The organism is Streptomyces sp. NPDC058240 (assembly GCF_042882135.1).
In the GTDB taxonomy this organism is placed as follows: domain Bacteria; phylum Actinomycetota; class Actinomycetes; order Streptomycetales; family Streptomycetaceae; genus Streptomyces.
Genome location: NZ_JBHVWT010000004.1, coordinates 57,456 through 102,442 on the forward strand (window position 1 = coordinate 57,456; position 44,987 = coordinate 102,442).

The following is a 44,987-nucleotide window of genomic DNA, read 5'->3' on the forward strand; positions in this document are numbered from 1 at the left end:
GATCGGGACGTGCGGGTCGAGCGCGCGGACGGCCCGGACCGCGCTGATCATGGACTCCTGGTGGCCGTGGGCGGTGTCCACGACGAGCGTGTCGACGCCCGCGTCGAGAAGCTGCTTGGCCTTGCCCGCGACGTCGCCGTTGATCCCGACGGCGGCGGCGATCCGCAGCCTGCCGTCGGCGTCGGTTGCGGGGGTGTACAGGGTGGCGCGCAGGGCGGCCTTACGGGTGAGGATGCCGACGAGCCGGCCCTCCGCGTCGACGGCGGGGGCGAGCTTGCGGTGGACACCGTCCAGCTTGTTGAACGCGTCGCGCGGGTCGATGTCCGCGTCGAGCAGCACCAGGTCCTTGGACATGACCTCGGAGAGCTGGGTGAAGCGGTCGACGCCGGTCAGGTCGTGCTCGGTGACGACACCGAGGGGCCGCTGTTCCTCGTCGACGACGACGCCCGCGCCGTGCGCGCGCTTCGGCAGCAGCGACAGTGCGTCGGCGACCGTCTGGCCCGGGGCCAGCACGATCGGCGTGTCGAGCACCAGGTGCCGCGTCTTCACCCAGGAGATGACGTCGGTGACGACCTCGATCGGGATGTCCTGCGGGATGACGACGAGCCCACCGCGGCGGGCGATCGTTTCGGCCATCCGGCGGCCCGCGATGGCGGTCATGTTCGCGACGACGAGCGGGATGGTGGTGCCGGTGCCGTCGGGCGAGGAGAGATCGACACCCTGGCGGGAACCGACTGCCGAACGGCCCGGGACCATGAAGACGTCGTCGTACGTGAGGTCGTACGGGACCGAGGGGGACTCTGTGTAACGACCAGTACCGGGCTCAAGAAAACGCATAACGCTCATTTTTTCACACGAAACGGAGCAGGTCGCTTCCATGAAGACACAACAAAGGGCACCCGCGTTCGTATGTTCCTCCGAAGGAACCGGGCGGGAGTCCCGGGCAAGTGGAACCTGCCTTGCCCGCGGACCCTACCCGAAGGACGTTCGAATCATTCCCGATCATCTTCCCTGGACCTGGTGACAAGGGGTCGGGTAGCTTCAAAGCCGCAGGTCCCGTGGGTCTCGTCTACGCCCCGGAGGAACAGCCGGAAGGGTCACAACTTCCGTCACACGTACGACCGGAGAGGATCACGACCCACCCGTGGAGAGCGAACTGCCGGACATCTACTGCCCGTTCCCCCAGCGAACCAACCCTCACGTCGGGCACACCAGAGTCCACCTCGACGAATGGACGCGCAACACCGGGCTGGTGCACCGTGATTCGGCCAGGGACCGCTTCGCGCAGGCCGACTTCGGCTCATTCGTCGGCATGGTGTACCCAACCGCGGACAGCAAGAATCTCGACCTCGTCGCCGACTGGTTCGTATGGCTGTTTCTCGTCGACGACCAGCTCGACGACGGCCATCTCGGCCGCAGCCCGGAGCGGGTGCGGGACGTGGTCGATCTGATGCGGACCGTGATCGAGGGCGACACCCCGGGCACCCTGCCGGAGGGACAGCTGCCCGCCGCCGTGATCGCCCTGGCCGATCTGTGGGAGCGGACGACGCCGACCGCCGCCGCGCACTGGCGCACCCGGTTCTGCTGGCACCTCACCACGTATCTCACGACGGCCACCACGTGGGAGGCGGGTAACCGGGCCGCCGGTGTGGTGCCGTCCGAGGAGACGTACATCGCCAAGCGCCGTCACACCGGCGCGATACATGTCTGCATGGACCTGATAGAGATCGTCGCCGGGATCGAGGCTCCCGAGTCGATCCACAACGACTCCCGGTTCATCACCGCGCTGGAAGCCTCGTGCAATGTCGTGTGCTGGGCCAACGACGTGTACTCGTACGAGAAGGAACAGGTGCTCGGCGAGATCCACAATCTCGTCCATCTGGTCCGGCACCATCGCGGCTACAGGGAGCGGCAGGCGCTCGAACACGTCTGCGCGGAGATCGCGGCGGAGACGGAGCGCTTCCTCACCGCCGAGTCCGAGCTGCTGGCCGCGTACCCGCAGCTGTCCTGGATGCTCACGCCGTACCTGGAGGGCATGCAGAGCTGGATGCGCGGCAACCTCGACTGGTCGCGGCAGACCCCGCGCTACAACCCGGCCGACGTGAGTCAGTACGAGGAGCCGGAGGAGTACCTGGAGGCGACGGTCCTGGGCGTGGCACGGGACTGAACCACCGGGCCGGACCCCGTCCGGACGGGGCACGCGCTGTCCGGACGGTTCGGTGGCCGCCGTCCGCTGGGGCGGCGGTGGCCGCCCCCGGACCGCTCAGTCCCCGTCCGGATCGGCCCGCTCCAGCGCCGGCCGCTGCGGCGCCGCCGACTCGGTCAGCAGATAGTCGGCCGCAGCCGTGTCCGTCACCAGGCTGGTGACGAGCCCGGACCTCAGCACCGCCCCGATCGCCGCGGCCTTGCGCTGACCGCCCGCGATCGCCACCACCTCGGGGATCCGGCGCAGCCGGTCGGCCTCGACCGTGATGCACCGCTCCCCCAGGTCCCGGCCGACCCGCCGCCCCTCGGTGTCGAAGAGGTGCGCCGACATCTCCGCCGCGACGCCGAGCGACGCATAATGCGCCCGCTCCTCGTCGCTGAGCATGTCGTGGACGGTCGAGATGCCCGGCTCCCAGGAGCCGATGGAGACCGCCGCGACCGTGACCTTGTCGAAGTAGTCGAAGGCGCGGGCGATACCGGTCTGGTGGCGCAGCGCGGCGGCCGTGGCCGGGTCGGGCAGCAGCATCGGCGCGTAGATGGGGTGGGCCTCGCCGCCGGACACCTGGGCGGCCCGCCGGACCGCCTCGACGGAGCCGCGCTCGGCCGTCCCCGCGTCGTACACCCCGGTGAGCTGCACGACCGTGCACGGCGGCAGCCGGTCGAGCGCCGCGGCCATGTGGATGGTGGACCGGCCCCAGGCCAGACCGAGCACATCGCCCTCGTTCACCAGTTCGCCCAGGAGATCGGCCGCGACCTCGCCCAGGTTCTCCGGGTCCGGTGCGTCGTCCTGCTCCTCGGCCGGGGATTCGACGACGACCGCGTGGCGCAGCCCGTAGCGGGCCCGGAGCGCGTCGGAGCGCTCGGCGTCCAGCTCGGCGGGGACGCGGATCTCGATCCGTACGAGGTCGCGCTCAAGAGCCGTCTCCAGGACCCGGGCCACCTTGAAGCGGCTGACGCCGAACTCCTCGGCGATCTGGATCTTCGACTTTCCTTCAAGGTAGAAGCGGCGGGCCATGGCCGCCGCCTGCACCAGCTCCGCGGGCCCCATCCGCAGGGCGGACCGGCCCGCCGACATTGCAGACACCGCGATCTCCTCACTGCTGTTCACACTCTCGATACGCCGTTCATCCTGTCAGATACGGCGTTCCCTGATCGGTCCCGTCGGACCGAGTTCATCTGCCCTTGGCCCGGCCGACCCGCGATCGGCGGCGGGAGTCGGTGCCGGTGTCAGTGGCCGCACGCCCAGGCCGCCGAGGCGGTGGCCCCGTCGGCCTGGGCGCGCAGGGCCCGCACCGCTTCGGCCGGGTCCGTCGCCCCGTACACCGCCGAACCCGCGACGAAGACATCCGCACCGGCCTCGGCGCACCGCTCGATGGTGGACGCGGAGACGCCGCCGTCGACCTGGAGCCACAGTTCGAGGCCGTGCTTGGAGATCAGCTCACGGGTGCGGCGGATCTTCGGCAGCATGATGTCCAGGAAGGCCTGGCCGCCGAAGCCCGGCTCCACCGTCATGATCAGCAGCATGTCGAGCTCGGGGAGCAGGTCCTCGTACGGCTCGATGGGCGTCGCGGGCTTGAGCGCCATGGAGGCGCGGGCGCCCTTGGCCCGGATCTCCCGCGCCAGCCGTACGGGGGCTGCCGCGGCCTCCGCGTGGAAGGTGACGGAACCGGCGCCGGCCTCGACGTACTGGGGAGCCCAGCGGTCCGGGTCCGCGATCATCAGATGGCAGTCCAGCGGGGTGTCCGTGGCCCGGCTGAGCGATTCGACGACCGGCACGCCGAGGGTCAGATTGGGCACGAAGTGGTTGTCCATCACATCGACGTGGAGCCAGTCGGCGCCTTCGACCGCCTTCGCCTCCTCGGCGAGACGGGCGAAGTCGGCGGACAGGATGCTGGGGTTGATCTGGGCCATGTCCCAAGCCTGCCATGTTCCGCGCCACTTCCCCGCCCCGGTGCGGGCCAAAGCCTCACGGGATCATTACAGTTCGCTCGATCCGGGCGCTCCGGCCGCACGATACGGGCGTTTCGGCCCGCGGCGGGCGCTTCGGGCGGCCCCGGCGGTGCACGGAACACGCCGGGGCCCCCGAGGCACGTCGGCCCGGTTCAGGCGGTACGTCGCAGCAGGGCCAGGTACATCGCGTCCGTGCCGTGCAGATGTGGCCACAGCTGGACGTCGGGGCCGTCGCCCAGCGCGGGCACGCCCGGCATCAGCGGGCGGGCGTCCACCCACTCGGCATCGACGGGCTGACCGCCCCGCCCCTTGAGCACGTCGTCGACGACGACCCGGGTCTCCGCAAGGTGCGGCGAGCAGGTCGCGTAGCCGACGATGCCGCCGACCCGTACGGCCTTCAACGCCTCGCGCAGCAGGCCGCGTTGGAGCGGCGCGAAGTTCTCCAGGTCCTCCTTGCGGCGCCGCCAGCGCGCCTCCGGGCGGCGGCGCAGGGCGCCGAGGCCCGAGCACGGCACGTCCATCAGGACCCGGTCGAAGCTGCCGTGCCGCCACGGCGGGCGGGTGCCGTCGGCGGTGATCACCTGGTACGGGCCGGGGTTGCCGGCCAGCGCACGCTCGACGAGACGGGCCCGGTGCGGCTGCTTCTCGGCGGCGAGCAGGGCGGCGCCCCGTTCGGCGGCGAGTGCGGCGAGCAGGGCGGCCTTGCCGCCGGGTCCCGCGCAGCCGTCGAGCCAGCGGTTGTCGCCGCCCTCCACCGGTGCGTTGGCGAGGGCGGCGGCCACCAGCTGGCTGCCCTCGTCCTGGACCCCGGCCCGGCCCTCCTGGACGGCGGTCAGGGCGCCGGGCTCGCCGCCCTCCGCCATCCGCACGGCGTACGGCGACCAGCGGCCCGGCAGGCCGTTCCCGTCGCCGAGGGCGGTGAGCAGCTCGTCGGTGGTGGAGCGGCCGGGGCGGGCGACCAGGGTGACCTCCGGCCGCTCGTTGTCCGCTTCGAGGAGGTCCTCGATCCCGGCCCGGCCGCCGCCCAGCGCGTCCCACAGGGCCGAGACGACCCAGCGCGGATGCGAGTGCACGACCGCGAGGTGGTCCTCGGCGTCCTCCTCGTACGACGGGGCCACACGGGCCACCCAGCCGTCGAGGTCGTCCGCGGTGACCTTGCGCAGCACGGCGTTGACGAACTTGGCCCGCCCCTCGCCGAGCACCACCCGGGCCAGCTCCACGCTGGCGGAGACCGCCGCGTGGGTGGGGATACGGGTGTCGAGGAGCTGGTGCACGCCCATGTTGAGCACGTCCAGGACCGGCGGGTCGACCTCGCGCAGCGGCCGGTCGATGCAGGCCGCGACGATCGCGTCGTACGTCCCCTGGCGGCGCAGCGTGCCGTAGACCAGCTCGGTCGCCAGCGCCGCGTCCCGGTTGTCGAAGTCGCCCTTGGCGCGCGCCTTCTTCAGCAGCGGGGGCAGGACGAGATTGGCGTACGCGTCCCGTTCGTCGACGGCCCTGAGGGCTTCGAAGGCGAGGAACCGGACCGGGTCCTTCTTGGGGCGGCGATGCGGCTTGGCGGGACGGCGACGCTGCTGGTCGTTCACGTGAAAGGTGCTCCGCTGATGGTGAGAGGGCGAACCCTCCCAGCCTACGTCGCCGCCCCGGCCCCGGAGGGCCTCAGCTCCCCAGCAGCTCGCCGTGGGCGATCCGCACCCCGCGGGCCCAGTCCGCGGCCCGCATCGGCTTCTTGCCCTGCGGCTGGACCCAGAGCAGCTCGACCGCGTGCGATCCGGTGCCCACGTACACGTTGTTCTTGGCGGCCGACAGCTCGCCGGGAGCCAGATCGGCGCGGTCCAGGACGGGCACGGCCTGGATCAGCTTGAGGCGTTCCCCCCGGAACAGCGTCCACGCGCCGGGAGCGGGCGTGCAGCCGCGCACCACGCGGTCGACCCGCAGGGCGGGTGCCGACCACTGCACCTGGGCGTCCTCGACGGTGATCTTCGGTGCGAGGGTGATGCCCTCCGCCGGCTGCGGCACGGCGTGCAGGGTGCCGTCCTCGATGCCGTCCATCGTCGCGGCGAGCAGCCCCGCGCCGGCGAACGCCAGCCGGGTGAGCAGGTCACCGCTGGTGTCGGTGGGACGCACCTCCTCGGTGAGGACGCCGTACACCGGTCCGGAGTCCAGCCCCTCCTCGATCAGGAAGGTCGACGCGCCGGTCACCTCGTCCCCGGCCATGACCGCGTGCTGCACGGGGGCGGCGCCGCGCCAGGCGGGCAGCAGCGAGAAGTGGAGGTTGACCCAGCCGCGGGCGGGGACGCCGAGCGCTTCCTTGGGGAGCAGCGCCCCGTAGGCGACGACCGGGCAGCAGTCCGGGGCGATCTCGCGGAGCCGGGCGAGGAAGTCCTCGTCGCGCGGCCGGGCGGGCTTGAGCACCTCGATACCGGCCTCCGCGGCGCGCTCGGCGACGGGGCTGGCGACCAGGCGGCGGCCCCGCCCGGCGGGGGCGTCGGGCCGGGTCACCACGGCGGCCACCTCGTGCCGGTCGGAGGCGATCAGGGCGTCCAGGGCGGGTACGGCTACCTCGGGGGTGCCTGCGAAGACGAGCTTCATGGGTGGCTGACTGCCTCTCGGGCCGAAACGTGCGGTGACGAGCAACGCACAAGTCTATGGGCCGGGCGGCCGGGGGGCGTACGCATGGCCGTGCGCCCCTTTGAAGGGCGCACGCGCCCCTGAAGCGTGACCAGATCCACAGCTCAGGCGTTGGTCAAGAGAGATTGACCGAAGCGAGCCGCCACGTGCGGCCCGATCCCTTTCAACGCCGGTTCGAGAGGCTTCTTCATGGCCGACCACGCAACCCACGACGCCCAAGCGAGGGCCAGTCTGCATCTGTTGGTGCGGGACATCGAGCGGGTCCGGCGGCAGGTGGACGCGCTGCGCACGCTCACCGCCCAACTGGGCAACGTCTACCGTCCGCGCCGCTCCGGCCCGTCCACGGGCTTCGTCGTCTACGGCAGGGCCCCGGCCCCCACCGTCAGGCTGGCCCAGGAACTGCGCGACAGCGTCGAGACCCTGGTCACCGCCGCAGTCGACTTCGACCGCTCGCTGGGCTTCTCCTGGGACGCGGTGGGCTCCGCGCTCGGGGTCACCAAGCAGGCCGTGCACCGCCGCTACGGCGCACGCCGCAACGCCCGCCAGCCGGGGCCGGGCGAGACCGGCACGGAGGCCGGGGTGCCGCGCTCCCTGCCCGTCGTGCCCGGCTCCGGCAACGCGCCCGCGCTGCCCGCCGTACCCGCCGCACGCTCCATGCCGCCGCAGCCGTTGGCGGACCGCCCGTCGCTGCGCGAGGACCTGCGCCCCGGCGCCTTCCCCGGCCCGCGCAACGGTTGACCACCCCGCCCACTGCCCCGCCGCGCCCGACGCACGGCGGGGCAGCCACATCTCCGCACCCCGTCACCCGATGTCCGGCGGATCCACCCTGATCCGGACCTGCTCACCGCTCCCCCGGGACATCCGCGCCGCCTGCGCGGCCTTCAACGCGGCCGCCAGCGCCGCCCCGCTGCCCGGAGGCACCCTGAGCAGCGCCCGCTCCCAGGACTCCCCCGGCGGCGCTTCCCCGGGTCTGCGGGGCCTGCCCGGTCCGGTGACCGGCACCGGGACCGGGCCCAGCACCTCGGCCTCCGGCGGCAGCTCGGCCGCCGCGAGGAAGGCGGCCAGCGCCTCCGGCGTGCCGGTCACCGCGGCCATCCGGGACACCGGGGGGAAGCCGAGCTCGGCCCGTTCCGCCAGCTCACGGCGGGCGTGTCCGACCGGGTCCCAGCGCACCAGGGCCTGTACGGGCCGCAGCGTCGGCTCGGCGACGACCACCACCGTGCCGCCCTCCGGCTGCCCGCGCACCAGCGAGGCCGCGGCCGTCCAGCGGCGCAGCGCCTCCTCGCCCGCCCGCAGATCGGGGCGGCCGACCATCGCCCAGCCGTCCAGCAGCAGCGCGGCCGCGTAGCCGCCCTCGGCGACGGGCTCGGCGCCGGGGGTGCTGACGACCAGCGCGGGCACGTCCGGCACCGAGTCGAGGATGTGGTCGCGGCCGGACGTCCGCACCGGCACGGCGGGAAACGCCCGGCCCAGCTCCTCGGCCGTCCGGCGGGCGCCGACGATCTGGGCCCGCAGCCGGTTGGAGCCGCAGGCGACGCAGTGCCAGGCGGTCTCGGCCCGCCCGCACCAGGCGCAGTCGAGATCCCGCTGGTCCGGGGCCTGGAGCGGTCCCGCGCAGTGCCGGCACCGGGCGGGCTCGCGGCAGCGCTCGCAGGCCAGCCGCGGCGCGTATCCGCGGCGTGGCACCTGGACCAGGACGGGGCCGCTGCGCAACCCGTCCCGTACCGTCTGCCAGGCCAGGCTGGGCAGCCGCGCGGCCCTCGCGGCGCCGTCCCGCGCCAGCTCCCCGTCGCCGACCGTACGCACCAGGGGCGCCGCGATCCGCAGCTGCTCCCGGTCCGCGCGCAGCGGCAGCGCCCAGCCGCTCTCCACCAGCTGGGCGGCCTCCACCGTGCAGTTCGTACCGCCGAGCAGGAACGCGCAGCGGCCGTGCGCGGCCCGTAGTTCGAGCACCTCGCGGACGTGCGGGAAGGGGGCGTTGTCGTCGCTGTGGCTGGCGTCCCCGTCGTCCCAGACGGCGACCAGGCCGAGATCGGCGACCGGCGCGAACATCGCGGCTCTGGTCCCGACGACCGCCCGCACCGAGCCGCGCCGCACGGCGAGCCACTCCCGGTACCGCTTCTCCGGTCCGGAGTCGGCGGTCAGCAGCGCGTGGCGCCCCGGGCCGAGCAGCTCGGTGAGCGCGGCGTCCACCCGCCCCGCGGCCCGGCCGTCGGGGACGACGACGAGGGCGCCGCGCCCGGACGCGAGGGTCGCGGCCATGGCCCTGGCGATCTCCTCGGGCCAGTGGGGTCCGGGCAGCGCGGTCCATACGGCCCGGGGCGCACCGCCCTCGGCCAGCGCCCGCAGGAACGCCGGCCCCTGTGCGTACCGCTGCCAGCTCCCCGCCGACGGCGCGGGCGGCGGCGGCAGGGGCTCGGGCGAGGGCCTGGATTCGGCCCTGCCGTTCCGGGGCGGCACGGCGAGCTGGAGCACATCGGCAAGGCTGCCCGCGTAACGGTCGGCGACGGCGCGCGCGAGCGCGAGCAGCTCCGGGCCCAGCACCGGTTCGGGCGATACGACGTAGGCGAGCGCCGCGAGGGCGCCCGTGTAGTCCGATTCGGCGCGCCGCTCGACGAGGAAGCCGTCGATCAGCCCGCCGCCCTCGCGTCGGCCGCCGCGCACATTGCGCCCCCCGGCCCCGAAGCGCACCCGCACCCGGACCCCGGGCTGTGCCTCGGCGTCGAGCTCCTCGGGCACCGCGTAGTCGAAGTACTGGTCGAGGTGGAGCACGCCCTTGTTGACCAGCACCCGGGCGACGGGCAGCTCCTTGGCGAGCGCGGCGCCGCGCCAGGTCCGCGGCTTGGCCCGCGGCACCTTGGTCTTGCGCACCGTCTCCCGAATCAGCGCAAGCTGCTCCGGGGCCCCGTCCCCGGAGTCCGCGGACCGCTCGTTGTCGCTGCTCACAGCCACATACCTACCAGACACCACTGACAGCGGCCCCGGCGTACAGACGGAAGGCGGCGGTCCTACAGACCGGCCGCCGCGCGCAGCGCGTCCACGCGGTCGGTGCGCTCCCAGGTGAAGTCGGGCAGCTCGCGGCCGAAGTGGCCGTAGGCCGCGGTCTGGGCGTAGATCGGGCGGAGCAGGTCGAGGTCGCGGATGATCGCGGCCGGGCGGAGGTCGAAGACCTCGCCGATGGCGTGCTCGATCTTCTCGGTGTCGACGGCGGCGGTGCCGAACGTCTCGACGAAGAGCCCGACCGGCTCGGCCTTGCCGATGGCGTACGCGACCTGCACCTCGCAACGGGCGGCGAGGCCCGCGGCGACGACGTTCTTGGCGACCCAGCGCATGGCGTACGCGGCCGAGCGGTCGACCTTCGACGGGTCCTTGCCCGAGAAGGCACCGCCGCCGTGGCGGGCCATGCCGCCGTAGGTGTCGATGATGATCTTGCGGCCGGTCAGACCGGCGTCGCCCATCGGGCCACCGATCTCGAAGCGCCCGGTCGGGTTGACCAGCAGCCGGTAGCCGTCGGTGTCCAGCTTGATGCCGTCCTCGATCAGCTGCGCGAGCACGTGCTCGACGACGAACTCGCGGATGTCGGGCGCGAGCAGCGAGTCGAGGTCGATGTCGCTGGCGTGCTGCGAGGAGACGACGACCGTGTCGAGACGGACGGCCTTGTCGCCGTCGTACTCGATGGTGACCTGGGTCTTGCCGTCGGGGCGCAGGTACGGGATGGTCCCGTTCTTGCGGACCTCGGAGAGCCGGCGGGAGAGCCGGTGCGCGAGGTAGATCGGGAGCGGCATGAGCTCGGGCGTCTCGTCGCAGGCGTAGCCGAACATCAGGCCCTGGTCGCCGGCGCCCTGCTTGTCGAGCTCGTCCTCATCGCCCTCGACCCGCTTCTCGTACGCGGTGTCGACACCCTGCGCGATGTCGGGAGACTGCGCCCCGATGGACACCGAGACACCGCAGGAGGCGCCGTCGAAGCCCTTCTTGGAGGAGTCGTAGCCGATCTCGAGGACCTTGTTGCGTACGAGGGTCGGAATGTCGGCGTAGGCCTTGGTCGTGACCTCACCCGCAACATGCACCAGACCGGTGGTGATCAAGGTCTCGACGGCGACGCGGGACCGGGGGTCCTCGCGGAGCAGCGCGTCGAGAATGGTGTCGCTGATCTGGTCAGCGATCTTGTCGGGGTGACCCTCGGTGACGGACTCCGAGGTGAAGAGACGGCGGGACACATCGCTCCCTGGGGTTGCAGCGGCTGCTGGCTGATCATTTGGCGGACGGCCGGGAGCTGCGCCCGGCATGGTCCGGCCCCAGTTTATCCGTCGCTTTCGTTCGGCGGACAACATGTCTCGCCCTTTGGGAGTTCTGTGACCTGCGGCACGGCCCGCCGACGCGGGCCGATCACCCTTGGACCATGCCATTTACGCCCATATTTCAAGGGTTTCGGCCCGGCCATCGGCAGGACACAAGAATTTCACCCGAGGCGCGACGACACGAGATCCCAGACCGTGTCGGCGAGTGCCTCCTTGGGCCCGTGGGGCACCTGGGTCTCACCGCCGTCGGCCGCGAGCACGACCGCCTCGTTCTCCTCGGAGCCGAAGGTCCGGCGCTCCCCCACCTCGTTGACGACGAGGAGATCGCAGCCCTTGCGGCGGAGCTTCTCCCGGCCGTTGGCGAGGACGTCGTCGGTCTCGGCGGCGAATCCGACGACGATCTGCTCCGGTCGGGCGCGTTCGCCGGCCACCTCGGCGAGGATGTCGGGGTTGCGGACGAGCGTGATGGGCGCGGGCTCCTGGCCGTCCTTCTTCTTGATCTTCCCCGTGGCGTACTCGGCGGGGCGGAAGTCGGCGACCGCCGCCGCCATCACGACCACGTCGGCGTCCGCTGCGGCCTTCAGCACGGCCTCGCGGAGCTGCACCGCGGTCCCCGTGTGCAGGACGTCGGCGCCGGCCGGGTCGGGCAGGCCGGTGTTGGCCTCGACGAGGGTGACCCGGGCGCCGCGGGCGACCGCGGTACGGGCCAGGGCGTAGCCCTGCTTGCCGGAGGAACGGTTGCCGAGGTAGCGCACCGGGTCGAGCGGCTCGCGCGTACCGCCCGCGCTGATGACCACGTGGCGGCCGGCCAGGTCGGCCTCGACGGGCCCGCGGGCCAGCACCCGGCGGCAGACCTCGAAGATCTCCCCGGGATCGGGCAGCCGGCCCTTGCCGGTGTCGACGCCGGTGAGCCGGCCGACGGCGGGCTCGATGACGACGGCACCCCGGCGGCGCAGGGTGGCGACGTTCTCCTGGGTGGCGGGGTGCTCCCACATCTCGGTGTGCATGGCGGGCGCGAAGACGACCGGACAGCGGGCGGTGAGGAGCGTGTTGGTGAGCAGGTCGTCGGCGAGACCGTGGGCCGCCTTGGCGAGCATGTCGGCGGTGGCGGGGGCGACGACGACCAGATCGGCGCCCTGCCCGATCCTGACGTGCGGCACCTCGTGGACGTCGTTCCAGACCTCGGTGGACACCGGGTGGCCGGAGAGCGCCGACCAGGTGGCCGCTCCCACGAAGTGCAGCGAGGACTCGGTCGGCACGACGCGCACGTCATGACCGGACTCGGTCAGCCGGCGCAACAGTTCGCACGCCTTGTACGCGGCGATGCCCCCGCTGACCCCCAGAACGACCTTCGGCTTGTCCACTGTGTCTCCCCGCACTCGGATACGAACACCCCCATGCTGCCTCACCGCACCCGGTCCGATGCTGTCGCCCCGGACACACCTCAGGCCCGGCAGCCGTGGCCGCCGGGCCTGAGGTGAAGGTGCAATTCCTGCTTACTGCGCGGGGCCCTCGATGGCCTCGGAGGTGAGCAGGCCCGCGTTGATCTCGCGGAGCGCGATCGAGAGCGGCTTCTCGTGCACGTGCGTGTCGACGAGCGGACCGACGTACTCCAGGAGACCCTCGCCGAGCTGCGAGTAGTACGCGTTGATCTGACGGGCGCGCTTGGCGGCGTAGATCACGAGGCTGTACTTCGAGTCGGTGGCCTCGAGGAGCTCATCAATCGGCGGGTTGATGATGCCCTCGGGCGTGGTGATGGAAGAGGACACTCTCTGCCTTCCGAAGGGGGTAAAGATCAAGGAGATCCTTGACGGTGCGGAGTTCCGCGGTGATGTGCGTGCCGACTTCGTCAGCCGTTGTGCGTCAATCTTGTGCGTCAGTCATTGTCGGCACGGTGGCCGCAAGCCTCCAGCATCAAGGCTAGCAGCTCACGGGCCACATCCTCGACGGAGGTATTGACCAGCGTCGTGTCGAACTCGGACTCGGCAGCCAGTTCGATCTTGGCGGCGGCGAGCCGGCGCTCGATCACCTCGGGCGCCTCGGTCCCGCGGCCGGTGAGCCGACGGACCAGTTCGTCCCAGCTCGGCGGGGCCAGGAAGACCAGCTGTGCGTCCGACATCGACTGCCGGACCAGCCGGGCGCCCTGGAGATCGATCTCCAGCAGCACCGGCTCGCCCGCCTCCAGGCGGTCGAGCACGGCGCGGCGGGGCGTGCCGTAGCGGTTGCCCGCGAATTCGGCCCACTCCAGCAGCTCGCCGTTGGCGATCAGCTTGTCGAACTCCTCGTTGTCCACGAAGAAGTAGTGGACACCGTTGCGCTCGCCGGGGCGCGGCTTGCGGGTCGTCGCCGACACCGAGAGCCAGACCTCGGGGTGGACCTTGCGCATATGAGCGACGACCGTGCTCTTGCCGACCCCGGAGGGGCCGGAGAGCACGGTCAGCCGCGGACGTACGTCCGGGGGTACGGGGGACGTCCCCCGGGATGTTGCAGCCATGGAGCGATTATCCAGGTTCTCAGGAGTGCCTGAGAACGTCAGGCGGCGCTGCCGCCGAACTCTCGCTCCAGGGATGCGATCTGATTGGAGCCGAGACCCCGGACCCGGCGGCTCTCGGAGATGCCGAGCCGCTCCATGATCTGCTTGGCGCGGACCTTGCCCACGCCCGGCAGGGACTCCAGGAGGGCGGAGACCTTCATCTTGCCGATGACGTCGTTCTCCTGGCCCTGCTTGATGACCTCGTGGAGGGAGGCGCCGGAGTGCTTGAGTCGATTCTTGACCTCGGCCCGCTCCCGGCGAGCCGCGGCGGCCTTTTCGAGCGCGGCTGCGCGCTGTTCAGGGGTAAGGGGCGGAAGAGCCACGCCTACGTCACCTCGGATGTCGATCTGTCGGATACGGACCAGTGAGGAAGCTGAACGCTCCCCACCAGGTGAGCGACGGACAACTTGTGTACGTCGGCTCTCGACGGAGACTAGCGGCCAAGGCCGCCCGAGTCAGCGAGAACCAACGAAAAGTCCTGGTCAGCCTTGGCCGACCAGGACATTTCTGGCATAACTACCGAGTTTTTTGGTCAGGAAAGAGTCAACACCCTGTTACGTGGCATGGTCACCTACCCGCCACGGCTGCCCGGACCTCGTCCGTGAGCCGCTCGGCGGCCTCGCGCAGCCCTGCCACGTCCGGCCCCTGGCTCAGTACGCCGCGGCTCACGCTGGGCACCACATTGCCCACCGAGGCGCCGAACACACCGGGCAGATCCGCGGGCGTCGCGCCCTGCGCCCCGATCCCGGGAGCGAGCAGCGGGCCGTTGATCGCCAGGTTCACCCCCGCGTCCCCGAGCGTGGCTCCGACCACCGCGCCGACGGAGCCGAGCGGGGTCATGCCCTCGTTCTCGGCGGCCATGTGGTCGAGCATGAGCTGGGCCAGTGAACGGCCGTCGGCGGCGGTGGCGCGCTGCACCTCGGCGCCCTCCGGGTTGGAGGTGAGGGCGAGCACGAAGACGCCCGCGCCGGAGAGGACCGCCGCGTCGAGCGCCGGGCGCAGCGAGCCGAAGCCGAGGTACGGCGAGACGGTGACCGCGTCCGAGAACAGCGGCGAGTCCTTCTCCAGGTAGGTCGCCGCGTAGGCGCCCATGGTGGAGCCGATGTCCCCGCGCTTGGCGTCCATCAGCACCAGCGCGCCGGCCGCCCGCGCCTCCTCGACCGCCTTCTCCAGGACGGCGATGCCGCGGGAGCCGAAGCGCTCGAAGAACGCGGACTGCGGCTTGAGCACGGCGACCCGGTCGGCCAGTGCCTCGACGACCGTACGCGTGAAGCGTTCGAGCCCGGCGACGTCGTCGTTCAGGCCCCAGGCGGTGAGCAGCGAGGCGTGCGGGTCGATGCCGACGCACAGCGGCCCGCGGGTGTCCATGGCGCGGCGCAGGCGCGCGCCGAACGGTTCGGGGCTCATGCGGTGGCCTTCCTGGTTTCTGCGCCGACGGCTTCGGCGAGGGTGGCGTACGGGGAGGCGGCCAGGCGCGCGGCCAGGCCCTTGTGGATCGCGCGGGCGTAGAACGGCCCCTCGTAGATGAAGGCGCTGTAGCCCTGGACGAGCGTGGCGCCCGCGAGGATGCGCTGCCAGGCGTCCTCGGCGTTCTCGATGCCGCCGACGCCGACCAGGGTGATCCGGTCGCCCACGCGCGCGTAGAGGCGGCTCAGGACCTCCAGGGAGCGTGCCTTGAGGGGCGCGCCGGAGAGCCCGCCGGTCTCCCCGGTCAGGGACGGCGCGGACTTCAGGCCGAGGCTGTCGCGGGCGATGGTGGTGTTGGTCGCGATGATGCCGTCCAGACCCAGCTCGACCGCGAGATCGGCGACCGCGTCGACGTCCTCGTCCGCGAGGTCCGGGGCGATCTTGACGAGCAGCGGAACCCGCCGCCCGGTGACGGTCCGGTCGGCCGCCTCGCGCACGGCGCCGAGCAGGGGCCGCAGCGCCTCGGTGGCCTGGAGGTTGCGCAGCCCCGGAGTGTTGGGCGAGGAGACGTTCACGACCAGGTAGTCGGCGTGGGCGGCGAGGCGCTCGGTGGACTTCACGTAGTCGCCGGCCGCTTCGGCCTCCGGCACGACCTTCGTCTTGCCGATGTTGACGCCGACCGTGGTCCGGAAGACCGGCCTGCGGGCGGCCAGCCGCGCGGCGACGGCCGCGGAGCCCTCGTTGTTGAAGCCCATGCGGTTGATCAGCGCGCGGTCCGCGACGAGGCGGAAGAGGCGCTTCTTGGGGTTGCCGGGCTGCGGCTCGCCGGTGACCGTACCGATCTCGATGTGGTCGAAGCCGAGCATCGACATGCCGTCGATCGCGACGGCGTTCTTGTCGAAACCGGCGGCGAGGCCGAAGGGGCCGTGCATCCGCAGGCCGAGGGCCTCGGTGCGCAGCTCCTTGTACCGGGGCGCGAGCGCGGCGGCGACGAAGGCGCGCAGTACCGGGATGCGGGCGGCGAGGCGGATCCACCGGAAGGCCAGGTGGTGGGCCTGTTCCGGGTCCATCCGCTTGAAGACCAGCCGGAAGAAGAACTTGTACATCGGGAGTGTCCTCACAGAGAGGGGGACACCGTTTCCGGTGTCCCCCCTGCCGGTCTGCTAGTCGCGGGCCGCGGTCAGATGTTCCGCGTGTTCCTGGAGGGACCTGACGCCGACGCCTCCGTGGGTGAGCGCGTCGATGCCCTGGACGGCGGCGGCGAGCGCCTGGACCGTCGTCAGGCACGGCACGGACCGGGCCACGGCCGCGGTGCGGATCTCGTAGCCGTCGAGGCGGCCGCCCGTTCCGTACGGCGTGTTGACGATGAGGTCGACCTCGCCGTCGTGGATCAGCTGGACAATGGTCCGCTCGCCCTGCGGGCCCACGCCCTCGGACTGCTTGCGCACGATCGTGGCGTTGATGCCGTTGCGCTTGAGGACCTCGGCGGTGCCGGAGGTGGCGAGCAGCTCGAAGCCGTGGGCGACGAGTTCACGCGCCGGGAAGATCATCGAGCGCTTGTCGCGGTTGGCGACCGAGATGAAGGCGCGGCCCTTGGTGGGCAGCGGCCCGTAGGCGCCGGCCTGCGACTTGGCGTACGCCGTGCCGAAGACCGAGTCGATGCCCATGACCTCGCCGGTGGAGCGCATCTCCGGGCCGAGGACGGTGTCGACGCCGCGGCCGTGGATGTCGCGGAAGCGCGACCACGGCATGACGGCCTCCTTGACGGAGATCGGCGCGTCCATCGGGAGGGTGCCGCCGTCGCCGTTCGCCGGGAGCAGGCCCTCCGCGCGCAGCTCGGCGACGGTCGCGCCCAGCGAGATGCGGGCGGCGGCCTTGGCGAGCGGGACCGCGGTCGCCTTCGAGGTGAAGGGGACGGTGCGCGAGGCGCGCGGGTTGGCCTCCAGGACGTAGAGGATGTCGCCGGAAAGCGCGAACTGGATGTTGATCAGCCCGCGTACACCGACGCCCTTGGCGATGCCCTCGGTGGAGGCCCGCAGCCGCTTGATGTCGTGGCCGCCGAGCGTGATCGGGGGCAGCGCGCAGGCGGAGTCGCCGGAGTGGATGCCGGCTTCCTCGATGTGCTCCATCACGCCGCCGAGGTAGAGCTCGGTGCCGTCGTAGAGCGCGTCGACGTCGATCTCGATCGCGTCGTCGAGGAAGCGGTCGACCAGGACCGGCCGGGTGGGGCTGATCTCGGTGGACTCGGCGATGTACGAGGAGAGCCGCGTCTCGTCGTACACGATCTCCATGCCGCGGCCGCCGAGCACGTAGCTGGGGCGTACGAGGACGGGGTAGCCGATCTCGTCGGCGATGGCCTTGGCCTCGTCGAAGGTGGTGGCCGTGCCGTGCTTCGGGGCCGGGAGCCCGGCCTCGGCCAGGACGCGGCCGAAGGCGCCGCGGTCCTCGGCGGCGTGGATGGCCTCCGGGGACGTGCCGACGACCGGCACGCCGTTGTCCTTGAGCGCCTGCGACAGGCCCAGCGGGGTCTGGCCGCCGAGCTGGACGATGACGCCGGCGACCGGACCGGCGAGGGTCTCCGCGTGCACGATCTCCAGCACGTCCTCGAGCGTCAGCGGCTCGAAGTACAGGCGGTCGGAGGTGTCGTAGTCGGTGGAGACGGTCTCCGGGTTGCAGTTGACCATCACGGTCTCGTAGCCCGCGTCGCTCAGCGCGAAGGAGGCGTGGACGCAGGAGTAGTCGAACTCGATGCCCTGGCCGATGCGGTTGGGGCCGGAGCCGAGGATGATCACCGCGGGCCTGGTGCGGGACGCGACCTCGCTCTCCTCGTCGTAACTGGAGTAGAAGTACGGCGTCTTCGCGGCGAACTCGGCGGCGCAGGTGTCGACCGTCTTGTAGACCGGGCGGATACCGAGCGCGTGCCGCACCTCGCGCACGACGTCCTCGCGCAGGCTGCGGATGTCGGCGATCTGCGCGTCGGAGAAGCCGTGCCGCTTGGCCTCGGCGAGCAGCTCGGGGCCGAGCTTGTCGGCGGCGGCGAGCTCGTCGGCGATCTCCTTGATCAGGAAGAGCTGGTCGACGAACCAGGGGTCGATCTTCGTGGCGTCGAAGACCTCTTCCTGGGTGGCGCCGGCCCGGATCGCCTGCATGACGGTGTTGATCCGGCCGTCGGTCGGGCGGACCGCCTCGGCCAGCAGCTCGGCCTTGTCGCCGGGCTCACCGGTGAAGGAGAACTGCGAGCCCTTCTTCTCCAGCGAGCGCAGCGCCTTCTGGAGCGCCTCGGTGAAGTTCCGGCCGATCGCCATGGCCTCGCCCACCGACTTCATGGTGGTGGTGAGGGTGGAATCGGCGGAGGGGAACTTCTCGAAGGCGAACCGCGGGGCCTTGACGACGACGTAGTCGAGGGTCGGCTCGAAGGAGGCCGGGGTCTTCTCGGTGATGTCGTTGGGGATCTCGTCGAGCGTGTAGCCGACGGCCAGCTTGGCGGCGATCTTGGCGATCGGGAAGCCGGTGGCCTTCGAGGCGAGCGCCGAGGAGCGGGAGACGCGCGGGTTCATCTCGATCACGATGACCCGGCCGTCGGCCGGGTCGATGGCGAACTGGATGTTGCAGCCGCCGGTGTCGACGCCGACCTCGCGGATGATCGCGATGCCGATGTCGCGCAGCCGCTGGTACTCGCGGTCGGTGAGCGTCATCGCCGGGGCGACGGTGATCGAGTCGCCCGTGTGGACGCCCATCGGGTCGAAGTTCTCGATGGAGCAGACGACCACGACGTTGTCGTTCTTGTCGCGCATCAGCTCCAGCTCGTACTCCTTCCAGCCGAGGATGGACTCCTCCAGGAGCACTTCGGTGGTCGGCGAGAGCGTGAGGCCCTGTCCGGCGATACGGCGCAGCTCGTCCTCGTCGTGCGCGAAGCCGGAGCCGGCGCCGCCCATGGTGAAGGACGGGCGGACGACGACGGGGTAGCCGCCGAGGGTGTCGACGCCCTTGATGACGTCGTCCATGGAGTGGCAGATGACCGAGCGGGCGGACTCGCCGTAGCCGATCTTCGCCTTGACGGCCTCGACGACGCCCTTGAAGAGGTCGCGGTCCTCGCCCTTGTTGATGGCCTCGACGTTGGCGCCGATGAGCTCGACGCCGTACTTCTCCAGGACACCGTTCTCGTGCATGGAGATCGCGGTGTTGAGCGCGGTCTGGCCGCCCAGGGTCGGGAGCAGCGCGTCGGGGCGCTCCTTGGCGATGATCTTCTCGACGAACTCGGGGGTGATCGGCTCGACGTACGTGGCGTCGGCGATCTCCGGGTCGGTCATGATCGTCGCCGGGTTGGAGTTCACCAGGATGACGCGCAGGCCCTCGGCCTTGAGTACGCGGCAGGCCTGGGTTCCGGAGTAGTCGAACTCGGCGGCCTGGCCGATGACGATCGGGCCGGAGCCGATGACCAGGACGGACTGGATATCGGAGCGCTTAGGCACGCTGGCCCTCCATCAGGGAGACGAAACGGTCGAAGAGGTACGCGGCGTCGTGCGGGCCCGCGGCTGCTTCGGGGTGGTACTGGACGCTGAAGGCCGGCTGGTCGAGGAGCTGGAGCCCCTCGACGACCTGGTCGTTCAGGCAGACGTGGGAGACCTCGGCGCGGCCGAACTTCGTCTCGGACACCTTGTCGAGCGGGGCGTCGACGGCGAAGCCGTGGTTGTGCGCGGTGACCTCGACCTTGCCGGTCGTACGGTCCTGCACGGGCTGGTTGATGCCGCGGTGGCCGTACTTCAGCTTGTAGGTGCCGAAGCCGAGGGCGCGGCCCAGGATCTGGTTGCCGAAGCAGATACCGAAGAGCGGGGTCTTCCGCTCCAGGACGCCCTGCATGACGGAGACCGGGTGGTCGGCGGTGGCCGGGTCGCCGGGGCCGTTGGAGAAGAACACGCCGTCGGGCTCGACCGCGTACACCTCCTCCAGGGTGGCGGAGGCGGGCAGCACGTGCACCTCGATGCCGCGCTCGGCCATCCGGTGCGGGGTCATGCCCTTGATGCCGAGGTCGATCGCGGCGACGGTGAACTTCTTGGTGCCGATCGCGGGGACGACGTACGTCTCCTTGGTGGCGACCTCGGCGGAGAGGTCGGCGCCCACCATCTCGGGGGCCTGCTGGACGCGGGCCAGCAGCGTGGCCTCGTCGGCGACGGCGTCGCCGGAGAAGATGCCGACGCGCATGGCGCCGCGCTCGCGCAGGTGGCGGGTGAGCGCGCGGGTGTCGATGCCGCTGATGCCGACGACGCCCTGGCGTTCCAGCTCCTCGTCCAGCGAGCGCCGGGAGCGCCAGTTGGAGGGCACCCGGGCGGGGTCGCGGACGACGTAACCGGAGACCCAGATCCGTCCGGACTCGGGGTCCTCGTCGTTCACCCCGGTGTTCCCGACGTGCGGGGCGGTCATCACGACGACCTGGCGGTGGTACGAGGGGTCGGTCAGCGTCTCCTGGTAGCCGGTCATGCCGGTGGAGAAAACCGCCTCGCCGAAGGTCTCCCCCACGGCCCCGTAGGCGCGGCCGCGGAAGGTGCGGCCGTCCTCCAGGACGAGTACGGCGGGAGCTTTGGCGGCTCCCCGGGTGGAGATCGTCATCGTGCGGTGCCTTCCGTAGTGCTGGTGAGTTGGTTGATGGCCTCGACCCAGGCCGGGTGCTCGGCCGAGCGGTCGGAGCGGAAGCCGGAGTCGATCAGCTTGTCGCCGTGCGCCCAGGTGATGATCAGCAGGCCGCCCTCGGGGAGGACCTTGCCGGCGATGCCCTTGTCGAGCCGGGCCTCGCGCAGTGCGGCGGCCGGCACGAAGAAGTCGGCCGCCCCGGGGCGTACGACGTCGAGGCCCTCACCGGTCAGGGTGAGCTCGACGCGGCTTCGGGTGCCGAGGCCGTGGGCGACGATCCGGTCGAGCCACTGCCCGGCGGTGGTCGAGGCGTGGTACCGGCCGGCCAGCGTGAGCAGCTTCTCGCCGTCCGCGAACCCTTCGGGGGTGGAGTCGAGTTCCGGCAGGCCGGACTGGAGGCTGCCCCGCCACTTCCATCCCTGGCGCATCAGCCAGTAGACGAAGGCGATCAGGACGAGCAGTCCGACGACCCAGCTGATCCGGGCGGACCAGTCGGTCACCTCGGCCGACTTCTGCTCGGCAGCGAGCTGGTACAGGGGGATGAGTGATGTCACGCGAGCTTCCCGTCGACGACCGTTGCACGGCCCCGCAGGAAGGTGTGGGTGACTCGGCCCGGCAGCTCGCGCCCCTCGTACGGAGTGTTGCGGCTGCGGGAGGCGAAGCCCGCGGGGTCCACGACACCACGGTAAGCCGGATCGACCAGGGTGAGGTTGGCGGGTTCGCCCGCCGAGAGGGGCCGGCCGTGTCCGTCGAGGCGGCCGATGGCGGCCGGGCGGAACGACATCCGGTCGGCAACCCCCGCCCAGTCGATCAGTCCGGTGTCGACCATCGTCTGCTGGACCACGGACAGAGCGGTCTCCAGGCCCACCATGCCCATGGCGGCGGCGGCCCACTCGCAGTCCTTGTCCTCGTGCGGGTGCGGGGCGTGGTCGGTGGCGACGCAGTCGATGGTGCCGTCGGCCAGCGCCTCGCGCAGGGCCATGACGTCGGCCTCGGTGCGCAGCGGCGGGTTCACCTTGTAGACCGGGTCGTAGGACCGTACGAGCTCGTCGGTGAGGAGCAGGTGGTGCGGGGTGACCTCGGCGGTGACGCTCCAGCCCTTGGACTTGGCCCAGCGGACGATCTCGACGGAACCGGCGGTCGACAGGTGGCAGATGTGCACCCGGGAGCCGACGTGGGCGGCGAGCAGGACGTCGCGGGCGATGATCGACTCCTCGGCGACGGCGGGCCAGCCGCCGAGACCGAGTTCGGCGGAGACGACGCCCTCGTTCATCTGGGCGCCCTCGGTGAGGCGGGGCTCCTGGGCGTGCTGGGCGACGACGCCGTCGAAGGCCTTCACGTACTCCAGCGCGCGGCGCATGATCACCGCGTCGTCGACGCACTTGCCGTCGTCGGAGAAGACCTTCACTCCGGCGGCCGAATCGTGCATGGCGCCGAGCTCGGCGAGCTTCTTGCCCTCCAGGCCGACCGTGACGGCGCCGATCGGCTGCACGTCGCAGTAGCCGGACTCCTTGCCGAGCCGCCAGACCTGCTCCACGACACCGGCGGTGTCGGCGACCGGGAAGGTGTTGGCCATGGCGTGGACGGCGGTGAAGCCGCCGACGGCAGCTGCCTTCGTCCCGGTGAGGACGGTCTCGGAGTCCTCGCGGCCGGGCTCGCGCAGGTGGGTGTGGAGGTCGACCAGGCCGGGCAGCAGGATCCGGCCCTCGGCCTCGACGACGGTCGCGTCACCGGCGTCGAGGCCGGTGCCGACCGCGGCGATGGTCTCGCCGTCGATGAGGACGTCCTGGGGTTCGTCGCCGAGGATCTTCGCGCCGCGGATAAGGATCTTGCTCATGGTTACTTGTTCTCCTCGGTACGGGACGGGGCGGCAGGGGCGGCGGATTCGTAACCGCCCAGCAGCAGGTACAGGACGGCCATGCGGATCGAGACGCCGTTGGCGACCTGCTCGACGACCGTGCACCGGTCGGAGTCGGCGACCTCGGCGGTGATCTCCATGCCCCGCACCATCGGGCCGGGGTGCATGACGATGGCGTGTCCGGGCATCTTCGCCATCCGGTCGGCGTCCAGGCCGTAGCGGCGGGAGTACTCGCGCTCGGTCGGGAAGTACGCGGCGTTCATCCGTTCACGCTGCACACGCAGCATCATCACCGCGTCGGACTTCGGCAGCACCTCGTCGAGGCTGTAGCTGACGTCGCAGGGCCACTGCTCGACGCCGACCGGGACGAGGGTCGGCGGGGCCACGAGGGTGACGTGGGCGCCGAGCGTGTTCAGCAGGTGGACGTTGGAGCGGGCCACCCGGCTGTGCAGGATGTCGCCGACGATGGTGATCCGGCGGCCTTCGAGGTCCCGGCCGAGACCGCTGTCGGCGCCGACCAGGCGGCGGCGCATCGTGAAGGCGTCCAGGAGCGCCTGGGTGGGGTGCTCGTGGGTGCCGTCACCGGCGTTGACGACGGCGCCGTCGATCCAGCCGGAGGTGGCGAGGCGGTACGGGGCGCCGGAAGCGCCGTGCCGGATGACGACGGCGTCGGCGCCCATCGCCTCCAGGGTCAGCGCGGTGTCCTTGAGCGACTCGCCCTTGGAGACGGACGAGCCCTTCGCGGAGAAGTTGATGACATCGGCGGACAGGCGCTTGGCGGCGGCCTCGAAGGAGATGCGGGTGCGCGTCGAGTCCTCGAAGAAGAGGTTGACGACGGTACGTCCGCGCAGGGTGGGGAGCTTCTTGATCGGCCGTTCCGCGACCCTGGCCATCTCCTCGGCGGTGTCGAGGATCAGGACGGCGTCGTCGCGGGTGAGATCGGCGGCCGAGATGAGGTGGCGCTTCATCTGGGTGTTCTCCGGGTGGCTGGAGGGTTCAGGCATGCGGGCGTGCGGAAGCGGCCGTACGGGCTCGCGTCGGGGCCGTACGGGGGTGGTACGGCTACTGCTCGCCCGCCGGGGCGGCCCGCTCGACACCGAGCAGCACGGCGTCCCAGCCGTCCTCCTCGGCGAGCTGGACCTTGACCGTCTCCCGCAGCGACGTGGGGAGGTTCTTGCCGACGTAGTCGGCACGGATCGGGAGTTCGCGGTGACCGCGGTCGACGAGGACCGCGAGCTGCACCGCACGGGGCCGGCCGATGTCGCCCAGGGCGTCGAGCGCGGCACGGATGGTGCGTCCCGAGAAAAGGACGTCGTCGACGAGGACGACCAGGCGGCCCTCGATGCCCTCGCCGGGGATCTCGGTGCGGGCCAGGGCGCGCGCCGGGCGCAGCCGCAGGTCGTCGCGGTACATGGTGATGTCGAGGGAGCCGACCGGCATCTTCCCGCCGGTGATCTCTTCGAGTTTTTCGGCGAGCCGACGGGCGAGGAACACGCCTCGCGTCGGAATGCCGAGGAGCACCACGTCGTCGGCGCCCTTGGCGCGTTCGACGATCTCGTGGGCGATCCGGGTCAGTACCCGGGCGATGTCGGGAGCCTCCAGAACGGGGCGTGCCGCATTGCCGGGGGCTTCGTGCTGTGCGTCCATAAGAAACGGACCTCCTTCTCCGCCTCACGGGACGGACCTTAAAGGACGTCGAAATTGCGTCATCCACGTTACCAGGGCTTGCGTCGGCCCCTGATCGCACCCCCGGGTGGTGCCGGTCCGGACCATTCGGCTTGACGCATCCAAGTAACGCTGCGTAACCTCACAGTGAGTTACCAGCAACGCGGCGGAGCCGCGAAATGTCCCAGCGTCCGGGGAGCCTTATGTCCAGCGAATACGCAAAACAGCTCGGGGCCAAACTCCGTGCCATCCGCACCCAGCAGGGCCTCTCCCTCCATGGCGTGGAGGAGAAGTCCCAGGGCCGCTGGAAGGCCGTTGTCGTCGGTTCGTACGAGCGCGGCGACCGTGCCGTGACCGTGCAGCGCCTCGCTGAGCTCGCGGACTTCTACGGGGTCCCGGTGCAGGAGCTGCTGCCCGGTACGACGCCCGGAGGGGCCGCCGAGCCGCCGCCGAAGCTGGTCCTGGACCTGGAGCGTCTCGCCCACGTCCCGCCGGAGAAGGCCGGTCCGCTGCAGCGCTACGCGGCGACGATCCAGAGCCAGCGCGGTGACTACAACGGCAAGGTGCTCTCGATCCGCCAGGACGACCTGCGCACACTGGCCGTGATCTACGACCAGTCGCCGTCCGTGCTCACGGAGCAGCTGATCAGCTGGGGTGTGCTGGACGCGGACGCGCGTCGCGCCGTGGCCCACGAAGAGGGCTGACGCCCCACTGAAGAAACGTACCGCCGTGTTCGGCGCGGTTCACTCCTTCGGGTGCCCGCGCCGGCACGGCTTTTTCGTGCGCGACGGTCCGCGGCACGCCGAAGGGCCCACGGTCAACCGACCGTGGGCCCTTCGTTGGCTGAACGCCGCCGGAGGCTACTGCTCCCGGCGGAGGTTCGGCTTGAGGTCCTTGAAGCGGGCCAGCAGCCCGTTCACGAAGGACGGGGAGTCGTCGGTGGAGAACTCCTTGGCGAGCTGGACCGCCTCGTCGATCACCACCGCGTCCGGGGTGCCGTCCACCCAGATCAGCTCGTACGCACCGAGCCGCAGGATGTTCCGGTCGACGACCGGCATGCGGTCGATCTCCCAGTCCACCGCGTAGGTCACGATGAGGTCGTCGATCCGGTCCGCGTACTGCGCGTACCCCTCGACGAGCTCCATCGTGTACTCGGTGACCGGCGGCTGACGGTTGTCGGCCCGCGAGTGCCGCACCCAGTCCGCGAGGACCGTCTGCACGGACTCGCCGCGCTGGTCGGCCTCGAAGAGGATCTGGAAGGCGCGCTTGCGGGCCTTGTTCCGGGCAGCCACGGTTAGCTGTTCACCCGGCCGAGGTAGTCGCCCGTGCGGGTGTCGACCTTGATCTTCTCACCCGTGGTGATGAAGAGCGGGACGCCGATCTCGTAGTCGGTCTCCAGCGTGGCGGGCTTGGTGCCACCGGTGGAGCGGTCGCCCTGGACGCCCGGGTCGGTGTGCTTGACGGTCAGCTCGACGGCGGCGGGCAGCTCGACGTAGAGCACCTCGCCCTCGTGCTGGGCGACGGAGGCGGTGAAGCCCTCGATCAGGAAGTTGGCAGCGTTGCCGACGGCCTTGCGGTCGACCATGAGCTGGTCGTAGGTGTCCATGTCCATGAAGACGAAGTACTCGCCGTCCATGTACGAGAACTGCATGTCGCGACGGTCGATGGTGGCCGTTTCGACCTTCACGCCGGCGTTGAACGTCTTGTCGACGACCTTGCCGGAGAGCACGTTCTTGAGCTTGGTGCGCACGAAGGCCGGGCCCTTGCCGGGCTTGACGTGCTGGAACTCGACGACGGACCAGAGCTGGCCTCCGTCGAGCTTGAGCACCAGGCCGTTCTTGAGGTCGTTCGTGGAAGCCACGGTTGCGGAATCTCCTGGACTGAAGCTGGTGGAACGACCGAGGATGCGCGCTAGAGCGCGAGCAGCTCCTTGGTCGTAATGGTGAGTAGCTCGGGTCCGCCGTCCGCCTCGGGGCGCACGACGAGCGTGTCATCGATCCGGACCCCGCCCCGGCCCGGGAGGTGGACCCCCGGTTCGACGGTGACCGGCACACAAGCGTCCAGTTTACCCATGGCCGCAGGTGCCAACTGCGGGTCCTCGTCGATTTCCAGTCCCACCCCGTGCCCGGTCCAGGGTGCCAGGCCCCCGCCATGCCCCGCGGAGTCCAGGAGATACCGGGCCGCGCGGTCCACGTCGCGGTAGGCGGCGCCCGGCACCAGGGCCTCGCGCCCGGCCCGCTGAGCGGCGAAAACCAGGTCGTAGAGCTCGATCTGCCAGTCGGCGGGTGTCGTCCCGATGACGAACGTCCGGCCGATCTCGCAGCGGTAGCCGCGATAGTTCGCGCCCAGGCAGACGGAGAGAAAATCTCCCTCCTCGACCCTGCGGTCCGAGGGGCGGTGGCGGCCCTGGCCGGAGTTCGGGCCGGTGGCGACGGAGGTGGCGAAGGCGGGGCCGTCGGCGCCGTGGTCCACCAGACGGCGCTCCAGTTCCAGGGCGAGATGCCGTTCGGTGCGGCCCACCAGAATGGATTCGAGGAGTTCGCCCAGGGCCTGGTCGGTGATCTCGGCGGCGATCCGGAGACAGGCGATCTCCTCCTCGTCCTTGACCACCCGCAGCTGTTCGACGGTGGCGCCGAGATCGGCCAGCCGGAGCCGCGGGGCCACCGAGCCCATGGCCCGGTGCCGGGAGACCGTCAGATGGTGCTCCTCGACGGCGAGGGACTCCGCGCCCGAGGAGGTGGCCAGATCGGCGGCCGCGACCACCGGATCGCCGTCGGAGGCCGGCAGCAGGGACACCCGCAGCTGATCGTCGGTGCGCCCGTCGGCGGGATCGCCGCTCGGGGCACGGGGGGAGAGCAGGACGTCCCCACCGGGTCCGAGCAGCAGCACGGCCCCCGGCGGCGCCCCGCCCGCGAGATAGCGGACATTGGCGGGGCGGGAGACCAGGGCTGCCGCGGATCCGACGGCGGCGCACCGGTCGCGGAGCAGCCCGCGGCGGACGGCGTACACCTCTGACATGTCACGAGCCTACGAGCGGTGGCGCGGGCCTGCTCGGTCAGCGCATCCGACCGGGGGGTGGCCGCCGGTCCCGTCGCCGGGCCGGAGCACCGCCCGGTGGTGGTTCACCAGGCCGGAGGGCTGGCTATGGAGCGGGCGAGTATGTCGTCCAGGACGCGGGCGGTGGTCTCCACGTCGTACGTCGAGTTGTCGATGATCGGCAGTCCGGAGCCGTACCAGCCGGCCATCCTGCCGTGGATCCGGGCGACCTCCTCGTCCGAGAGGCGGCGGTTCCCGCTGCGGGCGGCGTTGCGCTCCAGCACGATCTCCAGGCCGGGCAGCAGGACGACGGGCAGGAGCCCGGGGCCGACATGGCGCTTCCAGCCGCCGAGGCCGACGACCGGCCGGTCGGGGAAGACGGCGTCGTCGAGGATGCAGGAGATGCCGTTGGCGAGGAAATTGCGGGCGGCGAAGCCGCAGGTGCGGCGGGCGAGGCGGTACTGGGCCTCGGAGTGGTCGTTCCACCCGGCCTGCGGGTCGGCGAAACCGGAGCAGACCCATTCGCGGACGTCGTCGAGGCTGACATGGGCGGTGGGCACCCGGCGGCGGCTGGCCCAGAGCTTGGCCACGGTGGTCTTGCCGGCGCCCGCGGGGCCGATCAGGAGGACGGCGAGGGTCGTGCTGCCGGTCCCGGGCTCGGCGGGTGGCGCGGGCAGCGGGACGGGGCCGCCGGGCGGCAGCTGGACGTGTCCCGTGGTCTCCCTGGCAGGAGGCCCCGGAGCATGGTGCGGGGCCGGCCCGCTCCACCCGCCCGGCGTGGGAGGGGTGATGGGCGGCGGCCCCGGCGGACCGGGGTGGCCGGGGTGCTGGGCCTGGTGCGTCCAGCCGACAGGTCCGTTTCCGGGGCCCTGGGGCGGCGGCAGCGGGGCCCCCACTGCGTGCTGCATCCGGTGCCACTCCGTCTCGTACAGGCAACTGGCGCTGGTGGAACGGCAACCGTACCGTCCCCGGCCGCCGCAGAGACAACGGTCGGGGACACGCCACGGTGCCCGGCCGACTGGGGAATCCGGTCCGTCAGTCGGTGAGCTCGTCCGCGAGGGCGCGCAGGGCGAGGCGGTAGGAGCCGATGCCGAATCCGGCCACGGTCCCCGTGGCGACCGGTGCGACCACGGAGTTGTGGCGGAATTCCTCCCGCGCGTACGGGTTCGAGATGTGCACCTCGATCAGCGGGGCGGTGCGCTGGGCGGCCGCGTCCCGCATCCCGTACGAGTAGTGGGTGAAGGCGCCCGGGTTGAGAACGACCGGAATTGAACCGTCCGCGGCCTCGTGGAGCCAGCGGATCAGTTCGCCCTCGTCGTTGGTCTCGCGGACATCGACGTCGAAGCCGAGCTCCTTGCCGAGCGCCCGGCAGGTCTCGACGAGCCCGGCGTAGGAGGTGGCGCCGTACACGTCCGGCTCGCGGGAGCCGAGCCGGCCGAGGTTCGGGCCGTTGAGGACGAACACCCGGCGGGTCACGCCGACACCTCCCCGTAGGCGGCGAGCAGCACGGCCGGGTCGGGGCCCTCCAGGACGGTGGGCTTGCCGAGGCCGTCGAGAACGATGAAGCGCAGCAGGTCGCCGCGGGACTTCTTGTCGACCTTCATGTTCTCCAGCAGCTTGGGCCACTGGTCGCCGCGGTAGGTGAGCGGCAGTCCGACGGACTCCAGGACGGCGCGGTGCCGGTCGGCGGTGGCGTCGTCGAGGCGTCCGGCCAGCCGGCCCAGCTCGGCGGCGAAGACCATGCCCACCGAGACGGCCGCGCCGTGCCGCCACTTGTAGCGCTCGTTCTTCTCGATGGCGTGGGCCAGGGTGTGGCCGTAGTTGAGGATCTCGCGCAGCCCGGATTCCTTCAGGTCGCTGGAGACGACCTCGGCCTTGACCCTGATGGCGCGTTCGATCAGCTCGGCGGTGTGCGGTCCGGTGGGCGTACGGGCGCCTTCCGGGTCCGCCTCGACGAGGTCGAGGATCGCCGGGTCGGCGATGAAACCGGCCTTGATGACCTCGGCCATGCCGCTGACGTAGTCGTGCACGGGCAGCGAGTCCAGTGCGGCGAGGTCGCAGAGGACCCCGGCCGGCGGGTGGAAGGCGCCGACGAGGTTCTTGCCCTCGGCGGTGTTGATGCCGGTCTTGCCGCCGACGGCCGCGTCGACCATGCCCAGCACGGTCGTCGGTACGGCGATCCAGCGCACCCCGCGCAGCCAGCTCGCGGCGACGAATCCGGCCACGTCGGTGGTGGCTCCGCCGCCGACGCCGACGATCACATCGGTACGGGTGAAGCCGGTCTGGCCGAGCGCCTTCCAGCAGTACGCCGCGACCTCGACGGTCTTGGCCTCCTCGGCGTTCGGCAGCTGGATCGCGATGGCCTCGTAGCCCTGACCGGCGAGGTCCTGACGGACCGCCTCACCGGTCTCCGCGAGTGCCTCGGGGTGCAGCACCGCGACGCGCTTGGCACGGTCGCCGATGAGCGCGGGCAGCTCGCCCAGCAGCTGACGGCCGACCAGCACCTCGTACGGGTCGGTGCCCGCGCTGCCTGCGATCGGGATGCGGGTGGGGCCCTGCTCGGTCATGGTGTGTTCTCCCGGCCGGGGGCGACGGGGCCGTCCTCCGGCAGTTCCAGTGCGTCGAGGATCGCCTGGGCGACCTCTTCGGGGGTGCGCTCGTCGGTGGCGACGGTCGCCCGGGCCACCTCGGTGTACAGGTGGCGGCGGGCGTCCATCAGCTCGCGCCACTGCCGGCGCGGGTTGACGGCGAGCAGCGGACGGGCGGTGTTCAGCCCGACCCGCTTCACGGCCTCCTCGACGTCCATCGAGAGATAGACGACGCGGTGGCCGGCGAGCAGGGCGCGGGTCGTGTCGTCGAGCACGGCGCCGCCGCCGAGGGAGAGGACGCCCGTGTGCTCGGCGACGGCGGTGTGCACCGCCTGCCGCTCCAGCTCGCGGAAGTGCTCCTCGCCCTCGTCGTAGAAGATCTCCGGGATCGGCTTGCCGGCCGTGGCCACGACGTCCGCGTCGGTGTCCCGGTAGGTGGTGCCGAGCCGGTCGGCGAGCAGCTCACCGACCGTGGACTTTCCGACGCCCATCGGGCCGACGAGGACGATCAGCGGGCCGCTCATCGGATCTGGAGGTGGTCGAGGTACGACTGCACATTGCGGTGGGTCTCGGCGACGCTGTCGCCGCCGAACTTCTCCGCGACGGCGTCGGCCAGGACCAGGGCGACCATCGCCTCGGCCACGATGCCGGCGGCCGGAACGGCACAGACATCGGAGCGCTGGTGGTGGGCCTTGGCGGGTTCGCCCGTGACGACGTCGACGGTGGCGAGCGCGCGCGGCACGGTCGCGATGGGCTTCATCGCGGCACGGACCCGCAGCAGCTCCCCGGTGGTCAGACCGCCCTCGGTGCCGCCGGAGCGGCCGGAGGCGCGCTTGATGCCGTCCTCGGTGACCAGGATCTCGTCGTGCGCCTTGGAGCCGGGGACCCGGGCCAGATCGAAGCCGTCGCCGACCTCGACCCCCTTGATGGCCTGGATGCCCATCAGGGCGGCGGCGAGCCGGGCGTCGAGCCGACGGTCCCAGTGGACGTGCGAGCCGAGGCCGACCGGCACCCCGTACGCCAGCACCTCGACGACGCCGCCGAGGGTGTCGCCGTCCTTGTGGGCCTGGTCGATCTCGGCGACCATCTCCTTGCTCGCGTCGGCGTCCAGGCAGCGCACCGGGTCGGCGTCGAGCTTCTCGACATCGGCGGGCGTGGGGTAGACGCCGTAGGGCGCCTTGGCCGCGGCCAGCTCGACGACATGGCTGACGATCTCGATGCCGGCGGTCTCCTTGAGGTACGACCGCGCGACGGCGCCGAGCGCGACGCGGGCCGCCGTCTCCCGGGCGCTGGCGCGCTCCAGGATCGGCCGGGCCTCGTCGAAGCCGTACTTCTGCATGCCCGCGAGGTCGGCGTGGCCGGGCCGCGGGCGGGTCAGCGGGGCGTTGCGGGCCAGCGCGGCCAGCTCGTCGGGGTCGACCGGGTCGGCCGACATGACCTGCTCCCACTTGGGCCACTCGGTGTTGCCCACCATCACGGCGACCGGGGAGCCCATGGTGAGACCGTGGCGCACCCCGCCGAGGAAGGTGACCTCGTCCTTCTCGAACTTCATCCGCGCACCGCGGCCATAACCGAGCCGCCGCCGGGCGAGTGCGTCCGCCACCATCTCCGTGGTGATCGGGACGCCGGCGGGAAGACCCTCCAGCGTCGCCACGAGTGCGGGGCCGTGCGACTCCCCCGCGGTCAGCCAGCGCAACCTGCTCAACGGTGCTCCTCATGCTCGCGCCTGGAACTGCAACGGCGCGACCGGGTGCGCGGCCCTGGCCCGCCGCCTTTGATCCTCCCACGACCGGGAGCCCGAACCGGTCGCCGGTCCAGCAGACGGACGGATCGCACCGGCGGGCGCGAGGGTCTCAGCGGGCGCCTAGCGCCGCTTCCCCGGCCCGCCGCATGGCCGCGAGCGGCGCGGGCGCACGGCCCGTCATCTGCTCGACCTGGAGGACGGCCTGGTGCACCAGAAGGTCGAGACCTCCGACGACTGCGCCACTTCGGGCCGTCCAGGCGGCGGCAAGCCGGGTGGGCCAGGGCTCGTACAGCACATCGAAGAGGGTGCCGGGTCGCTCCGGTACAGCAGTGGCCAGGGCGTCCGTGGCACCGGCCGGGGTGGTGGCGACGACCAGCGGGGCGCTCAGCGCCTGCTCGGCCTCCGCCCAGTCGGCGATCCGGACGTCGACGCCGAGGCGTTCGCCCCAGCCGCGCATCTCCTGGCCCCGTTCCCGGCTGCGGACGTACGCCGTGACCGGTCCGGTGCAGATCTCGGACAGCGCGGCGAGCGCCGATGACGCGGTCGCCCCGGCACCGAGGACGGCGGCAGACTCGGCCTTCTCCACCCCGCGTTCACGCAGCGCGGCGATCATCCCGGGGATGTCGGTGTTGTCACCGGTCCGCCGGCCGTCCTCGGTGAGGACGACCGTGTTGACGGCCTCCACCGACGACGCGGTCTCACTGATGGAGTCCAGCAGCGGAATGATCGCCCGCTTGAGCGGCATGGTCAGCGAGAGCCCGGCCCAGGTGGAGTCGAGCCCCTCGACGAAGCCGGGCAGCGCGGCCTCGTCGACCTCGAACCGGTCGTACGTCCAGTGGGTGAGGCCGAGTTCGGCGTACGCGGCCCGGTGCAGGACCGGGGAGAGCGAGTGTGCGATGGGCGAACCGAGGACGGCTGCCCGGTGGCGCCCGTCATTGGAGGCCATGCTGTTCCTTGAACTTGTCGTTGAGCTTCTCGTGCTCCGCGGCCGTCTTGGTGAACTGGGTCTTCTTGCCGTCGAGCGAGATGAAGAACATCCACCCGTCGCTGGTGGGATTGAGCGTCGCACGCAGGGCTTCGTCGCCAGGATTGCTGATGGGACCGGGCGGCAGACCGGCGTGGTAGTAGGTGTTGTACGGGTCCGGGTTGGTCCGGATCTCGTTCGACCCGATCTTGATCTTGCTCTGATTCTTGAGGTAATTGAACGCGGAGTCGAATTCGAGCTTGCGGTTCGTGGCGATGTTGTCGGGCTTCAAGCGGTTGTAGGCGACTTCGGCCATCTTGCGGAAGTCGTCGTGCGTGAGGCCTTCTGCCTGGACCAGGCTGGCGACGGTGAGCACCTGCCACGGGCCGTCCAGCTTGTACTTCTTGGCCGTTCCCTCGAGGTCGAGCTTGTCGTATTCCTCGTTGGCACGGGAGACCATCTTCTTCAGAAGGGTCTCCGGCTTGGTTTCCTTGGTGACCGGATAGGCGGCCGGGTAGAGGAACCCCTCCAGCGGGTCCTTGACGTCCTTGCCGTTGACCGCCCAGCCGGGCAGACCGAGCTCGGACCTCTCGGACGTGGCGACTGCCTTGGTCGTTCCCTTTTTGAGGCCCAGTTTCTTGTCGACCATCCCGTAGATGGCGACATTGCGGAAACCCTCGGGAATCACCAGAAGATTCTGGCTCTTCGGGTCGACCATCATCTTCAACGCCTCGGCCGCGGACATCTTCTCGTGGAGGAGATAGACCCCGGCCTGGATCGATTTACCCTTGGGGTTCTCGCTCTGCGCGGAGACGAACGCGTCGACGCTCTTGACGACACCCTGCTTCTTCAGGATGTTGCCGATGTCGGAGCCGAAGGCACCCTTGGGGATCTCCACCTCGACCGACCCCGAGCCGCTGCCCGCGTAGTCGGGCGCCGCGCCGAATTTGTCCTGCCAGTACGAGTATCCGAGGTAGCCCACTCCGCCGAGGCCGCCGACCAGGACCACCGAGACGACCAGGCAGGCGCGGCCGCTGCGGCTCTTCTTCTTGCCCTTGCCGCGGCGCTCGTTGCCGCCACGGCTGCCGCGGCGTGACTCACGCGGATCGTCGTCGTGCTCGTCGTCGTTGTCGTCACGATCGTCGGCGCCCGTGAAGAAGGGGTGCGTCTCCTCCGGCTGGACCTCCGGGTCCCAGTCCGGACTCTCCGTCGGGGCCTGCTGGGGAGCGGCCTCACGACGGCCCGGGGGCTGCGGCGGCGGGTAGGCCTCCGGCGTGCCGTAGTGGTCGTGCGTCTCGCCGTAGCCGCCCTGCCCGCCGCCGTACGGGTCGGCGGCCGACTGGGGGTCGTACGGCATCGCGGCCGACTGCTGCCCGGTGTCCCAGCCGCCGTTGTCGTACTGCGGCTGCTGGGGTTGCTGGGGCTGCTGCGCGTACGGGTCCTGCGGGACCGCGTAGCCGGGCTGCTGCTGATACTGCTGCTGGGCGTACGGGTCGTGCGCCTGCGGCGGCTGCTGCTGCTGCTGCTGCTGCTGCTGAGCGTACGGATCGTAGGGCTGCTGCTGGCCGCCGTACTGGCTCTGGCCGTGGGCAGACTGCTGTCCTCCCCATCCCTGGTCCCCGTACAAGGGGTCCTCGGGATGCCACGGTTCGGAGCCGGGGCCCCGGCCATACTCAGTCATCGATCCCCTAGAGCCGCGAGACGACATTCCGTCTCTTTGCTGTGCGATGTTTGTTCGAAACACCGCCGCATCGCGCGGAACGTTACCGTATCGCGATCAGACAACCACTTCGACGCCTTCGCCGGGGGCCTTGCCCGACGCCCGTTCGGACTCCAGAGCGTTCTGAAGGATCACCACAGCGGCAGCTTGATCGATGACGGATCGGCCTTTCTTGGACTTCACGCCCGAAGCGCGCAGCCCTTGACTGGCCGTCACTGTGGTCATCCTCTCGTCCACCAACCGCACCGGGATGGGTGCGACCGAGCAGGCGACCTCCTGCGCGAAGAGCCGGATCTTGGCGGCGGCGGGTCCCTCACCGCCGCCGAGGGACCGCGGCAGGCCGATGATGATCTCGATCGGCTCGTACTCCTCGACGATCTGTCCGAGCCGCCGGTGGGCCGCCGGGACATCACGTCCCGGAACGGTCTCCACCGGCGTGGCGAGGATCCCGTCGGGGTCGCACGAGGCGACCCCGATCCGGGCGTCCCCGACATCGATCGCGAGACGGCGACCGCGGCGCATCTGCGTCATTCCCGCCGTCACGCCGTCTCGGTGACGAGGTGTTCGACGGCGGCCACCGCGGCGCCGATGGCCTCGGGGTTCTGTCCGCCGCCCTGGGCGACGTCCGGCTTGCCGCCGCCACCGCCACCGAGGGTCTTGGCCGCGGCCCGGACCAGGTCGCCGGCCTTGAGACCGCGCTCGCGGGCGGACTCGTTGGTGGCGATGACGGTCAGCGGGCGGCCGTTGGCGGTGGTGAACAGGGCCACGACGGCCGGCCGGCCGCCCTGGATACGGCCGCGGACGTCGAGGACGAGCCTGCGCAGATCGTCGGCCGACGTGCCGTCGGGGACCTGGCCGGTGACCAGGGCGACGCCGCGTACGTCCTTGGCGGACTCGACCAGTCCGGCGGCGGCCTGGAGGACCTTCTCCGCGCGGAACTTCTCGATCTCCTTCTCGGCGTCCTTCAGCTTGCCGAGCATTCCGGCGATCTTCTCCGGGAGCTCCTCGGGACGCCCCTTGACCAGCTCCTGGAGCTGGGCGACGACCGTGTGCTCCTTGGCGAGGAAGTTGTACGCGTCGACGCCGACGAGGGCCTCGATACGCCGCACACCGGAACCGATGGACGACTCGCCGAGCAGCTTCACCAGACCCAGCTGGGCGGTGTTGTGGACGTGCGTACCGCCGCAGAGCTCCTTGGAGAAGTCGCCGATGGTGACGACCCGGACCCGCTCGCCGTACTTCTCGCCGAACTCGGCGATGGCGCCCTGCTTCTTGGCCTCGTCGATCGACATGACCTCGGCCTGGACGTCGAGTTCGCGCGAGAGCACGTCGTTGATCTTCTGCTCGACGTCGGTCATGACCGAGCCGGGGACGGCGTTCGGCGAGCCGAAGTCGAAGCGGAAGCGGCCGGGCTGGTTCTCGGAACCGGCCTGGGCGGCCGTCGGGCCGAGCGCGTCGCGCAGGGCCTGGTGCGTGAGGTGCGTGGCGGAGTGGGCGCGGGCGATGGCGCGGCGGCGCTTGACGTCGATCGAGGCGAGGACCGGAGCGCCGACGGTGACCTCGCCGACCTGGACGACGCCCTTGTGGACGTGGACGCCGGGGACCGGCTTCTGGACGTCGCGGACCTCGATGACGGCGCCGGTGTCGAGCCTGATCCGGCCCTGGTCGGCGATCTGGCCGCCGCCCTCGGCGTAGAACGGGGTGCGGTCGAGGACGACCTCGACCTCGTCGCCCTCGGAGGCGGCCGGGGAGGACACTCCGTCGACGAGGAGGCCGACGATGGTGGACTCCCCCTCGGTGGCGGTGTAGCCGGTGAAGTCGGTGGCGCCGGCGTTGTCGGCGACCTCGCGGTAGGCGGACAGGTCGGCGTGACCGGTCTTCTTGGCGCGGGCGTCGGCCTTGGCGCGCTCCCGCTGCTCCTTCATCAGGCGGCGGAAGCCGTCCTCGTCCACCGAGAGGCCCTGCTCGGCGGCCATCTCCAGGGTGAGGTCGATCGGGAAGCCCCAGGTGTCGTGGAGCAGGAACGCCTTGTCGCCGGCGAGGACCTTGCCGCCGGCGGCCTTGGTCTCGGTGACGGCGGTGTCGAGGATGTTGGTGCCGCCCTTGAGCGCCTTGAGGAAGGCGGCCTCCTCGGCGAGGGCCACGGTCTCGATGCGCTTGCGGTCGGTGATCAGCTCCGGGTACTGCTGCCCCATCGTCTCGATCACGACGTCGACCAGGTCCTTGACGACCGGTCCGGTGGCACCCAGCAGCCGCATGTTGCGGATGGCCCGGCGCATGATCCGGCGCAGTACGTAGCCGCGGCCCTCGTTGCCCGGCGTGACGCCGTCGCCGATGAGCATCACGGAGGTACGGATGTGGTCGGCGACCACGCGGAGCGAGACGTCCGAACCGTGGTCGGCGCCGTACCGGACGCCGGTCAGCTCGGTGGCCCTGTCCATGACGACGCGCAGGGTGTCCGTCTCGTACATGTTCTGTACGCCCTGCAGGATCATGGCGAGGCGTTCCAGGCCCAGACCCGTGTCGATGTTCTTCGACGGCAGGTCGCCGAGGATCGGGAAGTCCTCCTTGCCGTCACCGGCGCCGCGCTCGTACTGCATGAAGACAAGGTTCCAGATCTCCACGTACCGCTCGTCGTTGACGGCCGGGCCGCCCTCGACGCCGAACTCGGGGCCGCGGTCGTAGTTGATCTCGGAGCAGGGGCCGCAGGGGCCGGGGACGCCCATGGACCAGAAGTTGTCCTTCTTGCCCAGGCGCTGGATACGCTCGGCCGGTACGCCGATCTTGTCGCGCCAGATCTGTTCGGCCTCGTCGTCGTCGAGGTAGACCGTGATCCACAGCCGCTCGGGGTCGAGGCCGAAGCCGCCGTCCGCCACGGAGCTCGTCAGAGCCTCCCAGGCGTAGGAGATGGCGCCTTCCTTGAAGTAGTCGCCGAAGGAGAAGTTGCCGCACATCTGGAAGAACGTGCCGTGCCGGGTGGTCTTGCCGACCTCTTCGATGTCCGGCGTACGGACACACTTCTGCACGCTGGTGACGCGCGGGGCAGGCGGCTTGACCTCGCCGAGGAAGTACGGCTTGAAGGGGACCATGCCCGCGGGGACCAGCAGCAGAGTCGGGTCGTCCGCGATGAGCGACGCCGAAGGGACGACGGTGTGACCGCGCTCCTCGAAGAAGCTCAGCCAGCGGCGACGAATTTCAGCCGACTCCATCAGTGGTCCTCATTCCGGTTGTACGACTTGTAGGGGAGCTTGCGGTACTTGGCGGTCTCAAGAGACCTGTCGGGCCCGACGGGCTCGGACGCCTCGACGACGAAGTGCGGCCGGACCGGCAGTTCCCGGTCGACCGGTGCCGCCAGGCCCAGCGCCTCGCCCAGTTCGGCTTCGCGCCGGGCCATGGACTCACGGACGTCCAGCGCGAAGTCCTTGAGCTTGTGCCCCGTCTCGATCGCCTTGTCCGCGGCCTGCGCCGCAAGGCTCTCGGGGGTGAGCTGCTTGAGCTTCCGGTTGACCTTGGCGGTGGCCCAGACACCGGCGGCGGCGCCGGCGGTGAACCAGAACGTACGGCGGAACATGGCTGCGTCAGTCCTTCGATCCGCGGGGGTTTCTGCCGTTGCGCTTCCTGCCGCGCGCCGACGGCACGGTGCGGCCGACGAGCACCGAACGGCGGGCGGGTTCCGGTTCGGGATCGGTCTTGCGGCCGATGGCCCGCCGCACCCCATAGCCGAACGCGGCGACCTTGACGAGCGGGCCACCGAAGGTCGAGGCGACGGTGGTGGAGAGCGCGGAGGCGTTCGAGGTGACTTCCTGGACGTCCGTCGCGATCGCGTCGACCTTGTCGAGCTGGGTCTGCGCGGAGCGCACGGTGGCGGAGGCGTCGGCGAGCAGCGGGACCGCCTGCTCGGTCACGTCCGCCACGAGCTTGGTGGTCGCCCTGAGCGTCTGGGCCAGCCTCACCAGCACGACGGCGAGGAACGAAACCAGGATCGCCCAGAAGACGGCCACCAGGATCCCGGCCACCTCTCCACCGGACACAGTGCACCGCTCTCTAGCTTGTCGCTGTCTCTGTACTGTCTCTGTCTGTCTCTGCTCGGTCCGGCGACGGCCGTCGCAACAGCCGATCGTCGCCCCCCGAGCCTATCGCGCCGGTGGTCGCACCCCGTACCGCATTACCGGCGGGAACGACGGGCGTTCCCATAAGGAGATTGTACGGAGAGCTTTCGTGCCAGTACTCTGCGTGTTTCATGCGACGCCCCCAGCGCCCCTTTCCGTCCCCCCACGTTCCGAGCGCCCCCACCGCCCTCGGAAATCTCCCGGCGGAACTGAACAGATTCGTGGGACGGGAGAACGAACTCGTCCGTCTCGCCCAACTCCTGGACGAGTCCAGGCTCGTCACCATGGTCGGAGTGGGTGGCGTGGGCAAGACCCGCTGTGCCACCCGGATCGCCGCGCTTCTGGAGAAACGGTACTGCGACGGCGTCCGGATGGCCGAGCTCTCCGACATCCACGACCCCGAGCTGCTGGAACACGCCCTGGTCGACGCCCTGGGGCTCACCGATCACACCAGCAGACCGCCGCGCACGACCCTCATCGAGCATCTGGCCGGGCGCCGGCTCCTGCTGGTGGTCGACGGCTTCGAACACCTCGTCGACGCCTGCGCCGAACTGGTGCGGGAACTTCTGCGCCGGGCCCCGGGGCTGCGAGTGCTGGCCGTCGGGCGGCTGCCGCTGGAACTGGACGGCGAGCTCACCTACCCGCTCGCGCCGATGACGGACGAGGACGCGATGCTGCTCTTCGCGGAGCGGGCCGCCGCCGTACGGCCGGATTTCCGGCTGACCGACGACAACCGCTCGACCGCTCTGGAGCTGTGCCGCCGCCTGGACGGAATCCCGCTCGCACTGGAACTGGCCGCCGGGCGGCTGCGCGCCCTGTCCACCGTCCAGGTACTGCAGCGTCTGGACGACCGCTTCCGGCTGCTGACCGGTTCGAGCCGCAGCGCGCTGGCGCGCCACCAGACGCTCCGTACGGCCATCGGCTGGAGCCATGAACTCTGCGCTCCGGAGCAGCGGCTGCTCTGGGCGCGGCTCTCGGTGTTCGCCGGGCAGTTCGACCTGGAGGCCGTCGAATACATCTGCAGCGGCGCCGATCTGCCGGCCGAGTCGGTGCTCGATGTGCTCTCCGGGCTGCTGGCGCAGTCCGTGGTGGTGCGCGAGGACTCGGCACAGGGCACCCGCTACCGGATGCTGGACACGGTGCGGGAGTACGGCGCCGAGTGGCTGGCGGCCACCGATGACACGGACCGGCTGCGGCGCCGCCACCGGGACTGGTTCCTGGGGCTCGCGACCTGGTGCGAGCTCGACTGGTTCAGCCCCCGGCAGGGCGAGGTGGCCGCCCGGGCCGAGAGCGAGCTGCCGAATCTGCGGCGGGCGATGGAGTGTTCGCTGGAGATTCCGGACGAGGCCCATCTCGCGCAGTACCTGGCGGGCACCCTGTGGTTCCTCTGGGTGGGCTGCGGACGGCTCTCGGAAGGCCGGCACTGGCTGGGCCACGTGCTGGAGGAGGACACCCCGTACGACTCCTCGCGGCTGAAGGCACTGTGGGTGCTCGGGTACGTGGCCGTGCTCCAGGGCGACCCGGTCGGCGCAGTCTCCGCGCTGCAGGAGTGCCGGGACGAAGCGGTCCGGGCGGACGACTCCACGGCGCTCGCGTACGCGGTGCACCGGATGGGATGTCTGGCGCTCGTCACCGACGACATGGCCAGGGCGCAGGAGCTGCTGGACGACGCGCTGCGCCGCTACCGGGAGCTCGGCGAGCTGAACAGCAATGTCCTGATGGCCCAGGTCGAGCTCGCGATGGCGGTCGGATTCCACGGGGATCTGGACGGGGCGGCCGCGATCTGCGAAGAGGTCAGGGAGATCTGCGAGGACCACGGGGAGCGGTGGGCCCTGTCGTACGCGCTGTACGTGCTGGCGTTCGCGGCATCACAGCGCGGCCGGCCGGACCGGGCCCGGGAACTGCTCGGGCAGTCGCTGGCGATCAGCCACACCTTCCACGATCTGCTCGGCTCGGTGCTCGCCCTGGAGCTGCTGGCGCTGGTCACGGCCGTCGAGGGCGATGCGGCGGAGGCGGCGGTGCTCCAGGGGGCCGCCGACCGGATCTGGCCGTCGGTGGGACTGCCGCTGTTCGGATCGGCGCACTACGGCCAGCCCCGGGTCCGCTGCGAGGAGCTGGCCCGCCGGGAGCTGGGCGACGTCCGCTACGAATCGGGGCTGCGCGCGGGCGGAGAGCTGGATCCGGACGCGGCGGTGGCCAGGGCTCTGGCGAGCGGCCCCGCGGACCGCCCGGAGACTCCGGCGCGGCTGCCCGGAACGCTGCCGGGCCCCGGGAAAACGCGGAGGCCCGCCGCCTCCCGTACATCCGGGAGGGGCGGGCCCGAGCGCTGGTGAGAGCGGCTACGCCTGGATCAGCGGGCGTAGTACTCGACGACGAGCTGCTCGTCGCAGATCACAGGGATTTCCTTGCGGTTCGGGTCCCGGTCAAGGCGGAAGGCCAGGGCCTTCAGGTTCACCTGCAGGTAGCGCGGGGTCTCACCGTCGGTGTCGTAACCACCCTGGCTGGCAACCTGGAAGGGGTGCTTGTCGCGGCTGCGCTCGCGGACCATCACGATGTTGTCGGGACGGACACGGAAGGACGGCTTGTCGACCTTGCGGCCGTCGACCTCGATGTGACCGTGCACGACCATCTGGCGGGCCTGGTAGATGGTCTTGGCGATGCCCGAACGCAGAACCAGCGCGTCGAGGCGGCGCTCGAGCTCGACGACGAGAGCCTCGCCTGTCTTGCCCTCGGCCTTCTTGGCACGGTCGTAGGCACGCGCCATCTGGCGCTCGCTGATGTCGTACTGCGCGCGCAGACGCTGCTTCTCCAGCAGACGGACCTTGTAGTCCGAGTTCTGCTTGCGGCCACGGCCGTGCTCGCCCGGCGGGTAGGGACGGGCCTCGAAGTACTTGACGGCCTTCGGCGTCAGCGCAATGCCGAGCGCGCGGCTCTTCTTGACCTTGGGACGCGACTGGTTAGGCACGTTCTCCAGACCTCCGTTGTAGGTTAGGTTAGGCTCACCTTACTTGAGGAGATCGCATGTCTCGCCCGGGGAACACCAGTCACATCACGGACAGCACTGACAGCGTCGACACCCCTCGGGGTGCCGATACGACGGAGGACCGATCAGATCGTGGTCAGCCGCGTCCCGGCGGGCTTGAAAACACTCGGATGCCGTCAGCAGCCGAGCGCACACGAACTCTCGTACAGAGTACCTGTTCGGCGGTGCTGCTCATCCCCGGGCTGGACGTGGCCGGCTCGGACCAGGTGATGCCGCTGACCAGAAGCGTGGGTCCCGACGGGGATCTGTTCCTCGAACTCCCCGCTGATTCCCCGGCCGTACGGGCCGCGACGCACGCCGAGGAGGACGAACTGACGGCTGTGCTGGAGATCACGGACGTCGCCCCGGTCTCCGTCCCGCACCGCATCCGCGGCCGGGCGTGGGTCTCGGGCCGGCTCACCACCGTACCCGGCATGTCGGGGCCCGGCCGGATGACGCTCCGGCTGGAGACGGGCGAGGCGTACGTCGACGATCTGTGGGGCGCGCAGGACGTGGAACCGGAGGAATTCCGGGACGCGGCACCCGATCCGCTGATCGGACACGAGGCGGAGCTGCTGCAGCATCTGCACGCGGCGCACGGCGAGCAGCTGGCGACGCTGTGCGGGCTGCTGGGCGAACGGGCGGCCGGTCGCTGCTCGGCCCACGTGCCCTCCGTCGTGCCGCTCGCGCTCGACCGGTACGGGCTGCGGCTGCGGCTCCGCGAGGACCGGGGGCAGTGCTACGACGCTCGCTTCGAGTTCCCCGCTCCGGTGCGGGACGTCGTCGAACTGAGCCAGGCCATGCACACGCTCTTCGAGGCGGCGGCGTACTGAACAGGGGCGCGGCCCGCTCGGCCCTCAGCCCGCGGACGGGCCGGTGTCGTCGGCGGCTGTGCGGCCGAGCCGCTCGCGGACCCGCTCCACCACATCGGCGTAGCGCGCCTCCGCGCCGTAGCGCGTGGGCCGGTAGTAGTGCTTGTCGCGGACCGCGTCCGGCGCGTACTGCTGGGCGGCGATCCCGCCGGGGACGTCGTGCGGATACACGTAGCCCTGGGCGTGGCCCAGCTTGGCGGCGCCCTTGTAATGACCGTCGCGCAGATGGGCCGGGACGGGGCCCGCGAGGCCGTTGCGCACGTCCTCCTGGGCGGCGGAGATCGCCAGCGTCGCCGCGTTGGACTTGGGGGCGAGGGCCAGGGCGATCGTGGCGTGGCTCAGGATGAGCGCCGCCTCCGGGAAACCGATCATGGCCACCGCCTGGGCGGCCGCCACGGCGGTGGGCAGTGCCGTGGGGTCGGCGAGGCCGATGTCCTCGCTGGCCGAGATCATCAGCCGCCGGCCGATGAACCGGGGGTCCTCCCCCGCCTCGATCATCCGGGCCAGGTAGTGCAACGCGGCATCCACGTCGGAGCCGCGGATCGACTTGATGAGCGCGCTCGTCACGTCGTAGTGCTGGTCGCCGTCCCGGTCGTACTTGACGGCCGCGCGGTCGACCGTCTCCTCCAGGGTCAGGAGGCTGATCTCCTTCTCCTGCTTGGACAGCGCGGCGCCGGCCGCGGCCTCCAGCGCCGTCAGCGCCCGGCGCGCGTCGCCGCCCGCGATCCGCAGCAGATGCGCCTCGGCCTCCTCCGGCAGCGTCACCGCGCCGCCGAGCCCGCGCTCGTCGGCCAGCGCGCGCCCGAGCAGCCCGCGCAGATCGTCGTCGGTGAGCGATTCCAGGGTGAGCAGCAGCGAGCGGGACAGCAAGGGCGAGATGATCGAGAAATACGGATTCTCGGTGGTCGCCGCGATCAGCGTCACCCAGCGGTTCTCCACAGCCGGGAGCAGGGAGTCCTGCTGCGCCTTGGAGAAGCGGTGGATCTCGTCGAGGAAGAGGACGGTCTCCTTGCCGTAGCCACCGGTGGCGCGGCGGGCTCCCTCGATGACGGCGCGGACCTCCTTGACGCCCGCGGTGATCGCGGAGAGCTCGACGAAGCGCTTGTTGGTGGCCTTGCTGACCACGTACGCCAGAGTCGTCTTCCCGATGCCGGGCGGACCCCACAGGATCACCGACGACGGGCCCGCCGGCCCGCCGTTCCCCTCGCCCACGAGGCGGCGCAGCGGCGAGCCCGGCTTGAGCAGATGCTGCTGGCCGACGACCTCGTCGAGGGTGCGGGGGCGCATCCGGACAGCCAGTGGGCTGCTGGACGGGTCCTTCTCCTGGCGGTCTTCGGCTGCTGCGGTAAAGAGGTCGGGCTCCACGTTTTGAAGCCTATGTCACGACACTGACATCCCCGCCGAGCCGGTCGCCCGGGAGGGACGAGCGGGCCGGTCAGCTGGTCCAGAAGTCCCACCAGCGGGTCAGGATCAGCATGCCGATGATGCCGACCCACAGGACCGGCGGCACCCAGTGGAACTCCGTCAGACCGTTGCGCAGCCAGTTCGGCGCGGGAATGATCCGGTGCTTGATGTTGTGCGTGGTGATGTAGCAGAACATGAAGATCGTGGCGACCCAGGCCAGGCAGCACCAGAGGCAGAGCGAGTTGATGTTGTAGAGCGACTGGTACTGGAGCCAGGTGCAGAAGCCGACGCCGAACAGCGCGCCGGCGTTCATCCCGAGCCAGTACCAGCTGCGGAAGCGGGCGCCCGCGAGCAGCGCCAGCCCGATGCCGATGATCACGGGGTAGGTCGCCATGCCGAGCATCGGGTTCGGGAAGCCGAAGGCGGCCGCCTGCTCGCTCTTCATGATGCTGCCGCACGCGACAACCGGGTTGAGGCTGCACCCCGGGGTGAAGTTGGGGTCCTCCAGCAGCTTGAACTTGTCGATCGTGATGACCCAGGCGGCGAGGAGTCCGGCAGCGCCGGTGATCACCAGCAGCAGTGCGAGCGCCCGACTGCCACCGATGGTCCTCTTCCCGCCGTCCTCGTCCTGTTCGGAGGAGGGATGGTCAACCGCTGCAGTCGTCATATCGCCGTTCCATCAGTGAGTGGCCTGCTGGGCACGGTCATTGTGCCGCACCACGGCGCCGGTCCTCTGTTCGATGGACATAAAGGTGTACTCAAAGGTCTGCGCACGACCGGCACGGAACTCAAGGGTCCGGGGGAAGCTCTCGGCATCGACCCGGCCCGCGCCGGCCGTCGTTGGCGTTCCCGGGTCGGCATCGTCTGGCAGGATGAATCCGCACCCGCCGAGTTGACGGTGCGCGAGACGGTGGCGCACTTCGCCCGCTACTACCCGAGGCCGCGCGACTGCGAGGACGTCATCGCTCTCGTGGGTCTGGAGCAGAAGGCCGGCGCCCGCATCAAGGAACTCTCCGGCGGCCAGCGGCGCCGTCTCGATGTGACGCTCGGCGTGATCGACTCCCCCGAACTCCTGCTGCTGGACGAGCCCACCACCGGTTTCGACCCGGGGGCCCGCCGCCGCTTCTGGGAGTTGATCCGGCTCCCGGCCCGGGAGGGCACGACGATCGTGCTCACGACGCACTATCTGGAGGAGGCCGAGGCGCTGGCCGGCCGGCTCGCCGTCATCTCCGCGGCTGCGCGCTGCTCGGCATCGCGATCAGCAATGTGCCTAGGCCCTGTCGTCAAACTGCCGTCGTCGCCCGGAGGGCGGCCGTGCGGCGTCTGGCGCCTTGCGAGCGTGCGCACCAGACG

The 44,987-nt window shown here is 70.9% G+C and carries 42 protein-coding genes (1 of these 42 only partly in view); 6 read left to right on the plus strand and 36 right to left on the minus strand.

From position 1 onward, the window contains the following. A protein-coding gene (locus ACFVX4_RS10310) for a GuaB1 family IMP dehydrogenase-related protein (protein WP_389974143.1) crosses the window boundary here: on the minus strand, positions 1 to 837 show its 5' portion. It extends 630 nt beyond the left edge of the window; the window shows 837 of its 1,467 coding nt (coding positions 1–837); it begins with the start codon at positions 835 to 837; its stop codon lies beyond the left edge, outside the window. Between the two features lie 307 nt (positions 838 to 1,144). Between ACFVX4_RS10310 and ACFVX4_RS10315 the strand changes: the two genes are divergently transcribed. Then, positions 1,145 to 2,167 carry a terpene cyclase gene (locus ACFVX4_RS10315; protein ID WP_389974146.1) on the plus strand — a complete coding sequence of 341 codons (1,023 nt, stop codon included), beginning with the start codon at positions 1,145 to 1,147 and terminating at the stop codon, positions 2,165 to 2,167. 96 nt (positions 2,168 to 2,263) lie between these two features. On the opposite strand, the gene ACFVX4_RS10320 is transcribed toward ACFVX4_RS10315, so the two are convergent. From ACFVX4_RS10320 to fmt, 4 genes are all read right to left on the minus strand, one after another. Beyond that, positions 2,264 to 3,280 (minus strand): sugar-binding transcriptional regulator, encoded by a 1,017-nt coding sequence (locus ACFVX4_RS10320; protein WP_093541023.1) that lies wholly within the window; start codon positions 3,278 to 3,280, stop codon positions 2,264 to 2,266. 152 nt (positions 3,281 to 3,432) lie between these two features. Next, positions 3,433 to 4,116 carry a ribulose-phosphate 3-epimerase gene (gene rpe, locus ACFVX4_RS10325; RefSeq protein WP_389974149.1) on the minus strand — a complete coding sequence of 228 codons (684 nt, stop codon included), beginning with the start codon at positions 4,114 to 4,116 and terminating at the stop codon, positions 3,433 to 3,435. A gap of 191 nt (positions 4,117 to 4,307) precedes the next feature. After that, positions 4,308 to 5,741, minus strand: a complete 1,434-nt coding sequence (locus tag ACFVX4_RS10330) for an RsmB/NOP family class I SAM-dependent RNA methyltransferase (RefSeq protein ID WP_389974152.1) — start codon at positions 5,739 to 5,741, stop codon at positions 4,308 to 4,310. Between the two features lie 73 nt (positions 5,742 to 5,814). Then, complete coding sequence (gene fmt, locus ACFVX4_RS10335; RefSeq protein WP_389974155.1) at positions 5,815 to 6,747, minus strand: methionyl-tRNA formyltransferase; 933 nt, start codon at positions 6,745 to 6,747, stop codon at positions 5,815 to 5,817. Positions 6,748 to 6,975: 228 nt separating this feature from the next. Here fmt and ACFVX4_RS10340 point away from each other — a divergent pair, with 228 nt between their 5' ends. Then, positions 6,976 to 7,524: a hypothetical protein gene (locus ACFVX4_RS10340; protein WP_389974158.1), complete on the plus strand. Its 549-nt coding sequence runs from the start codon at positions 6,976 to 6,978 to the stop codon at positions 7,522 to 7,524. A 63-nt stretch (positions 7,525 to 7,587) separates the two neighbouring features. Here ACFVX4_RS10340 and ACFVX4_RS10345 read toward each other — a convergent pair whose 3' ends face one another. The 14 genes from ACFVX4_RS10345 to pyrR all read right to left on the minus strand — a co-directional run bounded on the left by ACFVX4_RS10345 (position 7,588) and on the right by pyrR (position 24,157). Next, positions 7,588 to 9,732, minus strand: coding sequence for a primosomal protein N' (locus ACFVX4_RS10345; RefSeq protein ID WP_389974161.1), 2,145 nt, complete (start codon positions 9,730 to 9,732; stop codon positions 7,588 to 7,590). 62 nt (positions 9,733 to 9,794) lie between these two features. Beyond that, a complete protein-coding gene (gene metK, locus ACFVX4_RS10350) occupies positions 9,795 to 11,003 on the minus strand; it encodes a methionine adenosyltransferase (protein ID WP_266422003.1) in 1,209 nt (402 codons plus the stop codon). Positions 11,004 to 11,245: 242 nt separating this feature from the next. Then, positions 11,246 to 12,448: a bifunctional phosphopantothenoylcysteine decarboxylase/phosphopantothenate--cysteine ligase CoaBC gene (gene coaBC / locus ACFVX4_RS10355; protein ID WP_389974164.1), complete on the minus strand. Its 1,203-nt coding sequence runs from the start codon at positions 12,446 to 12,448 to the stop codon at positions 11,246 to 11,248. Positions 12,449 to 12,580: 132 nt separating this feature from the next. Continuing rightward, positions 12,581 to 12,853, minus strand: a complete 273-nt coding sequence (gene rpoZ, locus ACFVX4_RS10360) for a DNA-directed RNA polymerase subunit omega (RefSeq protein WP_003970369.1) — start codon at positions 12,851 to 12,853, stop codon at positions 12,581 to 12,583. A 107-nt stretch (positions 12,854 to 12,960) separates the two neighbouring features. Next, complete coding sequence (gmk, locus tag ACFVX4_RS10365) at positions 12,961 to 13,578, minus strand: guanylate kinase (RefSeq protein ID WP_389974167.1); 618 nt, start codon at positions 13,576 to 13,578, stop codon at positions 12,961 to 12,963. Positions 13,579 to 13,616: 38 nt separating this feature from the next. Beyond that, positions 13,617 to 13,940 (minus strand): integration host factor, encoded by a 324-nt coding sequence (locus ACFVX4_RS10370; protein ID WP_014157387.1) that lies wholly within the window; start codon positions 13,938 to 13,940, stop codon positions 13,617 to 13,619. Positions 13,941 to 14,184: 244 nt separating this feature from the next. Then, complete coding sequence (gene pyrF / locus ACFVX4_RS10375) at positions 14,185 to 15,024, minus strand: orotidine-5'-phosphate decarboxylase (RefSeq protein WP_389974170.1); 840 nt, start codon at positions 15,022 to 15,024, stop codon at positions 14,185 to 14,187. Beyond that, complete coding sequence (locus ACFVX4_RS10380) at positions 15,021 to 16,130, minus strand: quinone-dependent dihydroorotate dehydrogenase (protein WP_389974173.1); 1,110 nt, start codon at positions 16,128 to 16,130, stop codon at positions 15,021 to 15,023. The genes pyrF and ACFVX4_RS10380 overlap by 4 nt, the downstream gene beginning before the upstream one ends. Positions 16,131 to 16,187: 57 nt before the next feature. Next, entirely contained in the window at positions 16,188 to 19,496 is a 3,309-nt protein-coding gene (gene carB, locus ACFVX4_RS10385; RefSeq protein ID WP_389974176.1) for a carbamoyl-phosphate synthase large subunit, read from the minus strand. Then, a complete protein-coding gene (gene carA, locus ACFVX4_RS10390; protein ID WP_389974179.1) occupies positions 19,489 to 20,631 on the minus strand; it encodes a glutamine-hydrolyzing carbamoyl-phosphate synthase small subunit in 1,143 nt (380 codons plus the stop codon). Before carA ends, carB begins: the two co-directional genes overlap by 8 nt. Next, on the minus strand, positions 20,628 to 21,206 hold the full coding sequence (locus ACFVX4_RS10395) for a hypothetical protein (protein WP_389974181.1): 579 nt from the start codon (positions 21,204 to 21,206) through the stop codon (positions 20,628 to 20,630). Before ACFVX4_RS10395 ends, carA begins: the two co-directional genes overlap by 4 nt. Continuing rightward, a complete protein-coding gene (locus ACFVX4_RS10400) occupies positions 21,203 to 22,489 on the minus strand; it encodes a dihydroorotase (RefSeq protein ID WP_389974184.1) in 1,287 nt (428 codons plus the stop codon). The genes ACFVX4_RS10395 and ACFVX4_RS10400 overlap by 4 nt, the downstream gene beginning before the upstream one ends. A gap of 2 nt (positions 22,490 to 22,491) precedes the next feature. Continuing rightward, positions 22,492 to 23,478, minus strand: a complete 987-nt coding sequence (locus tag ACFVX4_RS10405) for an aspartate carbamoyltransferase catalytic subunit (RefSeq protein WP_389974832.1) — start codon at positions 23,476 to 23,478, stop codon at positions 22,492 to 22,494. 94 nt (positions 23,479 to 23,572) lie between these two features. Beyond that, entirely contained in the window at positions 23,573 to 24,157 is a 585-nt protein-coding gene (gene pyrR / locus ACFVX4_RS10410; protein ID WP_389974187.1) for a bifunctional pyr operon transcriptional regulator/uracil phosphoribosyltransferase PyrR, read from the minus strand. Between the two features lie 221 nt (positions 24,158 to 24,378). Between pyrR and bldD the strand changes: the two genes are divergently transcribed. Continuing rightward, positions 24,379 to 24,879, plus strand: a complete 501-nt coding sequence (bldD, locus tag ACFVX4_RS10415; RefSeq protein WP_014044812.1) for a transcriptional regulator BldD — start codon at positions 24,379 to 24,381, stop codon at positions 24,877 to 24,879. A 156-nt stretch (positions 24,880 to 25,035) separates the two neighbouring features. Here bldD and nusB read toward each other — a convergent pair whose 3' ends face one another. The 14 genes from nusB to ACFVX4_RS10485 form a co-directional block, all read right to left on the minus strand. Continuing rightward, a complete protein-coding gene (gene nusB, locus ACFVX4_RS10420) occupies positions 25,036 to 25,467 on the minus strand; it encodes a transcription antitermination factor NusB (protein ID WP_072484538.1) in 432 nt (143 codons plus the stop codon). A 2-nt stretch (positions 25,468 to 25,469) separates the two neighbouring features. Then, positions 25,470 to 26,036 carry an elongation factor P gene (efp, locus tag ACFVX4_RS10425; protein WP_266363161.1) on the minus strand — a complete coding sequence of 189 codons (567 nt, stop codon included), beginning with the start codon at positions 26,034 to 26,036 and terminating at the stop codon, positions 25,470 to 25,472. A gap of 50 nt (positions 26,037 to 26,086) precedes the next feature. Next, positions 26,087 to 27,193 carry an aminopeptidase P family protein gene (locus ACFVX4_RS10430; RefSeq protein ID WP_266421970.1) on the minus strand — a complete coding sequence of 369 codons (1,107 nt, stop codon included), beginning with the start codon at positions 27,191 to 27,193 and terminating at the stop codon, positions 26,087 to 26,089. Between the two features lie 104 nt (positions 27,194 to 27,297). Then, positions 27,298 to 28,119 (minus strand): Pro-rich N-terminal domain-containing protein, encoded by an 822-nt coding sequence (locus ACFVX4_RS10435; RefSeq protein WP_389974191.1) that lies wholly within the window; start codon positions 28,117 to 28,119, stop codon positions 27,298 to 27,300. Positions 28,120 to 28,246: 127 nt separating this feature from the next. After that, positions 28,247 to 28,687, minus strand: coding sequence for a type II 3-dehydroquinate dehydratase (gene aroQ / locus ACFVX4_RS10440; RefSeq protein ID WP_329200464.1), 441 nt, complete (start codon positions 28,685 to 28,687; stop codon positions 28,247 to 28,249). Then, on the minus strand, positions 28,684 to 29,778 hold the full coding sequence (gene aroB / locus ACFVX4_RS10445; RefSeq protein ID WP_389974194.1) for a 3-dehydroquinate synthase: 1,095 nt from the start codon (positions 29,776 to 29,778) through the stop codon (positions 28,684 to 28,686). Before aroB ends, aroQ begins: the two co-directional genes overlap by 4 nt. Beyond that, positions 29,775 to 30,323 (minus strand): shikimate kinase, encoded by a 549-nt coding sequence (locus ACFVX4_RS10450; protein ID WP_389974197.1) that lies wholly within the window; start codon positions 30,321 to 30,323, stop codon positions 29,775 to 29,777. The genes aroB and ACFVX4_RS10450 overlap by 4 nt, the downstream gene beginning before the upstream one ends. Beyond that, complete coding sequence (gene aroC / locus ACFVX4_RS10455) at positions 30,320 to 31,504, minus strand: chorismate synthase (protein ID WP_389974200.1); 1,185 nt, start codon at positions 31,502 to 31,504, stop codon at positions 30,320 to 30,322. The genes ACFVX4_RS10450 and aroC overlap by 4 nt, the downstream gene beginning before the upstream one ends. A gap of 148 nt (positions 31,505 to 31,652) precedes the next feature. Then, entirely contained in the window at positions 31,653 to 32,489 is an 837-nt protein-coding gene (locus ACFVX4_RS10460) for a shikimate dehydrogenase (protein WP_389974202.1), read from the minus strand. After that, the gene (mltG, locus tag ACFVX4_RS10465; protein ID WP_389974205.1) at positions 32,476 to 34,188 is read right to left on the minus strand and encodes an endolytic transglycosylase MltG; all 1,713 of its coding nucleotides are present in this window, start codon (positions 34,186 to 34,188) and stop codon (positions 32,476 to 32,478) included. The genes ACFVX4_RS10460 and mltG overlap by 14 nt, the downstream gene beginning before the upstream one ends. 96 nt (positions 34,189 to 34,284) lie before the next feature. Further along, the gene (ruvX, locus tag ACFVX4_RS10470; protein ID WP_389974208.1) at positions 34,285 to 34,758 is read right to left on the minus strand and encodes a Holliday junction resolvase RuvX; all 474 of its coding nucleotides are present in this window, start codon (positions 34,756 to 34,758) and stop codon (positions 34,285 to 34,287) included. Between the two features lie 8 nt (positions 34,759 to 34,766). Beyond that, complete coding sequence (gene alaS, locus ACFVX4_RS10475; RefSeq protein ID WP_389974211.1) at positions 34,767 to 37,436, minus strand: alanine--tRNA ligase; 2,670 nt, start codon at positions 37,434 to 37,436, stop codon at positions 34,767 to 34,769. Next, the gene (locus tag ACFVX4_RS10480) at positions 37,436 to 37,798 is read right to left on the minus strand and encodes a DUF6167 family protein (protein WP_266421948.1); all 363 of its coding nucleotides are present in this window, start codon (positions 37,796 to 37,798) and stop codon (positions 37,436 to 37,438) included. Before ACFVX4_RS10480 ends, alaS begins: the two co-directional genes overlap by 1 nt. A 7-nt stretch (positions 37,799 to 37,805) precedes the next feature. After that, positions 37,806 to 38,243, minus strand: coding sequence for a DUF948 domain-containing protein (locus ACFVX4_RS10485; RefSeq protein ID WP_389974835.1), 438 nt, complete (start codon positions 38,241 to 38,243; stop codon positions 37,806 to 37,808). A 224-nt stretch (positions 38,244 to 38,467) separates the two neighbouring features. Here ACFVX4_RS10485 and ACFVX4_RS10490 point away from each other — a divergent pair, with 224 nt between their 5' ends. After that, entirely contained in the window at positions 38,468 to 40,669 is a 2,202-nt protein-coding gene (locus ACFVX4_RS10490) for an ATP-binding protein (protein ID WP_389974214.1), read from the plus strand. A gap of 17 nt (positions 40,670 to 40,686) precedes the next feature. On the opposite strand, the gene rpsD is transcribed toward ACFVX4_RS10490, so the two are convergent. Further along, on the minus strand, positions 40,687 to 41,301 hold the full coding sequence (gene rpsD, locus ACFVX4_RS10495) for a 30S ribosomal protein S4 (RefSeq protein ID WP_389974217.1): 615 nt from the start codon (positions 41,299 to 41,301) through the stop codon (positions 40,687 to 40,689). A 188-nt stretch (positions 41,302 to 41,489) separates the two neighbouring features. Between rpsD and ACFVX4_RS10500 the strand changes: the two genes are divergently transcribed. Next, a complete protein-coding gene (locus tag ACFVX4_RS10500) occupies positions 41,490 to 42,191 on the plus strand; it encodes a DUF2470 domain-containing protein (RefSeq protein WP_389974220.1) in 702 nt (233 codons plus the stop codon). 24 nt (positions 42,192 to 42,215) lie between these two features. Here the strand turns inward: ACFVX4_RS10500 and ACFVX4_RS10505 are convergent, their stop codons facing one another. Both ACFVX4_RS10505 and ACFVX4_RS10510 read right to left on the minus strand, forming a co-directional pair. After that, positions 42,216 to 43,595 carry a replication-associated recombination protein A gene (locus ACFVX4_RS10505; RefSeq protein WP_389974223.1) on the minus strand — a complete coding sequence of 460 codons (1,380 nt, stop codon included), beginning with the start codon at positions 43,593 to 43,595 and terminating at the stop codon, positions 42,216 to 42,218. 70 nt (positions 43,596 to 43,665) lie between these two features. Beyond that, complete coding sequence (locus ACFVX4_RS10510; protein WP_389974226.1) at positions 43,666 to 44,301, minus strand: vitamin K epoxide reductase family protein; 636 nt, start codon at positions 44,299 to 44,301, stop codon at positions 43,666 to 43,668. Between the two features lie 15 nt (positions 44,302 to 44,316). Between ACFVX4_RS10510 and ACFVX4_RS10515 the strand changes: the two genes are divergently transcribed. Continuing rightward, positions 44,317 to 44,987, plus strand: a 671-nt coding sequence (locus ACFVX4_RS10515) for an ATP-binding cassette domain-containing protein (RefSeq protein ID WP_389974229.1), incomplete at its 3' end; no start/stop codon positions are given.

Excerpts from the sequence above, each read along its gene's own strand:
- ACFVX4_RS10320 (WP_093541023.1), bottom strand. The coding sequence starts at position 3,280 with ATGTCGGCGGGCCGGTCCGCCCTGCGGATGGGGCCCGCGGAGCTGGTG.
- rpe (WP_389974149.1), bottom strand. The coding sequence starts at position 4,116 with ATGGCCCAGATCAACCCCAGCATCCTGTCCGCCGACTTCGCCCGTCTC.
- fmt (WP_389974155.1), bottom strand. The coding sequence starts at position 6,747 with ATGAAGCTCGTCTTCGCAGGCACCCCCGAGGTAGCCGTACCCGCCCTG.
- ACFVX4_RS10340 (WP_389974158.1), top strand. The coding sequence starts at position 6,976 with ATGGCCGACCACGCAACCCACGACGCCCAAGCGAGGGCCAGTCTGCAT.
- gmk (WP_389974167.1), bottom strand. The coding sequence starts at position 13,578 with ATGGCTGCAACATCCCGGGGGACGTCCCCCGTACCCCCGGACGTACGT.
- pyrF (WP_389974170.1), bottom strand. The coding sequence starts at position 15,024 with ATGAGCCCCGAACCGTTCGGCGCGCGCCTGCGCCGCGCCATGGACACC.
- ACFVX4_RS10380 (WP_389974173.1), bottom strand. The coding sequence starts at position 16,130 with ATGTACAAGTTCTTCTTCCGGCTGGTCTTCAAGCGGATGGACCCGGAA.
- carA (WP_389974179.1), bottom strand. The coding sequence starts at position 20,631 with ATGACGATCTCCACCCGGGGAGCCGCCAAAGCTCCCGCCGTACTCGTC.
- ACFVX4_RS10400 (WP_389974184.1), bottom strand. The coding sequence starts at position 22,489 with ATGAGCAAGATCCTTATCCGCGGCGCGAAGATCCTCGGCGACGAACCC.
- ACFVX4_RS10405 (WP_389974832.1), bottom strand. The coding sequence starts at position 23,478 with ATGAAGCGCCACCTCATCTCGGCCGCCGATCTCACCCGCGACGACGCC.
- pyrR (WP_389974187.1), bottom strand. The coding sequence starts at position 24,157 with ATGGACGCACAGCACGAAGCCCCCGGCAATGCGGCACGCCCCGTTCTG.
- bldD (WP_014044812.1), top strand. The coding sequence starts at position 24,379 with ATGTCCAGCGAATACGCAAAACAGCTCGGGGCCAAACTCCGTGCCATC.
- ACFVX4_RS10430 (WP_266421970.1), bottom strand. The coding sequence starts at position 27,193 with ATGTCAGAGGTGTACGCCGTCCGCCGCGGGCTGCTCCGCGACCGGTGC.
- ACFVX4_RS10435 (WP_389974191.1), bottom strand. The coding sequence starts at position 28,119 with ATGCAGCACGCAGTGGGGGCCCCGCTGCCGCCGCCCCAGGGCCCCGGA.
- aroB (WP_389974194.1), bottom strand. The coding sequence starts at position 29,778 with ATGACCGAGCAGGGCCCCACCCGCATCCCGATCGCAGGCAGCGCGGGC.
- ACFVX4_RS10450 (WP_389974197.1), bottom strand. The coding sequence starts at position 30,323 with ATGAGCGGCCCGCTGATCGTCCTCGTCGGCCCGATGGGCGTCGGAAAG.
- ACFVX4_RS10460 (WP_389974202.1), bottom strand. The coding sequence starts at position 32,489 with ATGGCCTCCAATGACGGGCGCCACCGGGCAGCCGTCCTCGGTTCGCCC.
- mltG (WP_389974205.1), bottom strand. The coding sequence starts at position 34,188 with ATGACTGAGTATGGCCGGGGCCCCGGCTCCGAACCGTGGCATCCCGAG.
- ruvX (WP_389974208.1), bottom strand. The coding sequence starts at position 34,758 with ATGACGCAGATGCGCCGCGGTCGCCGTCTCGCGATCGATGTCGGGGAC.
- alaS (WP_389974211.1), bottom strand. The coding sequence starts at position 37,436 with ATGGAGTCGGCTGAAATTCGTCGCCGCTGGCTGAGCTTCTTCGAGGAG.
- ACFVX4_RS10480 (WP_266421948.1), bottom strand. The coding sequence starts at position 37,798 with ATGTTCCGCCGTACGTTCTGGTTCACCGCCGGCGCCGCCGCCGGTGTC.
- ACFVX4_RS10490 (WP_389974214.1), top strand. The coding sequence starts at position 38,468 with ATGCGACGCCCCCAGCGCCCCTTTCCGTCCCCCCACGTTCCGAGCGCC.
- ACFVX4_RS10500 (WP_389974220.1), top strand. The coding sequence starts at position 41,490 with ATGCCGTCAGCAGCCGAGCGCACACGAACTCTCGTACAGAGTACCTGT.
- ACFVX4_RS10510 (WP_389974226.1), bottom strand. The coding sequence starts at position 44,301 with ATGACGACTGCAGCGGTTGACCATCCCTCCTCCGAACAGGACGAGGAC.